Raw genomic sequence first — 41,230 nt, 5'->3', positions numbered from 1 at the left:
CCAGTTCCTTTTTCGTGACGTCGGCAAACACACGGCTGAGTGTGGAGATGGATGGAGCTTCCCGATCAAGCGAAAGTCCGCACTGATAGCGGAACCGAAGGTCCGTGCTCAACCGATGATGCAAAGCCGTTAAGGTAGCGATTCCTTCAAGAGGGGCGGCCAGAAGCGCACGTAAAATGCCCTGTCTGCAATGTCCGTCGGCGCCAATATACATCGTGACTTCACTCCTTAAGTTTTCTTGTTTGGTCACTTGAAAACTTCTCCAAGTTGGGGTGAAGTCCCTTTTTTATGTCCGAAAATCCTTACAAATCAAGGCCTTGGATTATTGCAAAACGCTCATTGAAAAGTGAATACTTGAGTCAAGGCCTTGCCGAGGAAGAGGCAACCCGGAAGGCGTTGGAAAGCTTCGGGGAACAAAAACAACTGACCCGTGGCTTGCAAGCGTCCATGTTCCCGTATGATAAGGCGTTCAAGGCGGCAACCTGGATGCTGTTTGCGCTGTACGCCTTCATCGTCCTGTTCAAGCTGCTCTTCCAACGAATCATCGTGCGCATGGTGGACGCGGCAAACGGTATAGAATGGAACCGCTATGCGGCGACTCCGCCCGATTCAGAGGGATATCTCAATCTGGAAGTGTTGAAGCGGAATGCGAACTTCATCCCGTTTCGTAATACGGTGGAATATTTGACGGGAGCTGACCGTTACAATATGGACATTATTATCCATAACACCCTGGGCAATATCCTGATTTTCTTGCCGCTCGGATTTTTTCTTCCGCTGCTGTTCAAGAGATACGGCAAACTTTCGAAGATCATCGTGGATTCCATGGTCATCAGCTTTGCGATTGAAACTTTACAGATTGGCCTGAAAATCGGGCAATTCGATATTGACGATGTCATTTTGAATACATTCGGAAGTGTCCTCGGCTTCTTGCTTTTCAAGATCATGAAACATCTGCTCGCGTTGTCAAAGGGAAGTTCCTTCCGGAAAATCGCGAATTAATGCCCGAAGCCCGTTGCGTGAAGCCTGCTGCCGTGATGCCAGACGTCCGGCAGCAGGTTTCGCATTTCTCATCCTCATCCCGGTATGCTAATATTGAAGTTAGTCGTATGACTAACTAACAAAGATGGTGATCCGGTGGCAAAGCCGAATGTCGTCAGCAAGCGCGACCTCATCCAATATGCAAAGGAATGTCTGGTGGAGAAAGGCCTCGAACAGTTCACCTTGCGGGCGGTGGCGGAGACGGCGGGCGTGACGCAGGGGACGATCTACTATCATTTCCGCACGAAGGAGCAGTTGCTGCTCGCGATCGTCCAGGACATTTGCGAAACCATCTGGCAGGAGATCGCCCGACCGAAAGAAGATGCGATCGCGCACGCCCTGGCGTCGGCGAAAAGCCGCTGCTCCTACGACTCGTTTTTTCACAAATTGTTCCTCTCGCTTGTCGCTTCCGGCTTCAACAATGAAGAGATTCGACACAAGCTGGGCGAAATCATGGCGGCGGAAAACGAAGCGCTGTCCCGCAATTTGTCCGGCCTGTGGGCGGCCTCTCCGATCGAAGGGGTGTCGCGGGACACATGGGGCATTTTGATCAATGCGATGGTAGATGGATTGGCCCTGCAGGCCTTGCTGCAGAAAGACTTTCCCGTCGAGAACATCTACCGCGAGTTCGAGCACTTCCTGAAAGGACTGGGCGCTATGACAGACAAGGAGGGCAAGAAATGAGAAACTGGTTGTTCACCGCGATGTGGGGATTTGTCGTTTGGCTCTTTGCCACACTGTTTTTCAGGCTGTTCGGCGAATACGTGCTCTTTCCTCCCCGTTCAAATGCATTTGTCATCAGCACGATCCTGCTCCTGATCGGGACGGCGGCCGTACTGTGGGGCGTCACGCAGGCTTATCGGCAGTTCGATCGCTCGAAGTATGCGCCGCTCAAGTTCGGGGTGATCGGGACGATCATCGGGTTGGCGCTGGACACCTTCTCGATCTCTTTTCATCCCGTTGTTTTACCGCAATTGGACGAAGCCCGGGTGATCGCGTTTACCGCCTGGCTGTCGTTTGCCTACGCCTTGTATTTGTTCATCCCTTTCATGATCCAACAGAAAATCGCCCGCACCGGATGACCAGAACGGCATGGCCGCTGTTTTGGTCCATCCGTGCAGGCAGCGCGCCCGGGTTACGTTTTGCCGGCAAAGCGCTTCGCCAGTCTGATCCGGAACAGCGTTTTTCCCGGGGAAGATTCAAGGGTCAGCACGCCTTCGTGCCATTCGATCGCCTTCTTCGCAATCGTAAGGCAACTTATACCCACGAAGACGACGAACCGCTCGTGACCAATCTCATGAACTATACACGAGGGTTTTGGAAAGGCCTGTTTACATGCTATGACCATCCGCATGTTCCACGGACCAATAACGATCACGAACGCTTTTTTCAACAGACCAAAACCCGGCACCGACGGATGACCGGTTTGCGAAGTTGGAATGAATACATACTCCGTAGTGGTGAGATGGTTGTCCTTGTTGATGACGCGCTCCGTCAGGAGGATGTGATTCGCAGATTGCAGGCGGTCGAGTACACCGTTTTCAGGAATGAGCGTCTGCGCTGGGCTTCCAGGTTGAATGAAGGGACCAAACGCAGACGCTTTAGAACACCGCAAGGCGGGTGTTCCGACGAAGTTCCATATGTATCCGGGAGGTTTCCACCAGCCATGCCCTTCACAATCGTCCGTCAGGACATCACGAAAATGAACGTCGATGCGATCGTGAACGCCGCCAATACCGAGCTGCGGATGGGGGGCGGCGTCTGCGGCGCGATCTTCCGGGCGGCCGGACCGGCCGAGATGCAAGCGGCCTGCGACCGGCTCGCTCCGATCAGGACCGGCGAGGCGGTGATCACGCCGGGCTTCGCCTTGCCCGCGAAGCACGTCATTCATGCGGCCGGCCCAATCTACAGCAGTCAACGCGCGGCGGAATGCGAGCAGCTTCTCCGCTCCGCTTACCTCCATTCGCTTCGGCTTGCCGCCCTGCACAAGTGCGAGAGCATCGCCTTCCCGTTAATCTCGAGCGGCATCTACGGTTACCCCAAAGCCGAAGCGCTGCAAGTCGCGGTCTCGGCGATCCGGGATTTCCTCGCACGCGCTGAACGTGATATGGATGTTTATCTTGTCGTGTTCGACGAAGAGTCGATTCGCATCAGCGAGGAACGGTTCGGCGAATTTACCCGTTTCGGGAACTGATTTCGGAACACAAATTTTATATAATAGAGATGGTGAGCCATTGTGTGACGCCTCCTGCCGTGACGCCGTCGTCCGGCGGCAGATCGCATGATGGTTCTTCGTTTTGCGGCAACGAATCGATTTTTAATAAGCGAACATTCTGACTGCCGTTTCATTGTGAACAAGACCTATGATTTGAGCCCTGCTTGAAGAATAGGAGTGGGAACAATGAAGAGCGGAATTTCCTTGTTAAACTTCGACGGTACGCTGCAAAAACAGACATTGCTCCGGAGATACCCGGTCGAGTGGATCGATTTCTCCGATTTGCGCGGTTGCCGCGGCTACTGCGCTTCCGATTCCCTGCACAAAATTCAGAAACGGCTGCGTTCAAGAAAGCACCGGCGCGTCACGCTGATCGGCAACGGGAACTATCACTACGTCACCTATGTGCTCCTGTCCGAAATCCGGCAGCCGTTCTCGCTCGTTCTGTTCGACCACCATACCGACCTGGCGCCGGAGGGGGAGATCCCGATCCTTTCCTGCGGCTCGTGGGTCAGCCATGCGCTGAGGACGCTGCCGCTGCTGAACCGCGTGGTCATCGTCGGCGCCAACACCCCGAGCGGCCGCCAGGCAGCCGGCATGCCCGGCAACGTCACCGTCATCTCCGAGCACGAGGTGAGGCGCATGTCCGCCGCGGAAATCGAGCGGGCCATCCTCACCGCCGTGCCCGACCAGCCGATTTATATCAGCGTGGACAAAGACGTGTTGAATCGGGACAACGCGGCCACGGACTGGGACCAGGGCAGCATGACGCTGCGGCAGCTGCTGGATGCGATCCGGGAGCTGAAACGGACCCGTCCGCTCGCGGGGGCGGACGTTTGCGGGGAACTGCCCCTGTCTCCCGTCGATTTGCTGTCCGGCGAAGGGGTGCGGCATCTGAAGAAGAACGAACTCGCCAACAAGGCGATCGTCGACGTGCTCCTGGCGGGTTGATTCAACACCCGGCAGGCGGGTTGATCAACGGCTGAACATATGTCCCGCCTTCTCCAATACGGCTTTCGCTTGTTCCAGGGCGTGGTTCTTGATCAGGATATAATCCGTATTGTAGGTTGCGATCGCGAAAATGCTGATCCCGGCTTCGGCCATCGGGCCGGCCAGCGATGCAAGAATTCCGGTCAGGCTGAAGTCCAGTACGCCCTCCTCGATCTTGATGCACCGGAACTCGCTTTCGATGTTCGCGAACTCCTCGCCGTCCGGCAGTCGTTCGGAAGGAACGACGATGGAAAGCTCTTCGTCCGTCCGGGTAATGGAGACGAACCGGCCGCTTGCGGCCCATGACGGGATCGGATCGGTCGGCGGCAATTTGATGACGGAGAAAGCGGCATCCAGAATTTTCAGATTCATGACTTGAGTTCTCCTTTTGAGGATATTTTGACAGCATCCCGAATCTCTCGCAAGCATCGAGTTCCTTTTCCGGGCGATTTGATATAAAATCCTGAGCGGGGAAGACACCTCACATTTTGCAACAAGGAGCAGACGCCATGTACAGAACCGTGCAAGATTTCCTCCATGATTGGTCGCACTCCGCACAAGGCACGCTCAAGGTGCTGCAGTCGCTCACGGATGAGAAATTGGATCAGGCCATTGTGGAAGGGCACAACACGCTCGGATGGCTTGGCTGGCACCTGGCGACCGCACCGGCATTTTTCATGAAGCAGGTCGGCCTCGCCATTGAACCGGCAGGCAGCGAACGGCCCGGCAAAGCAGAGGAAATCGTGAAGGCCTACACCAAGACGGTCGAGGACGTCAAGCGGGCGGTGGAGCAGCAGCTTACGGATGAGAAAATGGTCGAAAACGTGGAAACCTTCGCCGGCGCCGTACCGCGCGGCGCGATGCTGAGAACCTTGATCGACCATCAAACCCACCATCGCGGGCAGATGACCGTGCTTCTCCGCCAGGCCGGACTGCCGGTGCCGGGGGTTCTCGGCCCGACCAAAGAAGGGAACTGACCAGCAGACAAACAAGAAGCAGACGGATCATCCGAATCGATGCTCGGACGCCGTCTGCTTTTTTTACGTCAGGCAAGCTTTCAACGTTTTCCCGATGCTGTCGTGAATGACCAGGCTGGCCGCGTGGTCATACGGCGTGGGAGACTTGTTGATCAACACCAGATGTCTGCCCCGGAAAAACTGGATCAATCCCGCGGCGGGGTACACCCTCAGCGAGGTTCCGGCAACAATCAGCACGTCCGCCTGCTCGATATACCGCCTGGCTTTCTCCAGAACTCCCGTATCCAGACTTTCTTCATACAGGACGACATCCGGCTTGACGATCCCGCCGCAGCGGCTGCACTTCGGCACACCGGCCGATTCCAGCACGGCGTCCAGCGTGAAGAACTGTCCGCATGACATGCAGTAATTCCGGTGCACCGAGCCGTGCAGTTCGAGAACCTCCCGGCTTCCGGCCTGCTGATGAAGCCCGTCGATATTTTGCGTGATGACCGCTTTCAGCTTGCCCGCCTGCTCCAGCCTCGCCAGCGCCAGATGCGCCGGATTGGGCTTCGCGTCTTTATAGATCATCTTGTTCTTGTAGAAATCATAGAACTCCTCGGTATGCTGCATGAAGAACGTATGGGACAGAATTTCTTCCGGCGATAACTCGCGCTTTCCCACGCGTTCGGAGAAAAGGCCGCCGGCGCTTCGGAAATCCGGGATGTTGCTCTCCGTCGAAACGCCGGCTCCACCGAAGAATACGATATTGTCCGATGCGTCCAGGATCGTCCGCAATTCCGCAAGTTTGTCCGCATGCGATGCATTCAATCCGCGCTCACCTCCACCTCCTTAATCTACATCGCATCCGGCCAAACCGCAAACCGTCTTTCCGGCTTCCGACCAACGTTCAAGTCGTCTCGGCATACTTCACAGCCGCAGCGTACAAATAGCAGCTCAAGCCGACGTGCATGCCCTCCAGCACGCTGCGATGAAAATCGTCCTCCATGGCTCCAGCGCATGCTTGATGTCCCGCAGGCTGAAGCCGAGTTCCCGGTAGAACAAGATCTGCTGCAGACGGGCGAGTTCCGTAAAGTATGCCCCAAGGTCGGAGTCAACCGGCCGGATCAAAATTTTGGGGTCCAAATAAAATGAAGCTCCAAGACGAAGCGGTGTCGACTTTGGAGCTTCTTGATTTGCACCAACCTACGATTTCGTCCGGGTCGCCAGCAGCAGCACGAAGGCGAGGCAGATGAGGACCGCGCTCCACAGCCCCGCAAGCTGCAATTGATTCGTTTCCACCGCCGCGTAGATGGCGGTCGGAATGGTCCGGGTTCTGCCGGGAATGTTCCCGGCCACCATCAGGGTCGCGCCGAATTCCCCCAGCGCGCGCGCAAATCCCAGCACATAGGCTGTCGCGAGCGAACGCGCGGCGAGCGGGATCGTTATCCTGCACACCACCTGCCATTCGCTCGCGCCGTCCAGGCGCGCGGCTTCCTTGTATTCCTTCTGCACGGAGGCAAAACCGGCTTTCAGCGTCTGATAGACGAGCGGGAACGACACGACGACGGCGGCGACCACCGCGGCATACCAGGTGAAGATGACCGGCTGGTCGAACCACCACTCCCACAGCTTGCCGATCCAGCTCCTGCGGCCCAGGAGCAGAAGCAGGAGAAACCCCACGACGGTGGGCGGGAGGACAAGCGGCAGCATGAGGCTTGTCTCGAGCAATGTTTTTCCGATGAAGCGCCGTCCGCCAATGCTATGGGCGGCCCAGATCCCGAGGATCATGACCAGGATGCTGGCGATGAAGCTGACTTTGACCGACAGCCAGATCGGCGAGACGAACGCATTCCAATCCAATGTCTGATCCATTTTCCACACCGAAGCCGCAATCTTGGAATATCCGCAGGCTTCATCTCCTTTCAATCCAGTATAGCAAGACCGGTTCTGAAATCGAAGAGCGCTTGCACCGGATTCGCTCCGATGTCAAACTGTTCTTGTAGACGGCACCAACTGTTCGGACGAAAGGAATGCATCACTTTGGTCCAAATCCGAAAACCCGTTGCGGTCAAAGAAGCGCTTGAGCTGTTGATGGCGCATGTGCCGGCTCCCCGGGCGGAGACGGCGGCATTGGCGGACAGTTACGGACGCATTCTGGCTGAACCGGTCGTCGCCTCGCATGATGTTCCGCCTTTTCACCGCGCGCCTTACGACGGATTCGCGATCCGTTCCGAAGATTCCAGGTGGGCCGGCGAACACCGCCGCATCTCCTTCCGGGTCGTCGGGCAGATCGGTGCCGGGCAGATGCCGGCGCGCGGGCTGGGAGAAGGGGAAGCCGTGCGCATCATGACCGGCGCTCCCCTGCCGCCGAACGCCGACGCGGTCGTCATGCTGGAGCAGGCCGTGGAGGACGGGCAGGGGTTCGCGATCCGGAAGCCGTTCCGCGCATGGGAGAACGTCTCCCTCCGGGGCGAAGACGCCAGGGCCGGCGAGGTGCTCGTGGAGCAGGGGTATCTCATTCATCCGGGCGTCGTCGCGCTGCTCGCCACCTTCGGCTATGCCAGCGTGCGGGTCACCCGGAAGCCGGTCGTCGGGCTCATGACCACGGGTACGGAGCTGCTTCAGGTGCACGAACCGCTGGCGCCCGGGAAAATCCGCGACAGCAACGGGCCGATGATCGCGGCACAACTCGCCAGATTGGGCATCCCGTCCCGTTCGTACGGATTCGTGCGGGACGATCTCGATCAGGCGTTTGAGCTTGTCCGGCGGGCGCTCCGGGAGACGGACTGCGTCATCACGACGGGCGGGGTGTCGGTCGGAGATTACGATTACTTGCCGGCGATTTACGAGCGGCTCGGGGCGAAGGTGCTCTTCAACAAAGTGGCGATGCGTCCGGGCAGCGTGACCACGGTTGCCGTATGGGAAGGCAAATTTCTGTTCGGCTTGTCCGGGAACCCGTCCGCCTGCTATGTCGGATTTGAAATCTTCGCCAGACCGGCGCTGCTGCGCATGATGGGGAGCAGGAAGCCGTACCTGCCGCACACGCAGGCTGTGCTGACGGAGGATTTCACGAAGCCGAATCCGTTCACGCGATTCGTAAGGGCGGTCTATCGTCATGACGGCAGCCGGCCCACGGTTGCGCCCGCCGGATTCAACAAATCCAACGCCGTCAGCTCGATCGCCAGAAGCAACGCGCTGATGGTGCTGCCCGGCGGATCGAGAGGGTTTCGGCGCGGGGCAATCGTGGATGTCCTCTTGCCGGGGACGGAAGAAGGTGAAGCGGAATGGCGGATTCCGTAGCCGCGAAGCGATATGGAAGAAAGGCGAGCGATGCTGCAAGATTGAAAACGGCGGGGGTCGTGCTTGCCGGAGGCCGTTCGGTCCGCTTCGGCTCGCCGAAGGCATTCGGCATCCATCAGGGGCGATATTTCTATGAACGGGCCGTCGACGCGCTTGCTCCCGTCTGCGATGCGGTGGTCATCGTGACGCGCGAAGCGCTCAAGGAACGGTTCCCCGACCCTCTATCCGTGATCACGGACCACGAGGACTATCAAGGGCTGGGGCCGCTCGCCGGCATCTATTCGGCAATGTGCGCGGTTCAGGCCGACCGTTACGCCGTGCTGCCGTGCGACATGCCTTTCATGACGAGCGATGTGACGGACCGGCTGCTGGAAGCCGCAGGTGGTCAGAACGTCTGCGCGGTTCGGCTCGGGGAACGAAAGCACCCGCTGGTCAGCATCTGGAGCAGGGCCATGCTCGAACCATTGCGCAAGGCGTTGGACGGCGGCCGATATCGGGTGTTGGAATTGCTGGAGCAGGCGGATGCGGAATGGTTGGATGGATCGACCCTTGTCCCTGACGCCGGGGATGCCGAGCGCTTCTTCCGCAACGTCAACAGCCCGGATCAGATGAAAGCGTGATGCGGCCATGGCGGCCGCCGTTGCTTTTTACTATGGAAAATTTGATTTAAGGCAAACACTCCATACCACCATGCGCCGGGAAACTGCTATATTCATGCTGAAACGGTATGCAAAGGAGAGTTGTTTTCATGTTCAGGAAGAACAACCACCGCGCGGAGTCTGTGGTATAGCCGGGAGGCTGTACCCGGATATTTCCGTATAAGCCTCCCGTACGCAGAATCAACAGGATTTGATTCGATACGGAGGGGTATCTCGTTGAACAGGGAAAATAAAAGAAGATCGTTCGAAAAAGGCTACTACAAAACCCACGCATGCCATGACACGTTTACCTGCAAAGTCTGCGGGAGGCTGGTCGTGCCGGAGGGCGCGGGAAGCAGGCATCGGAACCACTGTCCCAATTGCTTGACCAGCCTGCATGTGGACATCGAGCCCGGCGACCGGGCTTCCGGCTGCGGCGGGCGTATGGAGCCCGTCTCGGTATGGGTTCGAAAAAACGGCGAGTGGGCGATCATTCATCGCTGCATCAGGTGCGGAACCTTGAATTCCAACCGGGTTGCGGCAGACGACAATCCGATGAAACTGATGTCCATCGCCATGAAACCATTGACGCAGCCCCCGTTTCCGCTTGAGCGGATCGAGGAAATGACGAGGCTGATGGGTGGAGAAGGACGCCTTGAATAGAGGATGGAGTAAGCGGGATCGCAGTCGTATGCTGCGATCCCGATTGCATTTTCGTGTATGATGATCTTGGAATCCATGGATGAAAGGAATTGGCGACATGACGGAAGCATACGATCCGATTCATCGCGCGGCGCTGCTCATACGGGATGCCCGCAGCATGGTGCTGATCTCGGGCGCCGGGCTTTCGGTGGATGCCGGCGTGAAAGATTTCCGCTCCCCGAGCGGATGGTGGCGCAGCATCGATCCCCGGACGGTCGCGACGGTCGAAGCGCTCGAGTCCGATTATGATCTCTTCCATGAGTTCTATGCGGCGCGCATCACGCAATTGAAGACGGTCAGGCCCCATCGGGGGCATGGCATCCTGGCGGAATGGGAGAAGCGGGGCATGCTGGCTTGCATCGGCACCCAGAATGTGGACGGTCTGCATCAGGCCGCCGGCAGCCGGAACGTGCACGAGCTGCACGGCACGATCCGCGCGTTCCGCTGCCACGCCTGCGGCGCGCCGCACGCGGAAGAGGCGTTTCTGCAGAAGCGGAAATGCCAATGCGGCGGCAGGCTTCGCCCCAATGTCGTGCTCTTCGGCGAAATGCTGCCTCAGGAAGCATGGGATGCGGCCATTGCCGCCATCCGGGCGGCGGATGCGGTGCTCGTGATCGGCACCAGTCTGCAGGTCGCGCCGGTCAATCAGCTGCCGTTCCTGACGAGGGCCGGACGCATTTTCATCAACGCGGAAGAAACCGGCCATGAGGATCAGTTCGACGTGTTCATCAAAGGCCGGGCGCTGGACAGCCTGGCCGCAATTCAGGAACGGCTGGAGCTGCTATAGCTGCCATCGTCAACGACCGTGCCAAGGCGATCCTGATCCTGAAGGAGTTGATGGAATACCCACAGTATGGAAAGGTTTGGTATAATGTTGTCATGATTTGTCCAACAAACTTGAATGTTGCGGCTTGTTGTCGGCGGCGTGCAGGAACGAATGTCGAACAGCGGGACGCAATGAGAGGAGAGGCCTGGGGATGGGGTACCTTATCCGGATGCGAACGCTGTGCGTCCTGCTTGTCGCCGCGCTGGCGGCGTTCGCGCCGATCGGCGGGTTCGGCCATGATGGCATCGTCCATGCGAATCTTTCGCCGAATGGCTGGATCCAATTGGAATCCAGTGAACTTTACGGAGACGAGATCCGAATCGATTGGACCATACTCTATCCGGATTCGTTCCATCAGTCGATCAACTTGTACCGGTTGCCCGACGAGTCGGAGATCACGATTGAAAACGGTGAACAGGATCTCATAAGCGGCAATCTGAACAAATCGCTGGAGCCCGGCGCATACCGGCTCGTGATCACGCTGATGGTCGGAGTCGATGTGTTGGATACGTACATCCACGAATTCGTCATGCCCGATCCGGTAACGCGTCTTGTCCACGTGTTTGGATCGGATGGGCCGATCGATGATCTGGTCTTTCGGCAGACGTTTCCTTGGTCCGAAGAACCGCTCACGGCGGCCGAAATCCCGAATCCGGGCAAAGGGTACGTCACGTACGCCGTTGAAATTTTGCCGAGCGGATGCTTTACGATGGAGTCGAACACCTATCATTTCTCCATCGGCGGAGAGGTGTGCGCGGACAGCGCAGAGGCGTTCATCGTGCAAGCTTCCGACGATACGGACAACCTCGTGCAGCTGGACGCCTTCTACGCATACGAGGATGAAGAGAAAGGCGTTCTCGCGGGTTATCTGCTCCTTCGTATGGAAATTTGGGGCGAGCTCAAGATGGATCTCTACGATCGGGAAGGGACACCCCATGCCTGCGAGATGTACGGAGAGGCCCTATACGAATTCGAATGCGAGCTTCCCGACGATCCCGCCTATATTCAGGTTGACAAGTTTATCCAAGGGGTTCCGGCTCCGACCAACGTCGTCATCCCGATGGACGACATCAACCTTCCCGAGAATATCACCGTCGTCGACAGGGATCCCCGCGTCAACCGGATCGATCCGCTGATCGAGTTCGAGGACGTTCCGAATGATACGGAGTTCGCCTTTTACAAAATTATGCCGGCGCAGGATAGTTATTGGTCGTCCGGAATCCGATACATTCCTGTGGACGAAGGCCCCTACTCGTTCGCGCTGGAGAACATCGAAGCCGATCATTACGATTATCGTTATGTCGCGATCCAGCTCGTCGACACGGCCGGGAACCTGTACGCCAAGACCGCCGAGTTCCCGATAATCGACAAGATGACGGAACAGGATGCGCGGATCCAATACGAAGATAACGGCATGGAAGCGCTCCATGAATCGTACTTGCCGGACAATCCGTCGTTCAGGGATATCGACTGGACCGAAGGCGGCCGCGCGGGAACGGTCACATGGACGCTTCCGGACACCGGCGAATATGCGTTGACGGCGTACGATCTGTATTATTCCGATTCGAATCAAGACCCGATCCGCGGCGAAGCGAGGGTATATGTCAATCACAGGCTGGCGGATACGTTTGAATACATGCTGGAGGACGTGCCGGAGGGAGCGGCATACCTGGAGGTTGTGCCGCTGCTCCGGGAGGAGAATCAGTGGACCTATCAGGATTATTATGGCGATTCGTTCTTCATTCCTTTGAACGACCGGGTCACACCGCTGCTGGACGAACTGGCGGTGGACGGGAATCCCGTCTATCCGAAGCCGCGGCAGGATGGTTCGTCCTATTATGAATATACCGCCGCATGGAATGCGGACGTTGCCGTCGTCACCGCATCGTCCATGAACGGTGTTGTGTACGTCGGGGACGAAGGGCCCGCTGCATCCGTCACGGCGACGGTCTATCTGAACGAGCCGGTGAAAGCCGTATCGATTCGGGTCGGGACGCCGGAGGGAGACTGGTCAAGCGAATATGATCTGGTCATCGCGAAGGAGCCTGCGCCCGATGCTCCGAAGCTGGCGAGCCTGATCGTCGACGGCCGGGAGATTGAGCCGGTCGGTTCGCTCTACAGCATCTCCGTCGACCATGATGCTTCCGCCGTCGCGGTGACCGCATCGGCCGGCGCGGACGTGGAGATCGAACTGGCGGGCGTCCGCCAATTCGGTTCGGTCGAAGCGTTCATTCCGATCACGGACGATGAGATGAGCTTGCCGATCCGCCTGTATGATCCCGCAACGGGCAGGGAAGCGGAGTACGTGCTGAGCATCGTCCGCGAGGTGCCGGACAACCTTGTGCTCGGCGTGCTGGCCGGATGGTTCGATACCGGCGACGACGGGTACGTATACAGCGGCGTCCCGAGAGGAATGACGGCCGGCAGGCTCAAGGAACGGTTCGTGACGGTATCCGGAACGGTCATGATGGTTCGGGATCGCGAAGGCGTTGCCGTGAGCGACGACCACATCGTCCAGCCCGGCTATACGATCGAGCTGATCCGCGGACCGAAAACGCAGACGATCCGGCTCGAAATGCTGTCCGAACGTTTGAAGTCGATCCTCGGCCTGCCGACGGACAGCCCGCTTGCATTCGTTCACATCGCGACGCTCTGGATTCATCACCCAGAAGATCTGAACGGGGACGGAAAAATCGACTCGAAGGACGCGCGTCTCCTGCTGGATGAAATGGATTGACGCGGCTGAAGCGCCCGCCCGGCAAGGCGGGTGTTTTTGCGCACGCATCATGGAGGAGGGATAGGGAGATCATGCCGGGAACTTCAAATTGGCAAGGCGGTTGCCTGGGGGCGAGCTCCGATCATGAGACGAACAACACCGCGGGCAGGGCATGCCGGGCCATGATACGGGTTGTGCCGCTGCTCGGCCTGGCGCTTCTCCTGCTGTCCGCGGGCTGCGCCGATAAGGCGGATGAGGGAGCGAGCGCTCCCGCTTCGCTGTATGTGGACCCGGCGTAATACGCATCTGGCTTGCTACGACAACGGCGAATTCAGGTTGTTCGCGACGTTCTTCCGGATTCGAAACGAGTCGGACGAAGAGCTCGGGCCGTTCTATGTCAAGTACATCTGCCACGATGACACGTTGGTCGACAGCATGACCGAGAAGCGGAAAGAAATCGCGCCGGAACGCGAGAGCGGGAGCGAGCTCATTCTACTGCAGCCGGGCGAAGTGTACCAGGGCGGGCACAGCTTCACGCTGGTGAGCGATCCGGATCTGGCGGATGTTTTGCGGGACAAGGTCGGGCCGGAGCGAATTCTCGAGATTCAATTCATTGAAGAGAAAACGGATAAGGCGCTCGCCTCCTATTGGATCGATAAGCTGGCGTTTGCCGGGGAAGATTCGTAACGCGCTTATTTGGCCGGATCAATCAGGTGATTTGTTAATTCAGCATTGGTGATGGGATCGTTGTTCAGCAAAAATTTCAGTTGGGCCCCCGAACACTTCAATTGCACCTTGTAAGACGTGGAAAATCTCCCCTTTTTTATGATAGAATATGACATATTACAACAAAAAAGGGGAAAGGGATATGAAAACAACAAAACGGGTCATCGTTCTTGCGGTTCTGCTGGCTGCCGTGGTCTCGGGATGCGGCGAAGTCACAGTAGAATCAGAAACGACATCAACAGGTTCTGCAAGTGAAGAGAAATCCGCAGTTGCGGAAAAAAGTGAAGAGGCTTCGAAAGCAAGCGATTCAGAAGTGAAGGCTGAAGAACCGACTGCGGAAGAATCTGCAGCGGAACAGCCTGCGGCAGAGGAGCCGGCTGATACGGCAACATTGGGTGAAAAAAATGCGCTTGCTTCAGCCCAAAATTATTTGCGGTTTGCCCCGTTCTCTGCGCAAGGTCTGAAAGAGCAGCTCGAATTTGAAGGGTATTCTTCAGAAGAAGTGCAGTATGCTGTTGAACATATCGACGCTGATTGGAATGAACAAGCTCTGAAGTCGGCCCAGAATTATTTGCGGTTTGCCCCGTTCTCTGCGCAAGGTTTGAGAGAGCAGCTTGAATTTGAAGGCTATACATCCGAGGAAGCGCAATATGCCATTGATCATTGCGATGCTGATTGGAATGAACAAGCTGCAAAGTCGGCCCAAAATTACTTGAGTCTGATGCCGTTCTCCAAGCAGGAACTCATCGATCAGCTTATTTTCGAAGGATATACTCGGGAACAAGCCGAATATGGGGTATCGGCTGCCGGATATTAAGAATTGATAAGTTGGAGCGGCAGGAGCTTGATCGAAGGCGGACTCGGAAACATACAATCCGGTTGAGCTGGATTGCACAAGGGTATATTCGAAAGGTCGATCGAAGAATATAGCGGTCAGTGACCCATAAAGCACACGGAACTCGAGAGAGGCTGATGGCCTCTCTTTTTGTTTAATTCAACCCTGTCATGTTCAGTTCCCAGGCCAATGCGTCTGCGCCGCCGGCCGGTCTCCAACATTTGCCTTCGGGGGCATGCTGTGTTTTGTTGACACCAAGGTTGAAAGGTAGAAAGATAGTAAATGGGTTCAAATTAAAGGTCTTTCCGGGAGGGATGAAACATGGCGTTGGAAATCAACGACCAACTGGTCCCCGATATCGGCTATTTGATCTACAGAAAATGCACGCCGTCATGGGAAATTGCGGAGAACGTCATATCTTTCTACGATATCACCTATGTCGTCGAAGGCAGAGGGATTTATACCATCAACGGGGTGCGCACGAGGTGAGACGCGGAGATCTGCTGTGCGTGCCCACGGGAAGCCTCCGCAAGGCCCACAGCACCATCGACGACCTGATGCATCTGTACTCCGCCAACTTCAAACTCTACGACATGAACGGTCAGATGGCCGATCTGCCGCTTCCTCTCGTATCGCACATCGGGATCAAGAGCGACCTCATCGGGCTCTTCCGCGAGCTGTCCAACGCCTGGGTGCGCAAAGAGGCCGGCTATCTCATCAAAACCCGGGGGCTCCTGCTCGTCATCATCCATCGGCTCATTGAACTGATTCTCCTGAAAAAAGACTCCGCCAGCACGGACTACCGGGTGAAGAAGGCCATCAGCTATATCTCCGAAAACTACGCGAGCAATATTACGGTGAAAGAACTGGCCGATATGGTAGGGCTCAATGCCGTCTATTTCGGGGCTTTATTCAAGAAAGAGACGGGGATGCTGGTCCATCAATATCTGGCGCAGACCAGAATCAACCACGCGCAGGACATGCTGCAGAACGGCGAGTGCAACGTGAGCGAAGCCGCGGAGCGCTGCGGATATAAAGATTTATCCCACTTCCGGAAGCAATTCAAGATGATCAAAGGCTACACGCCGTCGCACTGTCTCCGGGCCTAGCAGCCGGCCGTTAAAAAAAATTATCTTTAATCAGCCACGGTTAACTAAATTCCGGCTATTGTCGGGCGTTAACCCCGATGCTAAATTGTGTTAGAGGATGGCAACGCTTACAGGCAAGCCGGTGCCATGATGGAAAATGGAACAGACAAGGGCCGCCAAATGTTGAAGGAGGCACTGAGACATCCATGTCGACATCCGCGATGAACTGGAATAAAACATTGAGCTATCTGCGACGCTACTGGGTCCTGTATGCGATGCTGATTCTTCCGGTCGCGTTTTTTATCACATTCCGCTATATCCCGATGCACTACATTCAGATCGCGTTCAAGGAGTACAGCATTGTCCAAAGTCCCTGGGAGATGAAATGGGCGGACAACAACGGCTTCGAATACTTTATTCAGGCATTCTCCAACCGGGACTTTATCTATGCGCTGAGAAACACCCTGATGCTGAACTTCCTGGACCTGATCTTCGGTTTCCCGGCGCCCATCATTCTCGCCCTGATTTTGAATGAACTGGTATTTAAGCGCTTTAAAAGGTTCACCCAAACCGTCGTCTATCTGCCCCACTTCCTGTCGTGGGTCATCATTTCCGGCATGGCGCTCCAGCTGCTGGCCCCGACGAACGGGCTGATCAACATTCTGCTGAACCGAATGGGCTTCGATTCGATCCCGTTCCTGAACGATCCCGTTTACTGGGTGGGCACGTACGTGGTGCTCGGCATCTGGCAGAGCGTCGGCTGGAACACCATCATCTATCTGGCTGCCATCACCGGCATCAATCCGGAGCTGTACGAGGCCGCATCGGTTGACGGAGCGGGACGTTTCCGCAAGATCTGGCATGTGACGCTGCCCGGTCTTCGTCCCACGATCATCGTGCTGCTGATTCTGAGCCTCGGCCAAATTCTGAGCAGCGAATTTGACCGGCCATATGCACTCAGCAACAAGCTGGTCACCGATGTATCGAACGTCATTTCGATCTTCGTGTACAACTACGGTATTCGCGGATTGCAATTCTCGCTTTCCACCGCTGTCGGGCTGTTCCAGTCCGTAGTGTGCGTCATCTTCCTGTTCGCGGCCAACGCTCTGGCCAAGAGATTCGGCGAACGCGGCATTTGGTAGGAGGCTGCAGCATCATGGTCAAAACAAAAAGCGCCAAAATCGGGGACTGGGTTGTCGTATTCATCTGTCTGATTCTGATTTTCGTCTGTCTTCTGCCGGTGCTGACCATATTGGCACGTTCCTTGAGTTCGGCGGACGCCCTGATCAAGAATGAGGTGCTGCTCTGGCCGAAAGGGCTGAACTTCGATGCATACACGACCGTGCTGGGGGACTCCAAGTACACCTGGTCGCTGGCATGGACGGCCATCCTGACCGTGATCTGCACGATCTGGTCCCTGTTCATGACGATCTTGTGCGCCTACCCGCTCATCTATGACAACCTGAAGGGGAAGAAGTTTTTCGTCGCGCTCATTCTGTTCACGATGTACTTCAACGCGGGCACCATCCCGATGTACCTGCTGCTGAAGGAGCTGCACCTGCTCAACAATCCGCTGGTCCTGATCATTCCGAACTGCATCAGCGTGTTCTATGTCATCATCTTGCGCAGCTTCTTGTACACGATACCGGAAAGTCTCCGAGAGTCGGCGGAAATCGACGGAGCGGGTCCGCTGCGGGTCCTCTTCAACGTCTATCTGCCGCTGTCCACGCCCGTACTCGCCACGTTGGCGCTGTTCTATGCGGTGGGCCGGTGGAACGGCTTCTCGGACGCGCTGATGTACATGAACGACAGGAAATATTACCCGATCCAGCTTTTGTTGTACAACATCCTGAACAGCATCAACAGCATTGAGGTGGCCACGCAGGAAGGCTTCTCGACTCCGGGCTTGTCCGAAACGATCAAAGCGGCAACGGTCATGTTCGCGACGGTGCCGATCCTGTTCGTGTATCCGTGGCTGCAGCGATATTTCATCTCGGGCGTTACGCTCGGAGCCGTCAAAGGGTAAGAAATCCGGAAAGTTGAAGCCTGCAGCGGGGTAAAAATTGACTTTGTCACTGACACTGTCAATTTTTATATAAAATTCCAGTTAATGAGCATGTGAGGGGGAGCGAAGATGAGATCTCGCCGTATCGTGATGTCCATCCTGACATTCGTTCTGGCATCCGTGCTGGTACTCGCGGGATGCAGCAAGAACAATTCCGGTTCGTCGAACGCGACAAACAGCACGCCGAACACGGGCAACTCCGGTTCGGAGGGAAGCTCGGGCAATTCGGGCGGCAGCTCGGATTCCAAACTGGAGAAATGGGGTCTCGATGAGAACCTGCGCTTCAAGGAGACCCGCAAGATTACGGTCGAAATCTACGACCGCGGCAATGACGGCGGCACCCCGCCGGAGGACAACTTCTATACGGATTATATCAAGGAAGGCATGCTTCGCGACCACAACGTGGAAGTCGAGTTTGTCCCCGTACCGCGCTGGACGGAGGGCGAAGTCATCAACAACCTGCTGGCGGCGAACCAGGCGCCGGACATCAGCGTCACCTACTCCTACCCGACGATCCAGACGTACGCGAACATGGGCGGCGTGCTTGACCTGGCGCCTTATCTGGAAGAGGCCAAAGACATTCTTCCGGATCTGTGGGATCTGCTGACGGATACCAACATCTATTGGGACCAGGATCCGAAGACCGGCACCATCTGGGCCCTCGAGGCACGGCTTGCCGTTCTGAACCGCATCAACACGTTCGTGCGTGAAGACTGGCTGAAGAAGCTCAACATGGAAGCGCCCACAAACCTGGAAGAATTCGAGAACATGCTGAAGGCGTTCCGGGACAACGCTGCCCTGCTGCTGGGCGATCAGGCGGACAAGATGATTCCGTTCGCGATCAGCTTTGACGTCGGCTGGCGCGCGGACCACCTGACAACGTCGTTCGTGCCCGACGACATTACGGACAAGGACCTCTTTGTTTACGGCTTTGATGATCGGAAATTCCTGCTCCCGAATTACAAGGAAGCCATCCGGGTCCTGAACAAATGGTACCATGAAGGGCTGATCTGGAAAGACTTCTCGCTGTATCCCGCAGGAGACCCGACGGAAGACAACCTGATGAAAGCGGGCTACGTCGGCGCGTTCATTCACAACTGGGACTACCCGTACCGCAACGGCGAAGACAGCATCCATGCCAGCCTGCAGCGTATGGTCGGCCCGGACGCGGCGTTTGTCGCCATCGAAACGTTCCCGAACGACGCCGGCATCTACCGTAAGTTCCTGTCGCCGCCGATCGACCGGAAGATCTTCTTCCCGGCGACGAACAAGGAACCGATCGCTTCGCTGCTCTATCTGAACTGGATTTCCAAGTTCGAAAACCGGTTGTTCCTGCAATTCGGCGAGGAAGGCGTCACCCACGAGAAGATGCCGGACGGTTCCTACAAGGCGCTGGCCGCTACGGGCGAGAAGATCATGAACTCGCCGAACAACATCGACTATACGATTACGGTCAACGGCCTCGACCTGGGCGATCCCGATCTCACCGTCAAGTCGATCGCGAACGGCTATGCCGGCGTCGATAAGCGGTACATTGAGATCGCGCACCGCATCACCACGAATGAAGGCAGAGTCGGCAAGAACGTCAACGTGGGCGAGATCAAAGCGGAAAACGGCGTGGGCCAAGCGCTCAAGGAGAAGCGCGATACGGTCCTGAACAAGGCGATTGTGGCGCCTGTCTCGGAGTTCGACAAAGTCTATGACTCCGGCTTTGAGGATTACCTCAGATCCGGCGGTCAGGCGATCATCGACGAGCGCAAGGCGAAATGGGAAGAATTCTACGGCGACAAGACGATGCTGGATTGACGCGGCTGACGCGCAGCCGGCGATCATGAAGAAACCCGGAGGTTTGCTTCGTGCAAGCCTCCGGGTTTTTATTGCCTGTTATCGGCGGAATCTGCCATCGTAAAAATCATTTTCCGGTTATCCACCATGTATATCGTCTATATTTCGCCAGCAGAAGATAACTCCCCCACGAGCAAAGCAGCACAACCACGAATCCCAGAAGAGTCAAATAGTGATAGTAAGCGCCGAACCTGTCAACCACATATTTCCGCCACAGTGCAAGAAAGAACGGATGCGACAGAAAAATGACAAATGAAGCTGCGCCGATGCTGTTCAAAGCGCGTTTTACCCATGTCATGGCATCCACGTTGTATATCCGGTTTGCCAGCAGCAGCAGAAATGCACTTGCTGCAAGCGTAAACCACAAATAGATGACCTGGTTCAGGTAAGCCTTATACGGCAGAAGTGCCGGAAGCCAGTGGAAGTACACCTTCCCGGCAAAGATATAGAGCAGAGATCCGACCATAAAAAGAGCTGTAATCGCCCACTTCTTCTTGATCAACTTGCCAACGGCATGTTCATAATGCATCCCCACATAGGCCCCCGCACAAAACTGCAGGAAGTATGAAATAAACAGCACGCCAGTCCTTTGGATATGGAGCCAGTGGTTGTTGAGGATGAAGAAGATCACTTGAGACACAAGTGCAATAAGGATGAGCCATTTGTCAAGTTTGGCATGTTGAACGATATGAACCAGAGCGGGAAATAACACATAAAACTGGATAATGATGATGAAGAAATACAGATGCGTGTAGTTATTGCCCGTAATGAGCCTGATCATAAACTGATCCGCATTCAGCCATGCGTTGCCCTGGGTTTGATATTGCCAAAACAGATAATAAAACAGCGACCATGCCAAATACGGAATCAGAATGTACAGTATTCGCTTCCTGTAGAAGGTTGCGATCCATCCCCGTCCATGCATGGCGTAGTAGTTATAGAACAGCAGAAAGCCATTCAAAAAAAGGAACGCCGGTACAGCAAACTGGCTGGAAGTGTTCAATATGAAGTAGAAATCGTGTTTCCACGAGCCTTGCTGGACACGTATCAGCGGGAAGGAAGTGACATGAATCATGATGACAGCCAATATCGCAAATGCACGATAAAAGCTGAGGTATTCAATCCTCGATTTTGGTAAGTTATTCACCAGAACGCCTCCAACGATTCGGATTAGCGTAAGCACGAGGCGGTTGACAGGACAGGACCCGAATGACTCCTCCTTTCAATGATGGACAAGGCTTCCCCTTTAATCGGAACCATTTGCTCACCGCCTGTTGGCTCAACTGGAGTTCGGTTGCGACTTCTTTTTCCGTATATCCATCCAGATACAACCTTTTGACAATGTACCGCGCTTTCTCAGATGGAATCATCAACAGCAGTTCCTTGATATAAATTGTCGTGATGACATCGGATGTGAAGTTGTAGCCGTAATGCCGTTCGTCCAAAGAGAGAGACTCCTTGGAATGCCTGACCTTCGAGCTGTATTGCAGTCTCCACGCAAATCTCCTCAAGCCTTGACGAAAGCTTCTCAGACATTTACTTTGCTGAGCATTCATGATTCACCACCCCCATTCACTTAACTAGTAAAAAAATGCGGCCAAACTACAACCGTCAAAATACAATGAATAATTAAAATATTTTGAAAACATTGGCCGCAGGTGTGTGTCCGGGTTCTCTGTCGAGTGCAGCGGCCTCATTTGGACTTTCATTCGGTGGGTAGTTGCTTGGGGCCAGCAGGGAAGTTAATGTCATGCCCCCCTTTCGAGGATTATATATTCTATATAATTCCATATTAGTGTCTAAATCCCTTTCTCCATGTGGAGCGCCTTTTATAAATCATATAACTGCCCTCTATACTCTGGCCATTAGTCGCCAAAAGAAGCGGTAGATGTCCCCTCCTGTTTTTCCTTCAAGGTGCTGCGGTCATTAATCAAGGCTTGCATTTTTATACAGGCAAGTGGCAGCGGATTGAAGCCTTGGTCCACAGAGCCAACTTTAAAAAGGATTAATATCCGGATTTTGCTTTTTAAAGAAACTTTAGCTCAATTTGTGCGTCTGTTATGTAGAATGGATTCCGGAGTGGATAACGGATCATGCGGAACTACAGATTAGGATGGAGGAAGGAAAAGCTGTGAAGAAAATTGTTGCCTGTCTGATCGCTGCTCTGTCGCTGCTTGCTTTTACACTGCCATTGCAGGCCGCTGATGAAGTCCATCTGTACATCAACAGCGAAAAAATGAATACGGACGCGGCTCCCGTACTCGTAAATGGACGGATGCTGGTTGCCTTGGCATCGCTCAAGAAGCTGAATCTGGACTTGCAATGGAATCACGAGACGAAACAGGTGACCGTTGCCTCGCCCCAAGCCAAAAGTAAGCTGGTACTTACAGTAGGAAGCAAGTCGGCCATGCTGGGCGACACGACGATGACGCTGGACGTGCCTGCCCGATTGATCAAAGACCGGGTCTATGTTCCGGTTCGCTTTGTCAGCGAAGCGTTCCAGGCGGACGTGAAATGGCTTCCGGAGATCAACTCGGTTGTGATCCGCAGCGCCGACAAGAAGGAGATGTATGAAGCGCTTTACCATGGTGATGATCTGGTGGAGGCCAGAAAAATTGCGATCTCCTTGCCCACCGAGGATGTCAACACGCTTGGCAGTACAGGAGAGATGCATTCCCATACGTTCATTTTTCCGGAAGGAGAGGCGCTTCGATACTATTATGAATGGGGAAATCTGCTTTCTTATTACGAAATCAAGCATGATGTGAAGCGTCTGGTGTGGGAAGGGGTGTTGGGAGCCGAGCAAGGCGTTTACGCCCAGGAAAGAGGAGTCCGTCCCCCGGAGGAGAAGTCCAGAGTTTATTTCAATCTGGACCGGTTTCAGTCGGATGTCGTTCACTATTGGAAAGAAGGCGGCGGTGAAATGCTTCACGGCAACACCCGACCCGGCAAATACGTTGATTCGCCCATGGCCAACGCTGTTCAGCCGATAGCGGATGAGGTTCGGATTGATCAAGTGAAATAACAGAACGCATGAAGAGACCGCAGCAGGTCTCTTTTTTTTATTGTTCCGGCCGTAATGGTTGTTATTTCATGCTCTCTTTACTTAATAAGATGCAGGCACATATGGAATGGGGGTGATGATATTGGAAGACACGCAGTTGATGACCTTGATCACGACATCGATCTCCAACTTTGGGTTTCCGATCGTGCTTACCTGTTATCTGCTTATCCGGTTCGAGAAGAAGATCGAGATGTTTAACGACAGGATATTGGAGTTGCTTTACGTGATCAAAGAGGAAATGCGAAAAAACTAATGCAATCCGCAAACCTTCTCCTGCTCTCATTCGTGTAATAGATGAAAGGGGGGGAGCGGCGGGAAGTCCCTGGCTGCGTGTGATCGAAGGGATTTGCTTTTCGGATGAAGCCAAACGATTCCATGGAATCTGTATTCAGCGAACTGTATGAACGCCATATCGACACCGTCTACCGCATTTGCTACGCGATGATGGGCAACAGACAGGATGCCGAGGATGCGGCCCAGTCCGTGTTCGTCAAGCTCATGCGCAGCAATATGACCTTCCAAAGTGTTGAACACGAGAAAGCCTGGCTGATCGCCACCGCCCGCAATCACTGCCGGGATGAACACCGCAGATGGTGGAGGAAGAAGGTCGTCAAGTTTGAAACGGGCATGCCCGATGAGCAGCATGCCGACCGTTTGCCGCAGCACGAGATGATGGACGGTATGCGCAGACTCCCTCCCAACCACAGATTGCTTTTGTACCTGTATTATTACGAAGGCTACAAATTGCTCGAGATTGCGAAAATGCTCAAATTGAACATCAACACCGTCAAGACACGGATGAGGGATGCGCGAAAGCGCCTGAAGCTGGAGTTGGGGGATGATTTCTTTGACTAAGGAAAGGCTGCGGGCTGTATTTGACGGGATGGCGCCGGATGAAGAGCAGAAAGCTCGAATGAAGCAGCACATATGGGAGCGGTTGAATCGCCGGTCGATGAAGGGACGGGTGACGGGCAGGCGGTTGAGACGGGCTGCGGGCTTCGCGGTCGGTCTTGTGCTGGCGGTGGTGGTCATGGTCAACCTTCCGTTCGAAAAGGCGGCACCCGCTTACGCGATCAGCGTGAAGGCCGGGGAAGACGGCCCCGTGTTCAAGTTGGCGGACCGGGAAGGGAAGCGGGATGAGCATGTCACAACCGTCAGCTACGTCGACTCCAGACCCGGGCTGGAATTCTATATTGAAGGAGAAAATATCGCCTCGATCCATATTAAAGCGAAAAATGAATATGTCTACGCGGTGGACTGGACGAAGACGCAGCACGAGAAGTATTGGAACGTGGAATATTACCAGCACTTCGACGAAGAAACCCAAACATCCGTCGCTGATTTCAATCTGCTCTACGACAAGGAAATGACGATGACTTTCGATGAGGATTTCCGTGACTACGACCAGATCTGGTACCGCTGGACGGCCTGGAACATGTACGAGTGGGCCGCCGAGGACAATTTCTCGCGGTTCTACGGATTCGGGTATGATCCGATAGACATTGATGTTGACAGTTTGACGGAAGAAGAGAAGCGGGAACTTGCCGCGGAGAACGGGTCGTCCATCGGGCATATGAATCTGGAAGACTATCCGGATCATCTGAAGGAGGACACCATCACCATTACCATCACGGACAGGCAAGGCCATGTGACGACGAAAGCCATCCAGGTGAGAGTCGACAACAACCGGCTGGGGCAGACGGTCGTGACGGCACGGTTGAAGAATGTTTCCTGAAGCATAAAGAAGAAGGGGCGCCCGTCATCACGGCGCCCCTATCTCATCTTCCATGCTTGAACCGCGCGTCAATCCCAGTGCTGAATATACACGGTCGGCACGGGTTCTTTCGTAAATGTGACCACGGCGCCCAGAGCCTCGCTGATGAATCTGAGGTTCACGAAAGTGTACATATTCCCGTCTTTGTATTTGGAAGTGAAAGGAGATTGTGTCAATTTCACTTCCTCATCATTGACATAAGCGGTCTGACTATCAATGGTAATTTTGATTGTAGTACCATCTTTGGTTGCCGTAATGGTTTTCGTGCCCGGTTGCCAAATCACTTCAGCGCCATAGGCTTCGAACAGCTGCCTGAACGGCACCATGGTGTTGTCATTTACGGCAATCGCCGGAGGCGTGAAATCCATTTCCTCGCCATTCAGGATGACTTTGACGGCGTATTTTGTATAATAGGAATAATCTGTTTCCTGTGCGGATGCGGCCATCGGCAAGCACAGAAGCAGCACTGCGGCGCATAACGACAACTTTTTCATGGGACACCTCGCATCAGAAATTTTACATATGGGAAGACGCTCGAATGCTGCACAAAGTTTCTTTATTTTTAAATGATTGTATTTCGGAGGCAGCTTGATGGAACTCAACCAAGAAGAATTGGAGCGGACCGTTGCCTTGCTCACCTCGACCATCGCCAAATGCGAGAAAATGCAGCAGAAGTTCACGGAAGGATCGTCCCGGCACTCGCTGCTGAAGAACAGGATCAAGGCGCTCCAAATCTCGAAGGCGCTTCTGACCAACGATCCATCGGCAGATTATACAAGCCGGGAACTGAGGGATGCGCTCCCGCCCGTCCAATCGATCATCCACAAGACGACGAAAGCGCAGCGCAAATATGAGCAAGGAAGCCCGAAATACAATCAGTTTGAACCGTTGATCCGCGCGATGGAGATTTCGAAAGCATGCATCGAGGGAAAGATCATGGAAGGTGCCGCCCAACCGGAACAGCGGAGCCCGTGAACCGTTCACCGGCTCCGCTTTCCCGTGTCATCGGGCCGAAAATTGTAAGCTATATAGGTCCATGGATCTCCGTAAAGCGGAAAATTGAGGCTCCTAGCCGAGGCAGGGGCTTTTTCGTTTTGTCGAGACCGCGCATAAAAAAAGTTTGGCCGACCCCCAGGATACGACAGTATATGCCCAATGGCTTTTGCTAGACTGATCGATGCTAAAACGTATTATCTTGGACGGGGGTGGTAAAAGGGGGATATTTCGTTCAACTCCGGCGTTTTGCTAAAACGTTATAAACGAAAGGAGTGGCGAAATTGTCATGGTGAAGAAAAAGCTGATCGCGACATTGATGGCTTTCCTCATGTTGACGCTCCACCTCCCTGCCGTTATCGCGGCGGAAGATCCGCCGGAGACGGCTTCGGATACCGTTCTGGAAGAAGGGCCGGAAGCCGTGCCGGAAATTGTGCCGGAAACGGAGTTGGAGCCGGCAACTGTAACGGTAACGGAAGCCGTATATCTCCCGTTCATTCTGAGGAACGAGAACTTCGCCTTCCACGAACGCACGGATGCCGTCATCATCGACGCCGGCAAGGAAGTCGACGGCTCCTCGCTGTCGAAGGACGATTTCGAAGCGCACGTGCGGCAAACCCGGATCGTCGACCCGGATTACGTCGCGTATGACGGCCCGCGCGAGATTATCGATGTGTACGTAAGCCAGGTGAACGATGTCGGTTCCCGCTCCGACACCGGACGGTACATCGTCATCGACTTCCCGGATGTCGGCTGGGGCGACGGCGGGTCCACGAATGACGGCGGCTATACCTTCGATTCGCAGTACACCATCACGTACAAAGGTTCCGGCATCAAGTTCACGGACGGAACGACCCTCGTGCCGGACGGTTTCACCCAGACGGCTGTCGTCAGCCCGGTGCTGGATAAGTTCAAGTACGCGAACCATGACGGACTGGACTACAGCTATTTCCTGAGCGAAGAAGCCGAAGGGCCGCTGCCGCTTGTCGTGTTCTTCCACGGAGGCGGACAGGGCAACGATATCTATACGCCGATCCGGTTCAGCAACGGCGGCACCGTATGGGCGAATCCGGAGAACCAGGCGAAGCACCCGACCCATGTGCTGGCGCCGCGGAACGCGACGACACCGGAGGCGATGCACAAGGTCAAGGCGGTCATTGACCAATGGATCGAAGACGGCAAGGTGGACCCGAACCGCATCTACATCACCGGGTTCTCGATGGGCGGAGGTTCGACCTGGACGTTCCTGCAGACGTTCCCGGATTTCCCGGCAGCCGCGGCACCGCTGTGTCCCGCCGGCGGTCCGGGCAACGAGGCCAATGCGAAGGCGGTCGCGTACCTGCCGCTGTGGGTATTCGTGGATGTGGACGACTTCCTGTACGAGCGGGTTGTCGAAACGTACAATACCTACAGCCCGTTCTGGCATGATTCGAAGCTGAGCATTCTGCCGGAGAACCGGCTGAACAACCCGCCGTACAACGGCTGGAAGTTCGACGGCCACGCCGTATGGCTCCCGGTCTACAACGAGTATGTGGACGAGGAGCGCGGCATGCTCATCGACTGGCTCTTCGCGCAGAGCAAAGTGCGCGGCATCGAGGAAGTGAGCGTCAGTACGACGGTCGGAACCGCGCCGGTGCTGCCTGACAAAGTGAAGGTGGATATCAATCACAACGCGACGGGCATCGCTTCGGAAGAGCGCGCAGTCGTATGGGATGCGATCGATCCGGCAAGTTACGCCAACCCGGGAACCTTCACGGTGGAAGGCACCGTGGAGGGAGTCGTCGAGAAAGCAGTTGCGAAAGTATCGGTCGAGCGGCTCTACATCGGCGTGCCTTATGTGCCGCCGGCTCCGTCGCCCGATCCTTCGGAACCCGATGAGACCCCGGAAACCCCGGACACGCCCGGCGACGGACAGGAGCCGGATGAGCAGGTGCTGTATCACCCGGCATACATCAGAGGCTTCAGCGACGGCACCTTCCGGCCGAATCAGGCGATCACGCGGGCCGAGCTGGCCGTGCTGCTGGCGCGCAACCTGGACTTTGGCGGCGCCCGGAGCGGTCAAGGCACCTTCAAGGATGTGAAGCCGACCCATTGGGCGGCGGCCGAGATCGAATACGTGAAGAGCGCCGGTCTGATGGGCGGGGACGCCCAGGGCAACTTCAGGCCGAACGATCCGGTCACGCGGGCCGAGATGGCGGCCATCGCCGCGCGGTACCAGAATCTCGGCGCACCGGCCGGTGCGAACCCCCGTTTTGCCGACGTGAAACCGACCCACTGGGCGGCGGCTTCCATCGAGGCGGCTGCTGCGGCCGGCATCTTCGGCGGCTACGGGGACGGCAGATTCGGGCCGGACAATCATCTGACCCGGGCGGAAGCGGTCAAGGTGATCAACCGGATGTTCGGACGCGGTCCGCTGCATGGCGTCACGCGGCCGAGCTGGCCGGATGTGCCGGCGGCCCATTGGGCTTATCTGGAAATTGAAGAAGCGTCGCGGGACCATTATTATGAGATTCGGCTGGAGGGCGGCGAACAGATCCGGTAATCCGAGGACGGGCGCATGCGCACGGGATGCGTATGCGCCCGACGCGTTTTTGCATTGGAGACGCGTGATCATTCCGGTTTCTCCCGGCCGAAACAATCCGCATCATGGGCCGCCGCCATTCATCCTTCATCGCCGGAAGATCCATCTCCCGCGCCGGCCGATTTGTTTTCTCGCACGGGACGCGCCTCCGTTTATTCCGGGTATGAATGTTTGAATCCAATAGATCAAGGTATGCGGACGACCGATAGAACAAATTGGGAGAGATGGTGCTTTCGGCCTGGATGTTTGCTCGTATTGTGGTAGAACGATCCGGCATCCGAAGACATGGGTGCGATTCGGATCAGACTGAAACGATAAGAGCCCGAATCGTAAGGCAGGTTGTCGCCAAGACAGCCTGCCATATTTTTTCACATTTTTCAGTGTTGAAATTTGGAAAAGGGGTTGCTATAATTTCATCTGTGATAATGATATTCATTATCAATAAGAAAAACGCAAAGGACGGGGAGAGACGCAATGAAACGATATGCAACCCTCTTGCTCACCGCCGTACTCGTTCTGGCGCTTGCGGCTTGCGGCAGCGCGGACAAGACGAGCGGCAACCATTCCGGCGGCAATGCCGGCGCGAACAACAACACGAGCAGTGCCGCCGGCTCGAATGAGGCCGACACGGCCGCGGCCGAACCCGAGCAGCCGGCGACGATCGAATATACGGATGCGAGCGGCAATACGGTCACGATTCCGGTCAATCCGAAGACGGTCGTGTCGCTTGACAACCGGACGTTCGAGACGCTCGAAGCGTGGGGCATCAAGCTCGCCGCGGCTCCGAAGGGCGTCATGCCGGCCGGCTCCGGCTATGTGTCGGATGAGTCGGTGCAAGACATCGGAAACCACCGGGAACCCAACCTGGAGATCATCGCGGCGGTCGATCCGGAGCTTGTCATCGTGGGCCAACGTTTCGCGAGCTACTATGAAGACATCAAGAAGCTGGTTCCGAACGCCGCGGTCGTCAACCTGAACATCGATGTATCCGCCGATGACGGCACAGCGGGCGAGAAACTGGTGAACGGCTTCAAGGACGTCACGACGCTGCTCGGACAGATCTTCGACAAGAACGAAGAAGCGAAAGTGCTGATCGAGCAATTTGATCAGGCGCTGGAAGCCGCCAAGGCCGCCTACAACGGAACGGACACCGTCATGAGCGTCATCGTCTCCGGCGGCAACATCGGCTACTCGGCGCCGCACAACGGCCGCGTGTGGGGTCCGCTGTACGACATTTTCGGCTGGGTGCCCTCGCTGCAAGTCGACAATACGACGACCGACCACCAGGGCGACGAGATCTCGGTGGAAGCGATCGCTCAGAGCAACCCCGACTGGCTGTTCGTCATGGACCGCGACGCGGCCATCAACAGCACGGAAGAGAAGGTGCCGGCCCAGGACGTCATCGAAAATTCGCCTGCGCTGCAAAATACGACGGCCATAACGAAGGGACAAATCGTATATGCTCCGGCGGATACGTACACCAACGAGTCGATCCAGACGTTCATTGAAATCTTCGAAGCGCTTGCCAACGCATTGAAGAAGTAAACCGGAGGAGTATGGCACCGTGCTCATGCGTTCGCTGAATGAGGTTGAGATCCGTTCTCAACCTCCGTTTTCCGGTCAGAGTGCGAACCCCCAGAAAATTTTCACCGTACCGTTCGTTCTCGCCATATTTGCCGTCATGGCGCTCGGCGTCATCTCGCTGTTCACGGGCGTGTACGACATATGGGGACAGGCGGACGGCAGGGACATGTTCTTCATCACCCGGGTGCCCCGCACCATCGCCCTGATGCTGACCGGCGCCGCGATGGCGATGACGGGACTGATCATGCACCTTGTGACCCAGAACAAAATGGTGGAGCCGACCACGATCGGGACGACCGAATGGGCGGGTCTTGGACTGCTCGCCGTTTACCTGCTTGTGCCGGGGCCTTCGCTCGTCTTGCGCATGACCGGTGCCATCGTGTTTTCCTTTGTCGGCACGATGATCTTCTTCCTCTTCCTGCGGCGGGTCAGGCTGCGTTCGTCGCTGATCGTTCCGATCATGGGGCTGATGCTGGGCGCGGTCATCTCGGCGCTGTCCACCTTCGTGACGCTCTATTTCAACATGTCGCAGGTGATCGAGAACTGGTTCATCGGCTCGTTCGCCCCCGTTCAGATCGGAAGATACGAATACTTGTGGATCATCGTCATCGTCACCGTCATCATTTTCCTGTATGCCAATCGCCTGACCATCGCCGGCCTGGGCGAAGAAGTCGCCACGACGTTGGGCGTCAATTACAACCGGCTGATCGTGCTGGCCAACGCCCTGATCGCTGTCTGCGTCGGCATCGTCGCCGCCGTCATCGGCAACATTCCGTTCCTGGGACTGATCGTCCCCAACATCATCTCCATGGTCAGGGGCGATGATCTGCGCAGCAATCTGCCGTGGGTCTGCCTGATGGGGATGGGCACGATCACCCTGTGCGACATCATCGCCCGGGTCGTGATCATGCCTTTCGAAGTGCCCGTCTCGCTGATCCTGGGAACGGTCGGAGCGGTCGTCTTCATCCTGATTTTGCTGCGGCAACGAAGGAGCAGGAGGCTGCGATGAGCACACTGGATATCGGTCTTGCCACAAACGCCAGCGGCAGCCTTCGCGCCCGAACCACCGGCGCTTTCCGCACCCGGAGAGACGCGAGGCGCTACTGGATGCTGCTAATCCTGTTCATCGGCGTCGGGTTGCTGGCCACGCTCGGACTCATCCTGTACAAAAATCCGGTACCCGTCGATTCGCCGTCGTTCATCCCGGTGGTGAAGCGGCGGCTTACGGCCGTCGTCGCCATGTTCATCGCGGCGCTCTGCCACAGCTTCTCGACGGTCGCCTTCCAGTCGGTCACGAGCAACCGGATCATCACGCCGTCGCTGCTGGGCTACGAATCGCTGTATTCGTTCATCCAGACCAGCGTGCTGTTCTTTTTCGGCGCGGCGACGCTCGTCAAGTTCACCGGCACGGGCGCCTTCTTCCTGCAGGTTGCGCTGATGATTGCCTTGAGCCTGATCCTGTTCGGCTGGCTGCTGTCGGGCAAGTACGGCAACCTGCACCTGATGCTGCTCATCGGCATCATCATCGGGGCCGGGCTGAACTCGGTGTCCGGGTTTATGCGCCGGGTGCTCTCGCCGTCCGAGTTCGATCTGCTGCAGGCCCGGCTGATCGGCTCGGTCAACAACGCGGACGCGGACTATTTCCCGATCGTCATTCCGCTCGTGCTCGTGACGGTGCTGTGCCTGTATCAACTCTCCAGAAAGCTGAACGTCCTGTCGCTGGGCAAGGATGTCTCTACCGCGTTCGGCGTGAACTATCAGGCGAACATCATCCTGGTGCTCGTCCTGATCGCCGTCCTGATGTCGGTCTCGACGACGCTCGTCGGTCCGATGACCTTCTTCGGATTTCTCGTTGCGTTGCTGAGCTATCAGGCGGCCCCTACATACGATCACCGGTATGTGCTGCCGATGGCGTTCGCGATCGGGTTCTGCATCCTGACATCCGCGTATATGTTGCTGTATCACGTGTTCCACGCGCAGACCGTCGTTTCCGTCATCATCGAACTGTTCGGCGGCATCGCGTTTCTGATCGTCATTTTGAGGAAGAGGTCGCTATGATCACATTAAGAAGCGTAAGGAAATCGTACGGTGACGAGGTTCGGATCGGTCCCCTGAACATCGAGATTCCGAAGGCGGGAATCACCTCGCTGATCGGCCCCAACGGCGCGGGCAAGTCAACGACGCTGCTCATGATCGGCCGGCTGCTCAACATGGACGAGGGGCAGATCCGGGTCGCGAACATGGACGTCGCGAGGTCCAGGTCGAACGACATTGCGAAAATTCTGACCATCCTCCGGCAGGAGAATCACTTCATCACGCGGCTGACGGTCCGGCAGCTCGTCGGATTCGGCCGGTTCCCGTACTCCAGGGGCCGGCTCACGAAGGAAGACGAAGCGATCATCTCGAAATATATCGGCTTCTTCGAGCTGACCGATCTCGAGCACCGGTTTCTGGACGAACTGTCGGGCGGCCAGCGGCAGCGGGCGTACGTCGCCATGGTGCTGTGCCAGGAGACGGAATACGTGCTCCTTGACGAACCGCTCAACAATCTCGACATCGCCCGGTCCGTGCAGATGATGGAACATTTGCGGCGGGCGGCAAATGAGCTCGGCCGGACCATCCTCATGGTGCTGCACGACATCAACTTTGCGGCGCGGTACTCCGACCGCATCTGCGCGATGAAGAACGGGCAGATCGCCGCGTTCGGCACGGTGGAAGATATCATGAAGCCGGATCTTCTGTCGGACATCTTCGAGACGAAAATCGAGATCATCAAGGGGCCGTACGGCAAGATCGCGGTATATTAATGAGGGAATGGGTTGGGGTTTCGGCATGCGCCGGAGTCTTTGCCGTTTTTATGCGCTGATTTGGTGCAAATTTGCACTACATTTTGGACGAATTTCACGGGATCTGGTGAATATGGTGCAGATTTGCACCATTTTTTGCTGTTCCACCTTTTTCGGGCTTGATATGGTGCACATTTGCACCACGTTCCGCATCTCCACTACACGCCGGTCACCCCGGACTGGACACACAAAAGGGAGGCTGACCTGTGCGTCAGACTCCCCTGTAATATTGCAACGCGCGCGCAATCTCCCGAATCAGCTTGCTCAAGTAACGGTAGTAGGTGGACGACGGAAGCCCCAGCCGTTCGGCGACCACTTCATGCGTGCCGATCTTCTGCATGTAGGCGTAGTACAGAATCCGGGCCATCTTCCGCTCCTTCGGGGATCCGTGTTCCAGACGCCGCCATTCGCTGATGATCGTATTTTGCACATACCTTACCAGCTGGCTCAGACTGTAGTGCGTTCCCCATATGCGCTGACATTGATGCAGCACCGGTTCCCGAAGCTCCAGCTGCTTGAACGACGCAAGGAGTGTCTTGGCGATCTCCATCCACATTTCCGATGCTTCCTTGGGGTCCGGATTCCCGGCAGTGCGCTGCCTTGCATCGAGCTGAAAGAAATAGAAGCTGCAGCCGTCGTCCGAAGGGCAGAACGCTTCCGGCACTTCCCGGAACCCGACCAGTTTGGCCGCTTCGGTGAACTCGACCGACGGCATCATCATCGTGATCCGGTTGCCCGGAAGCTTGTTCTGCAGCATGTCGCGCAGCACCTGTCCCGCGAATCCCTGATCAAGCGGAGGATCGCTCGCGATCAGCCAATACAGCCAGTCGCAGGGTTCCGGCGGCGTGCAGGCGGAGAATGCCCGGGTTGCCGGGTTGCGGTCCAGCAACTCGCGGAAACGCGGATCGTCCAGCGGCAGCGCGGCGTAAAATCCGGCCAGCCGGCCTTCATCCTCGAAGACATGGATGACGGACGGATCGACGTTCCACACATCCGTCAGATATTGTTCCTGATGCGAAGTGTCCGGCAAGTTTTCCGGGTATGCGACGATGTGCTTCAGGTACATCTCCCGGAGAAGCGGGATATCTTCGCGTCTGGCGGGCCGGCCCGCCAAGTGCAGCCCATCGTCGTAGTAGATATAGCCGTGGATGATGTCGTTGTCGTGGAGAAACATTTTTCCGCTGCGCATCTCTTGCTGGACCTCGTTGGCCGACGATGCCGCGGCGGCTGTCCTGCGCTCCAGGATCTGCTCCGCCCGGAGCTTGTACTGCGCATAGGCTTCGGGAGAACGCCGCTTGAGCCCTTCCTTCGCCCACCTTCGGATGCCGTTGCTGACCGTCCAGCCGCCCTCGGGATTAACGCGGACGAACGAGGATTGGCACAGAAGCTGAAACTCGGCGGTGGGGATGGTTTCTCCCAGAATGTATTCCAGCATCTCGTGGTCAAACGTATAGACGAGCGATGCCAGATCCAGCAGCAGCCGGTTGACCCCGGACAGATTGTCCGGATGCAGGATCACCCGGTCGAACATGTCCAGCAGCGAGCGTTTGTCCGTCTCCGGACGCCATTTCCCGCCCCGCGAGCGGATGTCTTGACAGACGAGGTTGATCGCCAGGGGAACGCCTTCCGATACCCGGCCGATGAGATCGATCGTCTTCAGGTCCGTGATGCCGTGCGCGGCGGCATACCGGATCCAGTCCGCCTTGGGCAGCGGACCGAGGGGGATGTTCCGGATGAGATGCGCCCAACTGTCAAGCGTCTGCCAGCTGATCAGCGGCTGCCTGCCGGCGCTGAACACCAGGATGTCCGTGGACAGGGTCAGCAGCCATTCCTCGCGCAGCCAATACCCGATATCCGTCCATTCGCTCAGGCCGTCGAGCAGGAGCATCAGCCCCCCGTGTTTCCCCGCAACATGGTTCAGCGTATCCGCAAGACTCATGCCGGCCGACGGGCCGTCTTCCCCGACCGCAAGCTGCGCCAGTCTGCGGCGGACGGCCTGTTCGAATTGTTCCGGGTCGGCAAACGCCGGATTGGCTTTGACATAGATCGACGGGATCGAGCCGTTCATCAGGGCGAATTGTTGAAGCAGCGCGGTCTTCCCCATGCCGGCGGGACCGTGCACGTGAAGAATGCCCCAGCTCTCATTTTTTCGGGAGAGATGATCCGCCATCAGTGCCAGCTCATCCTTCCGGCCTACAAAACACCGCCTTTCGGACAGCAGATCGTGCACTTTCTTCATGACCTCTCTCCTTTCCCCGTCTGTATTTCTCATTATAAATGTCCCAATTCCGGATGGATATTGTACGAAATAAGGAATTTATCGCCAGATGGGGAGGGCTTTGGCGACAGTGACTCAAGTCCCATCCGCGCGCGGTGAAATTTCGGCGAGGGTGGCAGTGAAAGTGAGAGTCGGCTTCCCTTACGATGGGATCAGGATCGGCGGGACTGTTCCATAACCATTTCACCTTGATGGAGGTTGCATTGACGATGAAAACGCGCATGTTACTGACGGCGGTCATTTCGATGATGGTTGGCTTCTCGCTCTCGCTTACCGCGGCGGGGGATGCCCTGCTGCAAGAGGTGCGGGCCTATCTGAACAAGGAGATCGCCATTGTGCTGAACGGCGGACCGTGGGAAATGAACGTCGCCGGCGAGCGGCTCTATCCCATGACGTTCGAAGGCCGGACGTATCTCCCGGTGCGCGCCGTGGCGGAAGCGCTGAGCGTGCCGATCGCCTACGATGCGGCCAGCAAAACGATCTACATCGGCGAGAGGACGACCAAAGTGCCGGTCATCACCGAGAATTACCGGCCGGTGTCTTCGCGGATCATCAGCGACGCTTCGCAGCGGTTGATCAACGGAACCGACCACGGCACCGTGGCGCTGTTCGGAAACGTCATCAACTCCAACAGCTATATCCAGCTCGAGCCGGATGCGAAGTATTCCAAATTGGTGCTCTATGTCGATGTGGACGGCGACGACGTCGACCTGCGGATCGTGAACCGGAACGACCCGACGGGTACGGTCATCCTGAAGTCGGTCGTCGTGACGGAAGCCGACGGTCTGAAGGAGATCGAGGTGGACATCACCGGCATCCGGACGCTGTCCGTCGACGTCATGACGACCGAGCCGAACAAGTCGGCTGCGGTGCGCATCGCGGTGGACAAATCGTACTATCAATGAGATGGCGGAAGGGGGAGACGGAGGTGCGGCACCGACACCGATTAAGGGCATTGCTGGTGATTCTGGGCGCGCTGCTGATCGGCGCAGCCGGCTGGACCGGTACGGCCGCGGCTTCCTTGACGGGACCCTTGATCCCGCTTCCGGATATCCGGATTCCGCTGCCCGGTTCGGACCCGGTCGTGGAATTCCCGGATCCCATTCTGAAGCAGTGGGCGATCAAGGAACTGGGTGTCGAAGGCGATGTGATTCGCCAATCGGACATTGCCCGTTATTGCGAAGCATTCTCCCGTAAATGGGAACGCATCTTGACGATCTATTCCTCGGCGCCGGGGAAGATCCGGTCCCTTGAGGGCATCCAGGCGTTCAAGCCGTGCAACGTCGATTATCTGGTTGCCAGCAGATGGGAGATCCGGGATGTCACCCCGATTACGGAACTGACGACGCTCCGGGGCCTCGATCTGCAAGGAAATCTGCTGGAGGATATCCGGCCGCTCGGCAGCCTGACCGAGCTCAGAACGCTGATCCTGTCCGGCAATCGCATTGCTTCGCTGGACGGACTTGAAGGTCTGACCCATCTGGAGAGGGCGGAACTGCAAAATAACCGGATCGTGAACATTGACGTTGTGCGTAACTGGACTTCGCTCAGTGAGCTCAATCTGAGCGGCAATCCGGTCAGAAGCCTGGAATCGCTCACCGCAAACACGCTGCTCAGCCATTTGCATCTGAACCAGGTGAATTTGCGGGAAGAGGCCGAGCTTCGGCATCTCGGCCGTCTGACCAATCTGATCCAATTGTCGATCCGCAACAACGCCATTCACGATTTGACTCCGATCAGCGGACTGTCCCGCATGGTCGCGCTGGACGCGGGCGGAAATTTCATTGCCGATCTGTCGCCGATCGCATCGATGACGCAGATGAGGACGCTCAAGGTGGACGACAACCGGATCCGGGATCTCGAAGCGCTCAAAAACTTCTATGATTTGTTCATCCTCGATGCACAAGACAACTGGATCTCGAGCCTGAAGCCGATCGAGAACCTGGTTCCGCACGAAGTGTATCTCGCCCGCAATCGCATCGACACGGAAAGCGCCGACAACACGACGGTGATCAACCGCTGGCTGGTCAGGGGATCGACCGTGGATGTGAGCGATCAGAATCCCGGCAAACCGTACCCTTATGAGGACGAGGCAGCAGCGCCCGGCGGCGATCCCGATCCGGCGGCGGAGGACGGCGCGGGTGATCCGGGCGCCGGGTCCGGTGCGGGCGGCGCAGGCTCCGCCGGTCCGGATGCCGGCGGTCCGGCAGCTCCGCCTGACGACGCGGAAGAATGGGAAGATCTCCCGATCATCCGCGGCAGACACAACTTCACGGATATCGCGGGCCATTGGGCGGAGGCGGACATCCAGTGGGCGTACGAGCGCGGCATCGTGAACGGCATCGGGAACGGAAAATTCGATCCGACCGGCATCACGACAGAGGAACAGTTCCTCAAAATGCTGCTCATCACGATGCGCGGGCTTACCGAGGAACCGGTCAGCACGCCGTGGAGCCGGAAATACTACGAGTTCGCGCTGGCTTACGGCTATCCGGTATGGCCGGATCAGCGCGGCAAGCCGATCACGAGGCGGGCCGTGGCGGAACTGATCGCCGCCACGCAGGGCGAGCGTCTGACCGGGAACGACGCCATCCAGTATCTGCTGGACAAAGGGCTGTCGAGCGGCAAGACGTCGGCCACGATCGAAGGGTATTTCGGCGACGACTACCTGACCCGCGCGGAAGCCGTCCGCTTCATCCGGAATGTCATCTCGAAGGCGGAACACAAGACGCCGCAGCGGTTGAACGCGGTGTGAGCATGAGCGAACAGAGGGGAAAGCCCCTCTGTTTTTTTTTCTGTTCCGGAAATTTCCCGCTTGATCGGCACGTCTCCGGAAGGAAGATTAAGTTTTCTTTACATTCCGTCGCGGTTCGGCACGCTGTGATAGGATGAGGGGAACTTGCTTGACGGCGTGTCAAACCGGCCGCTTCTCCGGATGCGACGGAACAAGCGGTGCGGGACTACGGCGTATTGGCTCGATCTGGAGCAGAGAGGACGGGAGTTTGTGGGAAAAACTCTGGAACGGTTTTGGAAGGCGAATACACGGATTTTGGCATGTCTGCTGGTCATCAGCCTGCTGGCGGGCATGATGCCGGCGGAGCTGCTTCCGGTGCGGCGGGCGGCGGCAGATCCCGTCGACAATCGGGATCTGAACCTCACGGAATGGTCCGCGGTTGCCGATCCGGATGGCGGATTCGGAGATGTCAGCCCGGAAGACTGGTTCTACAACGCGGCCATCTATGTCGGGGAGAACGGCATTTTCAACGGAACGGGGGATGGCGCGTTCTCGCCCCGGGGTACGATGACGCGCGCGATGTTCCTGACGGCGCTGGGACGGATGGCGGGTGTGGATCCTGGCGATTATCCGGTCTCGTCCTATAGCGATGTGCCGGCGGATGCCTGGTATGCGCCGTATGTCGAGTGGGCGGCCCGGCAAGGGATCACCACCGGCACGGGCAGCGGCCAATTCGCGCCCAATGCGACCGTAACCCGGGAGCAGATGGTCACGATGATGCTGCGGTTCTTCGAGAGCTACGACATTCCTTATGACACCGGCAATGGCACGGATTCGGTTCCCGCGGATCTGGACAAGGTGTCGCCCTGGGCTGTTCAAGCCGTCACCAAACTGTGGCAGGCCGGCCTGTTCCAGGGGGACAGCAATGGCAACTTCAATCCGCAGTCCGAGGCGACGCGCGCGGAAGCAGCCGCCGTGTTCATGCGCAGCGATGCGGTGGTGCAGACGTGGCAGGAGAGCCAAGGGTCGCAGGGCGAAGAGCCGGGCAGCGGCCAGGATGACACCGAAGGCGACAACGGTGGTGACAATGGCGGCAGCACGGAGGGCAACGGTCCCGGCGGCAATTCCAACGGAGGCGGCAATGCCGGCGGAGGTGGAAACGGCGGCGGCAACCCGACCGCCCGATTTACCGTGGTGTTCGAAAGCAACGGCGGCACGGCGGTGGCGAATCAGACGGTGGCCGAAGGCAACAAGGCTTCGGCGCCCCCCGCTCCGGCGAAGAGCGGTTATGTGTTCGGCGGGTGGTACAAGGACAGCGCCCTCACGGCTCCGTTCGATTTCACGTTGGACACGGTAACGGGCAATATGACGCTCTATGCGAAATGGACGGAAGTGACGAAGAACCGTTACAAGGTCAAATTCGTCACGAACGGCGGCACGGCCGTCGCAGACCAGACGGTTCAGGAAGGAGCAGTCGCAGTCATCCCCTCCGCACCGACGCGGACAGGCTATACGTTCGCCGGGTGGTACAGCGACAGCAGTCTGACGACCCGTTACGGGTTCACGGAAGCCGTTGCGGCGGACATTACGTTGCATGCGAAATGGACGATCAACAGCTATACGGTTGTCTTCAACAGCAACGGCGGCTCGGCGGTCTCCAGTCAGACCGTGAATCACGGCAGTCCGGTCAGCGAACCTCCCGCGCCGACGCGGACCAGCCATACGTTCGACGGGTGGTACAAGGACAGCGCGTTCACGCAAAGCTACGACTTCTCGTCGGCCGTAACGGGCGATATGACGCTTTACGCGAAATGGACGATCAACCGCGTATCGGTCCGTTTCTATGACAGCGACGGCGTGACGCAGCTCACATCCCGCACGGTGGATGAAGGTTCGCGGCTCACGAATCTCCCTGCCCCGGTGAAGAATGGATACCTGTTCCTTGGGTGGTACAAGGACAAGGATCTGACGCTTGCATTCGCGGAAGGCAGCAAGATCAACAGTAATACGAAGCTGTACGCGAAATATATCGAGCTCGAAGACCCGAGCAACACCGTCATGAGCGTTCCCGTTTACTCGGTATTGGACGTGCCCGCCGATTTCACGATCGAGGTAAGCGACACGTCCGGCGAGCTGACGGCTGGCCAGGTGAAGGCGGGCATGACGTTCAAGGATATTGCGGATCCGGACTTCGTCGGAATTGAAGTGACCGCCGAAGGCGATCATTTCGTCGTCGCTTCCGCGGACAAGGACCAGCTGTTCTCGGAAGGCAACACGTACGAGCTGAAGCTTGTGGACGACAATCTCGTTTTCGTGGATCAGGACCCGACGACCCGCACCTATGTGTTCAGCGTCGCGAAGCAGGAAGTGCTTAAACTGACGTTCAATCCGGACATCATCTTCCTGCCTTTCGAAGAGGTCGAAGATATGGAGATTGACGGGGAGGATGTCGATTCCCCGTCCATTCCGGTCATGTCCGTGGTGACCGGCGGCAGCGGGATTTCACTGGCCGAAGCGGATGGCTTGAGCGGTACGTTCATTTATGACGGCAGCATTCCGATTCAAATCGGCAATGTGGCGGCCATCTACACGGGCGTGCGGCCTGACGAACGCACGCTTGCGAACGATGAGCTCGATGCCGGCGATGTGGCATATGTCCAGATTACGGGCAAGACCGGCACGAAGTACACGTTTGGCCGGGCGGATATCAAGCAGGTGCTCTTCACACCCGATATTCTGCCGATTGACAAAGATGACATTGTGGAAGAAGACGCGGACGCCCGCACCTTCAAAATCAATCTCGCCGACCTGGATTACAGCGATCCGGTGTTCGGGCACTACGGCCTGAGCGAAACAACTACCGTGGACGTCGGCGATTTTGTCGGATTCTATGACGGGGATTTCGCCCGGGAGGGTTCCACCGTATACGGATTCGGGCGCATCGAGTCTCTTGAGTCCGAGGCGGAATGGCTCGTGATTACCTATACGGAGGTCGGGATCGACGAAGTTGAGGATGCCCTCAAGGACGTCTTCAACATTTACCGGACGTATGTGATTGACGGTCAAATGCTGCTCTCGCAAGAAGACGCGGACTTGCTCGAAGGCCAGATCGCGCAGCAGGCCAAGGCGAGCGGATTCGCGGATGAAGCGGCGAAGTATTTGACCGGTCTGGTGATGGAGACGGAGACGTTCAAGTCCTACGGCGTGTCATCGCTTTCGGCAAGCAAGGTCAGAGTGGAGAACTTGACCGTTGTTCCCCGTGTCGGCGGCACGCAGAAGCTCGGAAAATCCGGCGTCGGCGTCACGCTTCAGGTGAGCTTCGACCTTGTCATTCCATTGGAGGACAACCAGTCGGTCCTTATCCATCTGACCAGTACATTCCTGGAGGAGATCGGGATCGAACACGATCTTGACGGGGATTTGCTCGACC

General features: G+C 56.7%; 41 protein-coding genes and 1 pseudogene (1 of these 42 running past the window's edge). 32 read left to right on the top strand and 10 right to left on the bottom strand.

What is annotated here, in order from left to right:
* Positions 1–205, bottom strand: a pseudogene (locus C6W55_RS07830) (transposase); the annotation flags it as partial.
* Positions 206–288: 83 nt separating this feature from the next.
* Between C6W55_RS07830 and C6W55_RS07825 the strand changes: the two are divergent.
* From C6W55_RS07825 to C6W55_RS07815, 3 genes are all read left to right on the top strand, one after another.
* On the top strand, positions 289–1,002 hold the full coding sequence (locus C6W55_RS07825; RefSeq protein ID WP_286892224.1) for a VanZ family protein: 714 nt from the start codon (positions 289–291) through the stop codon (positions 1,000–1,002).
* A gap of 135 nt (positions 1,003–1,137) precedes the next feature.
* Positions 1,138–1,725, top strand: coding sequence for a TetR/AcrR family transcriptional regulator (locus C6W55_RS07820; RefSeq protein ID WP_286892222.1), 588 nt, complete (start codon positions 1,138–1,140; stop codon positions 1,723–1,725).
* The gene (locus tag C6W55_RS07815; protein ID WP_286892220.1) at positions 1,722–2,123 is read left to right on the top strand and encodes a DUF5367 family protein; all 402 of its coding nucleotides are present in this window, start codon (positions 1,722–1,724) and stop codon (positions 2,121–2,123) included. The genes C6W55_RS07820 and C6W55_RS07815 overlap by 4 nt, the downstream gene beginning before the upstream one ends.
* 53 nt (positions 2,124–2,176) lie before the next feature.
* Here C6W55_RS07815 and C6W55_RS07810 read toward each other — a convergent pair whose 3' ends face one another.
* Positions 2,177–2,656, bottom strand: coding sequence for an ATP-binding protein (locus C6W55_RS07810; RefSeq protein WP_286892218.1), 480 nt, complete (start codon positions 2,654–2,656; stop codon positions 2,177–2,179).
* Positions 2,657–2,707: 51 nt separating this feature from the next.
* Between C6W55_RS07810 and C6W55_RS07805 the strand changes: the two genes are divergently transcribed.
* Both C6W55_RS07805 and C6W55_RS07800 read left to right on the top strand, forming a co-directional pair.
* Complete coding sequence (locus C6W55_RS07805; protein ID WP_286892217.1) at positions 2,708–3,235, top strand: macro domain-containing protein; 528 nt, start codon at positions 2,708–2,710, stop codon at positions 3,233–3,235.
* A gap of 207 nt (positions 3,236–3,442) precedes the next feature.
* Positions 3,443–4,207, top strand: a complete 765-nt coding sequence (locus C6W55_RS07800) for an arginase family protein (protein WP_286892216.1) — start codon at positions 3,443–3,445, stop codon at positions 4,205–4,207.
* Positions 4,208–4,231: 24 nt separating this feature from the next.
* Here the strand turns inward: C6W55_RS07800 and C6W55_RS07795 are convergent, their stop codons facing one another.
* Complete coding sequence (locus C6W55_RS07795; protein ID WP_286892214.1) at positions 4,232–4,618, bottom strand: ACT domain-containing protein; 387 nt, start codon at positions 4,616–4,618, stop codon at positions 4,232–4,234.
* Positions 4,619–4,755: 137 nt separating this feature from the next.
* Here C6W55_RS07795 and C6W55_RS07790 point away from each other — a divergent pair, with 137 nt between their 5' ends.
* The gene (locus C6W55_RS07790; protein WP_286892213.1) at positions 4,756–5,223 is read left to right on the top strand and encodes a DinB family protein; all 468 of its coding nucleotides are present in this window, start codon (positions 4,756–4,758) and stop codon (positions 5,221–5,223) included.
* 63 nt (positions 5,224–5,286) lie between these two features.
* Here the strand turns inward: C6W55_RS07790 and C6W55_RS07785 are convergent, their stop codons facing one another.
* The 3 genes from C6W55_RS07785 to modB form a co-directional block, all read right to left on the bottom strand.
* A complete protein-coding gene (locus C6W55_RS07785) occupies positions 5,287–6,033 on the bottom strand; it encodes an NAD-dependent protein deacylase (protein ID WP_286892211.1) in 747 nt (248 codons plus the stop codon).
* Between the two features lie 126 nt (positions 6,034–6,159).
* Positions 6,160–6,333: a MerR family DNA-binding protein gene (locus C6W55_RS18080; protein WP_353682019.1), complete on the bottom strand. Its 174-nt coding sequence runs from the start codon at positions 6,331–6,333 to the stop codon at positions 6,160–6,162.
* A 75-nt stretch (positions 6,334–6,408) separates the two neighbouring features.
* Positions 6,409–7,077 carry a molybdate ABC transporter permease subunit gene (gene modB, locus C6W55_RS07780; RefSeq protein WP_213485531.1) on the bottom strand — a complete coding sequence of 223 codons (669 nt, stop codon included), beginning with the start codon at positions 7,075–7,077 and terminating at the stop codon, positions 6,409–6,411.
* 168 nt (positions 7,078–7,245) lie between these two features.
* Between modB and C6W55_RS07775 the strand changes: the two genes are divergently transcribed.
* The 13 genes from C6W55_RS07775 to C6W55_RS07715 all read left to right on the top strand — a co-directional run bounded on the left by C6W55_RS07775 (position 7,246) and on the right by C6W55_RS07715 (position 19,907).
* Positions 7,246–8,505 (top strand): molybdopterin molybdotransferase MoeA, encoded by a 1,260-nt coding sequence (locus C6W55_RS07775; RefSeq protein ID WP_286892209.1) that lies wholly within the window; start codon positions 7,246–7,248, stop codon positions 8,503–8,505.
* The gene (locus tag C6W55_RS07770) at positions 8,490–9,125 is read left to right on the top strand and encodes a molybdenum cofactor guanylyltransferase (RefSeq protein ID WP_286892208.1); all 636 of its coding nucleotides are present in this window, start codon (positions 8,490–8,492) and stop codon (positions 9,123–9,125) included. The genes C6W55_RS07775 and C6W55_RS07770 overlap by 16 nt, the downstream gene beginning before the upstream one ends.
* A 255-nt stretch (positions 9,126–9,380) precedes the next feature.
* Positions 9,381–9,806: an RNHCP domain-containing protein gene (locus C6W55_RS07765; protein ID WP_286892207.1), complete on the top strand. Its 426-nt coding sequence runs from the start codon at positions 9,381–9,383 to the stop codon at positions 9,804–9,806.
* 97 nt (positions 9,807–9,903) lie between these two features.
* The gene (locus C6W55_RS07760; RefSeq protein ID WP_286892206.1) at positions 9,904–10,632 is read left to right on the top strand and encodes an SIR2 family NAD-dependent protein deacylase; all 729 of its coding nucleotides are present in this window, start codon (positions 9,904–9,906) and stop codon (positions 10,630–10,632) included.
* A gap of 190 nt (positions 10,633–10,822) precedes the next feature.
* Positions 10,823–13,408, top strand: coding sequence for a hypothetical protein (locus C6W55_RS07755; protein WP_286892205.1), 2,586 nt, complete (start codon positions 10,823–10,825; stop codon positions 13,406–13,408).
* A gap of 71 nt (positions 13,409–13,479) precedes the next feature.
* On the top strand, positions 13,480–13,686 hold the full coding sequence (locus tag C6W55_RS07750; RefSeq protein ID WP_015253698.1) for a hypothetical protein: 207 nt from the start codon (positions 13,480–13,482) through the stop codon (positions 13,684–13,686).
* Positions 13,687–13,723: 37 nt separating this feature from the next.
* Positions 13,724–14,074: a hypothetical protein gene (locus C6W55_RS07745; protein WP_286892203.1), complete on the top strand. Its 351-nt coding sequence runs from the start codon at positions 13,724–13,726 to the stop codon at positions 14,072–14,074.
* Positions 14,075–14,255: 181 nt separating this feature from the next.
* Complete coding sequence (locus C6W55_RS07740; RefSeq protein ID WP_286892202.1) at positions 14,256–14,930, top strand: Ltp family lipoprotein; 675 nt, start codon at positions 14,256–14,258, stop codon at positions 14,928–14,930.
* Positions 14,931–15,269: 339 nt separating this feature from the next.
* Positions 15,270–15,437 (top strand): hypothetical protein, encoded by a 168-nt coding sequence (locus tag C6W55_RS07735; protein WP_286892200.1) that lies wholly within the window; start codon positions 15,270–15,272, stop codon positions 15,435–15,437.
* On the top strand, positions 15,434–16,057 hold the full coding sequence (locus C6W55_RS07730; protein ID WP_286892199.1) for a helix-turn-helix domain-containing protein: 624 nt from the start codon (positions 15,434–15,436) through the stop codon (positions 16,055–16,057). Before C6W55_RS07735 ends, C6W55_RS07730 begins: the two co-directional genes overlap by 4 nt.
* A gap of 185 nt (positions 16,058–16,242) precedes the next feature.
* Complete coding sequence (locus tag C6W55_RS07725; protein ID WP_286892198.1) at positions 16,243–17,178, top strand: ABC transporter permease; 936 nt, start codon at positions 16,243–16,245, stop codon at positions 17,176–17,178.
* A 14-nt stretch (positions 17,179–17,192) separates the two neighbouring features.
* Complete coding sequence (locus C6W55_RS07720; RefSeq protein ID WP_213483674.1) at positions 17,193–18,062, top strand: carbohydrate ABC transporter permease; 870 nt, start codon at positions 17,193–17,195, stop codon at positions 18,060–18,062.
* Positions 18,063–18,170: 108 nt separating this feature from the next.
* A complete protein-coding gene (locus tag C6W55_RS07715) occupies positions 18,171–19,907 on the top strand; it encodes a type 2 periplasmic-binding domain-containing protein (protein ID WP_286892197.1) in 1,737 nt (578 codons plus the stop codon).
* Positions 19,908–20,013: 106 nt separating this feature from the next.
* Here C6W55_RS07715 and C6W55_RS07710 read toward each other — a convergent pair whose 3' ends face one another.
* On the bottom strand, positions 20,014–21,093 hold the full coding sequence (locus C6W55_RS07710; RefSeq protein WP_015253703.1) for an acyltransferase: 1,080 nt from the start codon (positions 21,091–21,093) through the stop codon (positions 20,014–20,016).
* On the bottom strand, positions 21,086–21,391 hold the full coding sequence (locus tag C6W55_RS07705; RefSeq protein ID WP_157373512.1) for a helix-turn-helix domain-containing protein: 306 nt from the start codon (positions 21,389–21,391) through the stop codon (positions 21,086–21,088). Before C6W55_RS07705 ends, C6W55_RS07710 begins: the two co-directional genes overlap by 8 nt.
* Positions 21,392–22,077: 686 nt before the next feature.
* Between C6W55_RS07705 and C6W55_RS07700 the strand changes: the two genes are divergently transcribed.
* The 4 genes from C6W55_RS07700 to C6W55_RS07685 all read left to right on the top strand — a co-directional run bounded on the left by C6W55_RS07700 (position 22,078) and on the right by C6W55_RS07685 (position 24,745).
* On the top strand, positions 22,078–22,971 hold the full coding sequence (locus C6W55_RS07700) for a copper amine oxidase N-terminal domain-containing protein (protein ID WP_286892196.1): 894 nt from the start codon (positions 22,078–22,080) through the stop codon (positions 22,969–22,971).
* A gap of 106 nt (positions 22,972–23,077) precedes the next feature.
* A complete protein-coding gene (locus tag C6W55_RS07695) occupies positions 23,078–23,263 on the top strand; it encodes a YvrJ family protein (RefSeq protein ID WP_353682015.1) in 186 nt (61 codons plus the stop codon).
* Between the two features lie 104 nt (positions 23,264–23,367).
* Positions 23,368–23,865: an RNA polymerase sigma factor gene (locus tag C6W55_RS07690; RefSeq protein ID WP_286892194.1), complete on the top strand. Its 498-nt coding sequence runs from the start codon at positions 23,368–23,370 to the stop codon at positions 23,863–23,865.
* Positions 23,866–23,923: 58 nt separating this feature from the next.
* Positions 23,924–24,745, top strand: a complete 822-nt coding sequence (locus C6W55_RS07685) for a hypothetical protein (protein ID WP_286892191.1) — start codon at positions 23,924–23,926, stop codon at positions 24,743–24,745.
* Positions 24,746–24,813: 68 nt separating this feature from the next.
* On the opposite strand, the gene C6W55_RS07680 is transcribed toward C6W55_RS07685, so the two are convergent.
* Complete coding sequence (locus C6W55_RS07680; protein WP_286892189.1) at positions 24,814–25,278, bottom strand: copper amine oxidase N-terminal domain-containing protein; 465 nt, start codon at positions 25,276–25,278, stop codon at positions 24,814–24,816.
* A 97-nt stretch (positions 25,279–25,375) separates the two neighbouring features.
* Between C6W55_RS07680 and C6W55_RS07675 the strand changes: the two genes are divergently transcribed.
* The 6 genes from C6W55_RS07675 (at position 25,376) to C6W55_RS07650 (ending at position 32,749) form a co-directional block, all read left to right on the top strand.
* Positions 25,376–25,759 carry a hypothetical protein gene (locus C6W55_RS07675; protein ID WP_286892188.1) on the top strand — a complete coding sequence of 128 codons (384 nt, stop codon included), beginning with the start codon at positions 25,376–25,378 and terminating at the stop codon, positions 25,757–25,759.
* A gap of 307 nt (positions 25,760–26,066) precedes the next feature.
* The gene (locus C6W55_RS07670; protein ID WP_286892187.1) at positions 26,067–28,319 is read left to right on the top strand and encodes an S-layer homology domain-containing protein; all 2,253 of its coding nucleotides are present in this window, start codon (positions 26,067–26,069) and stop codon (positions 28,317–28,319) included.
* Positions 28,320–28,832: 513 nt separating this feature from the next.
* The gene (locus C6W55_RS07665; protein WP_286892186.1) at positions 28,833–29,903 is read left to right on the top strand and encodes a siderophore ABC transporter substrate-binding protein; all 1,071 of its coding nucleotides are present in this window, start codon (positions 28,833–28,835) and stop codon (positions 29,901–29,903) included.
* Between the two features lie 25 nt (positions 29,904–29,928).
* Positions 29,929–30,951 (top strand): ABC transporter permease, encoded by a 1,023-nt coding sequence (locus C6W55_RS07660; protein ID WP_041854131.1) that lies wholly within the window; start codon positions 29,929–29,931, stop codon positions 30,949–30,951.
* Positions 30,948–32,000, top strand: coding sequence for an iron chelate uptake ABC transporter family permease subunit (locus tag C6W55_RS07655; protein ID WP_286892184.1), 1,053 nt, complete (start codon positions 30,948–30,950; stop codon positions 31,998–32,000). The genes C6W55_RS07660 and C6W55_RS07655 overlap by 4 nt, the downstream gene beginning before the upstream one ends.
* A complete protein-coding gene (locus tag C6W55_RS07650) occupies positions 31,997–32,749 on the top strand; it encodes an iron ABC transporter ATP-binding protein (RefSeq protein WP_213483658.1) in 753 nt (250 codons plus the stop codon). Before C6W55_RS07655 ends, C6W55_RS07650 begins: the two co-directional genes overlap by 4 nt.
* 250 nt (positions 32,750–32,999) lie before the next feature.
* Here C6W55_RS07650 and C6W55_RS07645 read toward each other — a convergent pair whose 3' ends face one another.
* On the bottom strand, positions 33,000–35,027 hold the full coding sequence (locus C6W55_RS07645) for an AAA family ATPase (protein WP_213483657.1): 2,028 nt from the start codon (positions 35,025–35,027) through the stop codon (positions 33,000–33,002).
* Positions 35,028–35,275: 248 nt separating this feature from the next.
* Here C6W55_RS07645 and C6W55_RS07640 point away from each other — a divergent pair, with 248 nt between their 5' ends.
* From C6W55_RS07640 to C6W55_RS07630, 3 genes are all read left to right on the top strand, one after another.
* Positions 35,276–35,971, top strand: a complete 696-nt coding sequence (locus C6W55_RS07640; RefSeq protein ID WP_015253716.1) for a copper amine oxidase — start codon at positions 35,276–35,278, stop codon at positions 35,969–35,971.
* A gap of 23 nt (positions 35,972–35,994) precedes the next feature.
* Complete coding sequence (locus tag C6W55_RS07635; protein ID WP_286892181.1) at positions 35,995–37,821, top strand: leucine-rich repeat domain-containing protein; 1,827 nt, start codon at positions 35,995–35,997, stop codon at positions 37,819–37,821.
* A gap of 294 nt (positions 37,822–38,115) precedes the next feature.
* Positions 38,116–41,230 carry the 5' end (the start) of an InlB B-repeat-containing protein gene (locus C6W55_RS07630; RefSeq protein ID WP_286892179.1) on the top strand. 4,583 nt of this gene lie beyond the right edge of the window, so only the first 3,115 of its 7,698 coding nucleotides appear in the window; it begins with the start codon at positions 38,116–38,118; its stop codon lies off the right edge, out of view.

Origin of the sequence: Thermobacillus sp. (assembly GCF_003390775.1) — a bacterium.
Taxonomy (GTDB): Bacteria; Bacillota; Bacilli; order Paenibacillales; family Paenibacillaceae; genus Thermobacillus; species Thermobacillus xylanilyticus.
The sequence above is the reverse complement of the archived record's forward strand: the minus strand, read 5'-3'. Positions and strand labels throughout refer to the sequence as shown.

What these genes read in the sequence shown, in the direction of transcription:
- C6W55_RS07795 (WP_286892214.1), bottom strand. Translation starts at nt 4,618, where the DNA reads ATGAATCTGAAAATTCTGGATGCCGCTTTCTCCGTCATCAAATTGCCG.
- C6W55_RS07755 (WP_286892205.1), top strand. Translation starts at nt 10,823, where the DNA reads ATGGGGTACCTTATCCGGATGCGAACGCTGTGCGTCCTGCTTGTCGCC.
- modB (WP_213485531.1), bottom strand. Translation starts at nt 7,077, where the DNA reads ATGGATCAGACATTGGATTGGAATGCGTTCGTCTCGCCGATCTGGCTG.
- C6W55_RS07740 (WP_286892202.1), top strand. Translation starts at nt 14,256, where the DNA reads ATGAAAACAACAAAACGGGTCATCGTTCTTGCGGTTCTGCTGGCTGCC.
- C6W55_RS07770 (WP_286892208.1), top strand. Translation starts at nt 8,490, where the DNA reads ATGGCGGATTCCGTAGCCGCGAAGCGATATGGAAGAAAGGCGAGCGAT.
- C6W55_RS07650 (WP_213483658.1), top strand. Translation starts at nt 31,997, where the DNA reads ATGATCACATTAAGAAGCGTAAGGAAATCGTACGGTGACGAGGTTCGG.
- C6W55_RS07715 (WP_286892197.1), top strand. Translation starts at nt 18,171, where the DNA reads ATGAGATCTCGCCGTATCGTGATGTCCATCCTGACATTCGTTCTGGCA.
- C6W55_RS07680 (WP_286892189.1), bottom strand. Translation starts at nt 25,278, where the DNA reads ATGAAAAAGTTGTCGTTATGCGCCGCAGTGCTGCTTCTGTGCTTGCCG.
- C6W55_RS07800 (WP_286892216.1), top strand. Translation starts at nt 3,443, where the DNA reads ATGAAGAGCGGAATTTCCTTGTTAAACTTCGACGGTACGCTGCAAAAA.
- C6W55_RS07670 (WP_286892187.1), top strand. Translation starts at nt 26,067, where the DNA reads ATGGTGAAGAAAAAGCTGATCGCGACATTGATGGCTTTCCTCATGTTG.
- C6W55_RS07690 (WP_286892194.1), top strand. Translation starts at nt 23,368, where the DNA reads ATGAAGCCAAACGATTCCATGGAATCTGTATTCAGCGAACTGTATGAA.
- C6W55_RS07735 (WP_286892200.1), top strand. Translation starts at nt 15,270, where the DNA reads ATGGCGTTGGAAATCAACGACCAACTGGTCCCCGATATCGGCTATTTG.
- C6W55_RS07750 (WP_015253698.1), top strand. Translation starts at nt 13,480, where the DNA reads ATGCCGGGAACTTCAAATTGGCAAGGCGGTTGCCTGGGGGCGAGCTCC.
- C6W55_RS07805 (WP_286892217.1), top strand. Translation starts at nt 2,708, where the DNA reads ATGCCCTTCACAATCGTCCGTCAGGACATCACGAAAATGAACGTCGAT.
- C6W55_RS07685 (WP_286892191.1), top strand. Translation starts at nt 23,924, where the DNA reads ATGAAGCAGCACATATGGGAGCGGTTGAATCGCCGGTCGATGAAGGGA.
- C6W55_RS07695 (WP_353682015.1), top strand. Translation starts at nt 23,078, where the DNA reads ATGGGGGTGATGATATTGGAAGACACGCAGTTGATGACCTTGATCACG.
- C6W55_RS07655 (WP_286892184.1), top strand. Translation starts at nt 30,948, where the DNA reads ATGAGCACACTGGATATCGGTCTTGCCACAAACGCCAGCGGCAGCCTT.
- C6W55_RS07825 (WP_286892224.1), top strand. Translation starts at nt 289, where the DNA reads ATGTCCGAAAATCCTTACAAATCAAGGCCTTGGATTATTGCAAAACGC.
- C6W55_RS07665 (WP_286892186.1), top strand. Translation starts at nt 28,833, where the DNA reads ATGAAACGATATGCAACCCTCTTGCTCACCGCCGTACTCGTTCTGGCG.
- C6W55_RS07675 (WP_286892188.1), top strand. Translation starts at nt 25,376, where the DNA reads ATGGAACTCAACCAAGAAGAATTGGAGCGGACCGTTGCCTTGCTCACC.
- C6W55_RS07790 (WP_286892213.1), top strand. Translation starts at nt 4,756, where the DNA reads ATGTACAGAACCGTGCAAGATTTCCTCCATGATTGGTCGCACTCCGCA.
- C6W55_RS07720 (WP_213483674.1), top strand. Translation starts at nt 17,193, where the DNA reads ATGGTCAAAACAAAAAGCGCCAAAATCGGGGACTGGGTTGTCGTATTC.
- C6W55_RS07725 (WP_286892198.1), top strand. Translation starts at nt 16,243, where the DNA reads ATGTCGACATCCGCGATGAACTGGAATAAAACATTGAGCTATCTGCGA.
- C6W55_RS07645 (WP_213483657.1), bottom strand. Translation starts at nt 35,027, where the DNA reads ATGAAGAAAGTGCACGATCTGCTGTCCGAAAGGCGGTGTTTTGTAGGC.
- C6W55_RS07660 (WP_041854131.1), top strand. Translation starts at nt 29,929, where the DNA reads ATGCGTTCGCTGAATGAGGTTGAGATCCGTTCTCAACCTCCGTTTTCC.
- C6W55_RS07640 (WP_015253716.1), top strand. Translation starts at nt 35,276, where the DNA reads ATGAAAACGCGCATGTTACTGACGGCGGTCATTTCGATGATGGTTGGC.
- C6W55_RS07760 (WP_286892206.1), top strand. Translation starts at nt 9,904, where the DNA reads ATGACGGAAGCATACGATCCGATTCATCGCGCGGCGCTGCTCATACGG.
- C6W55_RS07815 (WP_286892220.1), top strand. Translation starts at nt 1,722, where the DNA reads ATGAGAAACTGGTTGTTCACCGCGATGTGGGGATTTGTCGTTTGGCTC.